The organism is Arenibacter certesii DSM 19833, from assembly GCF_000429545.1.
GTDB lineage: Bacteria > Bacteroidota > Bacteroidia > Flavobacteriales > Flavobacteriaceae > Arenibacter > Arenibacter certesii.
The window spans coordinates 57672-115342 of the sequence record NZ_AUCB01000013.1; the positions used below are offsets into that span (position 1 = coordinate 57672).

Here is a 57671-nt window from a genome sequence, read left to right on the forward strand (position 1 = left end):
ATGAAAGTGGAAGGGAGGTTATTTTAAACGGAATAAATATTGTTAGTAAAAATAAGAATGAGGGGTATATCTTTCAGAGTGGGCCAGAACTGTACGAGAATTTATCTAAATGGGGAGTAAACTGTATTCGGTTTATTATTATTTGGGATCGATTAGAGCCAGAACCAGGGGTCTATAATGAAGAATATTTAAAAGAAATAGATCAGCGCATTGCACTTGCAGAAAAGAATAATCTTTTTGTTGTACTAGATATGCATCAGGATCTATTTAGTGTAAAATATGCCGATGGCGCTCCTGAATGGGCTACTTTAGACGAGGGGAAACCACATACTACAGGTGCTATTTGGAGTGACGCTTATATGATGAGCGAGGCCGTACAAACAGCTTTCGATAATTTTTGGCTCAACAAACCTGCAAGTGATGGGATTGGACTTCAAGATCATTATGCCGCCTTGTGGAAACATATTGCCACTAGGTATGCAGATAACGCTACGGTGATTGGATACGATATTATGAACGAGCCCTTTCCAGGATCTAGTGCTATAGAATCTACTAGAACTTTGCTTAAGGCCTTTGGTGAGTTATATTATTCACATACAGGAGAGATTTTAGAGGAAGAGCAATTAGCAGCTATGTGGGCAGATGAAAAGCAAAGAATGGAGGCGCTAAAATTAATCTCTAACGAGGAAAACTACGATTTTGTTTTTAGTCAGCTTTATAAACTCAACAGGGAATTTGAAACCAATCACTTGCAAAAGATGTATCAGAAGGTTGCCCAGGCGATTCGGGAAGTAGATAGGAACAATATTTTATTTCTGGAACATAGCTATTATAGTAATACGGGAGTGGCAAGTAGTATAGAGAGAACAACCTTACCCGATGGTAGACCAGATCCATTGGTAGCCTATGCCCCTCATGGATATGATCTTGTAACAGATACAGAGGCTGTAGCTACAGCATCAAATGAACGAGTCTCTTATATCTATAATCAGATTGCTAAAAAAGGTGAGCAATTAAAAATGCCGGTCTGGTTGGGGGAGTGGGGTGCTTTTTACGGAAATTCTATAAGTGTTATTCCTACAGCAAAAAATGCAGTGCAATTAATTGAAAAACACCTCTTTGGTAATGCTTATTGGAGCTATGATCCAGGGACGGAGAATTTGGAATATTTTAAGCAAATTCTTGTCCGCGCATACCCAGCGTATGTAAATGGGGAATTGATTAGTTATGGAAATGATTTTGATTCCCAGCAGTTTAATATGGTCTGGAAAGAAGCTAAAAAAAGTAATGCAGGGACTATGGTCTTTATTCCCTCCCTATCCAAATTAAACAGGGAAGCACTAGAGGAATGGGGCGATGTGGAGATAGAAAAAATTAATTATTCAGACGCAGCTTGGTTAGTTATACTACCAGAAGATGGCAAGGGAGAAAGAAAATTAACCCTTTATTTTGATAAGTAAACCTGTCTCGATATAATATGATGTTTAACTATCTAATTTTCTCCCCAATAGATTGGTAGCTATTGTAGTAAACGCTACAATGCTAATAGAGCTCAATGGCATTAGAATAGCTGCAATAACGGGTTGTAACTGACCAGTAACAGCAAAATATAGTCCTATCACATTATACATCAAGGAAAGTAAGAAACTCAGTTTAATTATTTTAATGGCTTTCCTTGAGGCAAGGATATATTGATACAGGTATTTAAAATTCTTAGCATCCAAAATACCATCGCAGGCTGGGGAAAATACATTTACATTCTCCGATATTGCTATTCCTACTTCGGCTTGTGCCAATGCTCCCGCATCGTTCAGGCCATCGCCAACCATTAAAACCTTTTTATTCTGTTCCTGTAATTCGCTTATAAAAGCTAACTTATTTTCCGGTTTCTGGTTAAAGTACATTGCTGTCCCTTGTGGCAATAATTTGTTAAGGGTGGCTTTTTCCCCATCGTTGTCTCCAGAAAGTAGGGCCAGCTCCAGATCGGAGGACATATCCTGGAATATTTCTTTTACCCCGTCCCTATAATGGTTCTGAAAGATGTATCGCCCTTTGTACTCATCGTTGGAGCTGATATGTACAGCAGTTTTTTCCGTAGGATTGGGCTGTGAATTGCCTACAAATGTTGCAGATCCTACCCTTATTTTGTTCTCGGCCGTACCCCCTGTTATACCGTGACCTAGTTGCTCCTCATACTCCGCCAAGGTAATTATATCGTGGTCTGCCAAAAGTTCATATAGCTTTCTGCTCAAAGGATGGTTAGAGGAGCGTAGTGTGTTTTTTAAGAGGGACTCTTCTTCTAAGGTGAGCTCCATTCCTTCGTATTCTACCTTACTGTCAGCGGCGGTGGTAATGGTTCCCGTTTTATCAAAAATTCCAGTGTCTATCTGTGCCAGTTTTTCTATGGTGTTACTATCCTTTAAGTAAAACTTATGGCGTCCGAATAATCGCAGCATATTCCCTAAAGTAAATGGGGCTGCTAAAGCAATGGCACAGGGACACGCTATAATAAGTACCGCAGTAAATACATTTATTACTTTACTAGGGTCTAAAAACATCCAAATTATAGAAGAAACAAAAGCAATAGTCAAAACAGCAATAGTAAATCGCTTGCCAATGCCGTCTGTCATAGTTTTAAAGCTGTTGGACCTGTCGTCTTGGAAAACAGCATTGCTCCACAATTGGGTGAGGTAACTTTGTGAAACAGATTTTACCGTTTCAAGTTCTATGGCACTGCCCAATTGTTTTCCTCCGGCAAAAATTTTATCCCCAGAATTTTTAAGTACCGGCTCGGACTCTCCAGTAACAAAACTATAATCTATTTTTGCATTTTCACTAATCAATATAGCATCAACAGGGATGATCTCCCCGCTGCGTATAAGGAGTCGGTCCCCTTTTTCTATATCATAGACCTGTACGTTTTCTTCTTTATTGTCCTTAGAGATCCTAGTAATAGCAATAGGGAAATAGGACTTATAATCGCGCTCAAAAGAGAGGTAGGAATAAGTTTTTTGTTGAAAGAACTTACCTAAGAGTAAGAAAAACACCAAGCCGGTAAGGCTGTCGAAAAATCCAGAACCCCAATCAAAAATAATTTCAACGGTGCTCCTAATAAAAAGTACAAGAATCCCTAAGGCTATAGGAACATCAAGATTTAAATACCTAGACCGCAGTCCTTTATATGCGGAAATAAAAAAGTCTTGTCCGGAGTAAAAAACTACGGGCAGCGAAAATGCGAACATTACCCATCTAAAGACCACCTTAAACTGTTCCAACCAGTACTCCCCTACATCAAAATATTCGGGAAAGGAAAGGAACATGACATTACCAAAAGCAAAGCCTGCTATTCCTAATTTGTAGATTAAACTTCTATCTTTTCCCTTTTTATCATTATCAAAATCCTTTAGGGAAATATAGGGCTCATACCCAATCCTAGCCAATAGAATTACAAGGTCTTTTAACGAGGTTTTATCCGAATTATAATTGATCCTCACTGTTTTTTCTGGGAAGTCTACCTGAGAGCTTGAAATTCCTGGGGATAACTTATTAAGGTTTTCTAAAATCCAAATACAAGAGCTGCAATGGATATGCGGAATCTGTAAGTTTACAATTTGAAGGCCATTGTCGCTAAACTCGATGAATTTTTCCTGTATTTTTTCGGATTCCAGAAAGTCGAACTTCCCCTCAATTTCGTTGGGAGTAGACCCTGCGGCCGATTGTAAGTCGTAATAATAGGATAGATCATTGCTAGAGAATATCTCATAGACGGTTTTACAGCCATTACAGCAAAAACTTCTTTCATCATAGTTTATTGTAGTATTTCCACAAACATCACCACAATGGTAACAAGTTAGCACATCCATATCATATTTACTTTATACGCATCTGCAAAGATGGTTGCCATGATCTTTTCAAAACATGACAATTGTCAGTTCATCCTATTTTATAAACTTTAATTTTGCAATGTCAGGTTAAAACTTAGTGCATATGAGCAGATGTGAAAATTGTATTATTCGCCAGTTTAATTCCCTGCGTGCTATGAGCAAGGAGGAATTAAAAAGAGTCTCGGATACTAAAACGACCAAAATACTTAAAAAAGGAGAAATAATCTTTGAAGAAGGAGAAAAGCTAAACGGAGTATTTTGCGTTCGTGGCGGGGTTTCCAAGCTTTCTAAATTGAGCTCCAATGGGAAAGATCAAATTGTGAAATTGGCAACCAAAGGGGCTGTATTGGGGCAGCGATCTGTAATTTCCGAGGAAGTAGCCAACCTTAGCGCTACTGCTGTAAATGATATGGAGGTCTGTTTTATTCCTAAAGATGCTATTGTAGATACATTAAATAGTAATCCTAATTTTGCCGTTGAGGTATTACGACATATGGCACACGATTTAAAAGAGGCAGATGACGTTATCGTAAATATGTCCCAGAAAACGGTAAAACAAAGGGTTGCCGAAGCTTTTATTTACCTAGAAGATAATTTTGGAGTTGATGATAAAGGCTATTTAGCCCTTACCCTTTCTAGAGAAGATATTGCTAATGTGGTAGGAACAGCAACCGAATCAGCGATCAGGATTATCTCTGAATTTAAAAAGTTAGGCCTTATTAAAGCTTCTGGCAAAAAAATAGCCATTGTAGATGCTAAAGGACTAGCGGATCTTGCCGTAGGGATATAAGCGGTTGAAATTACTTCCATAATTTTAATTTCTTCTACCAAGTTTCCTTCCAACGGATTAGACTTGTTAGAGCTCCTTATTTTCTTTAGTTCCTATAGTTGTGGTAGTGAATTTTTTACGACCCACTATTCTAGCAATCAGCCATCATCCCTATTCAATATGATAAAAGTCATAGATTCAGCTAGGTGGTTCCATTAATTTTACCTCGATAAAGAGTACTGGATTAAGGAATATTTAAAATCTAAAAGGAATTGAAAAAGATATTGTTGCCAACAGATTTTTCTGCAGATGCCTGGAATGCGGCCAAGTATGCTATTTCCCTTTTTAAGGAGGAAGAATGTACGTTTTATGTTTTAAATACATATACACCAACTATTGCCCATAGTAGGTTTATGGCAACCTCAGTGGTGGGGAAAGCTTGCGAGGATGTGGTTAAGTGTAATTCTGAAAAGGGCCTAAAGCAATTTGTGGAACGCATCAATAACGAATGCTATAATGCTAACCATAAATTTGAAATTATTTCTTCTTTTAGCTTATTGGTAGATGAGATGAAAAATATCATTGAGACCAAAAACATAGATCTAGTTATTACAGGTACAAAAGGGGCTAGCGGATTAGAGGAAGTTTTTATGGGAAGCAATACAGTGAGGATGATAAGATCTATAAAGAACTGTCCGGTATTGGCAATTCCCTGCAATTTTACCTTTATAACCCCTTCCGAGATTGCTTTTGCCACAGATTTTAATCGATTTTATACTAATTCCGAACTTCGCCCCTTGTTAGAAATGGCTAAATCTTTTAAGGCGGCCATTAGGATAGTACACGTGCAATATGAAATTAAAGCCCTAACGGAAGTCCAGCAGTTTAATCTAAATATGTTGCGGAAATATTTAAGTGAGGTGGAGCATTATGTACATACGGTGTCGGAATTAAATTCCGTTTCCAAAACTTTAGAGATTTTTTCCAATGAATTAGGAATTCACTTACTGGCTATGCTTAACTACCAACATAGTTATATGGAAAAAATGACCCGCGAACCAGTAGTGAAGAGGATGGTATTTCATACCCAAATACCGCTATTGGTTATTCCAGAATTGGGCATGGGAACACCACCACATAGTAAGCGTGGTAAACAAGAGCCTGTTTCTAATCCCCCTCAATAGAATGGTCCTCATAAAAATCTTCGAAAGTTTTGTTGGTAGTGTAATCGTCGGTTAGTACCCTATATACCATATAGATAACCATTAACTGTCCCACTACCGTAAGATAAAAGACCCAATTAAAAGGAAAATTCATTGCGGCCATAATAGCAAGTATGACCAAGACCATTGTTGTGGCTATTACCCAGAACATTGCCGATTTTCTCATTTTATTATTAATTTACGAAAAACAGGAGTTCCTTCCTGTTAAGGGAGTAATAAAAAACAGAATGTGAATGCTATTGAGTTTTAAATGTTAAAGGCTTATTTTTGGTATTAATCACGTCAATTTTTGAAAACTATTATTGGTAACTAAAAACAGCTATACCGAAAATTCTAAGATTCTTGTAGCAACCGACTGTATTGTCTTTGGTTTTGACGAAGGGATATTAAAACTATTGGTCTTTAAAAGAAGGATAGCTCCTTTTAAAGGGGAATGGTCTTTAATTGGGAGTTTTGTGAAGGAGGAAGAAAGTGTGACCGAGGCGGCAAGAAGGGTTATGTATCAGTTTACTGGCTTGGAAAATATTTTTCTAGAAGAATTGAAAGTGTATAGCGATGTAGATCGCGATCCCGGAGCTAGGTGTATCTCTATAGCTCAGTATGCTCTAATCAGGATAAATGATTATGATAAGGGACAGGTAGAAGATCACGGAGCCAAATGGTTTGCCTTGGACCAATTGCCAGATCTAGTATTAGATCACAAATGCATGATTTCCGATGCATTGGAGCGCCTCAGAGAAACAGCGATTAGGAAACCTATCGGTTTTGAACTGTTGCCAGAGAAATTTACCATACCACAACTTCAGATTTTATATGAGTCCATTTACCAAAGAAAATTGGATGACAGAAATTTTAGAAAGAAGTTATTATCCTTTGATCTCCTTATTAAATTGAACGAAAAAGATAGGACAACTTCTAAAAAAGGAGCTTTTTTATATCGGTTCGATAATAAGAAATATAAAAAATTGGAAAAATCGGGTTTTAGTTTTGTGCTTTAGCGATTGTAAAACAGGGATTTATTAAGCGAAAGAAATAAGATGCTGCAAAGTGTATTTATAATGAAAGCTTTGCTATCTTTGCGATGTTGTGTTGTGTCCCAGTGAGAATTGGGACTTAGGTTGAAATTGTTGAATAACACTAGATGTAGTTCTGGTACAACAATAACCGATGAAAGGCTTTCCATTATGGGGGGCTTTTTTTATTTAGAACAAGCTGTATTCCCGTATAATTAAGCTTCGAATATTTCCTAACAGCTGCAATTTATCGTATTTTTAATTATGGAATTCCTAGGAAAGGGGTTCAAAATAATAAAACTACAGCAATGCCATTATACCATAAGCTAGGTAAGATTCCCAAGAAAAGACATACCATCTTTAAAAAGCCCGATGGAAGTCTTCACTATGAACAGCTTTTTGGAACTATTGGTTTTGATGGCATGTCCTCTTTAATGTATCACTTACACCGACCTACTATGGTAAAGGAGGTTGGCAAAACTTTGGATATCTCTCCAAGGGCTGCTGTAGACCATAATATAAAATCGCGATTGCTAAAAGGATTTGAGGTTAGACCTACAGATGATTTTTTGGATAGTAGAAAGGTGGTTTTATTTAATTCTGATGTGCATATAGCATTGGCTGCACCCAAAAAGTCCATGACCGATTACTTTTACAAAAATGCGGACGCAGATGAATTATTGTTTGTTCATAAGGGTAGTGGGGTTTTAAAAACGATGTTGGGAGAAATTAATTTTGAATATGGCGATTACCTTTTAATCCCACGTGGGATGATCTATCAAATTCATTTTCATACCGAGGATAATAGGTTGTTCATAACAGAATCTTATCACCCCATTTATACCCCTAAGAGATATCGGAACTGGTTTGGTCAACACCTGGAAAATTCTCCCTTTTGTGAGCGCGATTTTAAGCTCCCTTCAAATCTACAAACCTATGATGAATTGGGGGATTTTCTACTAAAAGTGAAGAAACAAGGGCAGTTGCATCATTTGGTATATGCCTCTCATCCTTTTGATGTGGTAGGCTGGGATGGATATAACTATCCGTATGGATTCTCTATCCATAATTTTGAACCTATTACGGGTCGGATTCATCAACCGCCACCAGTACATCAGACCTTTGAGACCTCTGCCTTTGTGGTCTGTTCATTTGTGCCGCGTATGTACGATTACCATCCAGAATCCATACCTGCTCCTTATAATCATTCCAACATCGATTCCGATGAGGTATTGTATTATGTGGATGGGGATTTTATGAGTAGGAAAAATATAGATCAAGGCTTTATATCCTTGCATCCTGCTGGAATACCTCATGGACCGCATCCCGGTACCTATGAAGCTAGTATAGGGAAATCTAAGACCGAAGAATTAGCGGTAATGGTAGATACATTTAGACCGCTGCAACTCACTCAGGCAGCTTTAGATATAGATGATGGCACGTATTTCCAATCTTGGATGGAGTAGGGTAGGTGTCACCTATTATTTAATGATGTATTACAAAATGAATTAAAGAAGCGGCTAGTTTCGCTGTTTGATGATCTCTATCGTAGGAAGGGTTCAATTCTGCAATATCTAAACTGATCATTTTTTCGGAGTCTTTAATAATCTCCAAACATTCTAAAACTATTTCTGGGGAAAACCCCATTGGTGAAGCTGCACTAGTCCCAGGAGCGTAGGCAGAGGAGAATCCGTCAAGATCAATGGTAGTATATACATAATCTACTTCTTTTATAAAGCGCTCTAATTTAATTTTTAAGTTGGCAAGATGGTGTAGGTTGAAACGTTTGTTTTGAATAACAGTGACGTTTAAGTTTTTCGAGGTATTAAAAAGGGATTTTGTATTGGCATCTTCACGAATTCCGAGACACATATATTTAAATTTCTGATTCTCCAATTTTTGGTCCTGTGCAATCTGATAAAAGGGAGTTCCAGAATTATTTCCAAGGGTATTGGAGCGTAAATCAAAATGAGCATCAAAATTGATGATACCGATTGTTTTGTTTTTTCCGGTGGAAGTCAGGTAGTTTTTAATTCCATTAAAATGCCCGTAGGCAATATCATGTCCACCTCCAATTAGAATAGGAAAGGTGTTTAATTCCAGTAATCGGGAAACACTTGATGCCAGTGATTTCTGTGCCTCTTCCATGTTGGAGTTTAAACACTGAATAGTACCCGCTTCTAAAAGTGTGGTATCCTCACTTAAATGGTTCGGCATTTTAGACAATTGCTGGCGTATGGCATCGGGTCCATCTACGGCCCCAGGCCTACCTTGGTTTCGCCTGACTCCTTCATCACAGGCATATCCTAAAATAGCATAGGCCTGCTCAGAAAATGGGGGAATACCGGTCTCTGTTATGTTAATATGGTGCACCTTTTCATGGAGGTATAGTTCCTTCTCGGAAATTCTTCCATTCCAGAGGTCGGGATTTGTGGGGATATAGTTCTTCATTTCTATAAAATTAATGTTTTGAGCATTATGAACAGCCCCCAGAGGATCTAATTATTTATCTGTCTTTTAGTTTTGGCTAAAGCCAATATATATTATTTTTCTATCCCCTAGCTGAAGCTAGGGGCTTTTCAGCTGAAGCTAGTGAGAATTCAATATAGATAATATTGTTTTATGCATCAGATTGCTGTGGAGTATTTTGGGTGATTATTTGATTCTTAGTTATGCTATGTTATGCTGGATATATTGAGCTTTATTCCCAGACCTATTTGAATAGCCTCCAGATTTATCTAGAGGATGAGGATGTGTACGGTCATTGGACTTTAGTCCAACTGGATGTAATCATAAATTTATCTACGCCTAGAGTTTGGCTAAAGCCAATACACCCTATTTCTTGCTATCAATTTAATATGTATAATATTGTTTAATGTAGGAAATCGCTGTGGTTATGGTTTTGCAATGATTCTAGGTGATGATATTTTATGTATGTAATATTGATTAATATTCCTAGCCTCATTTGAATAGCCTCCAGATTTATCTGGAGGATATAAATGAATCAGATCAATTGACTTTAGTCAAACCTATACTCCTTCATTAACTCATTATCTTCTTCCTGAAAAGTTTTGGTTTTATGATGCTCATCTTGATTTTTTATGTATTCTCTAACCTTGTAGAGCATTGAATAGGATACTGAACCTGCAAAATATTCATCTTGCCATTCAAATTTCGAATTACAGAGATTGTTTTTATTTATCCAATATGAAGATTCTCCTTTTATCAATTGCATAACTTTTCTAATTGTTTGGTCTGTTCCAAGCGATATTAAGATGTGGCAATGATTGGTATAGCCATTAATGAAATCGATCATGATATTCTTCTCTTTTGCATTCTTTTTTATATGATTCCATAGTTGATTTCTTAGAGCCGGGGTATTAAGATAGGGTTCCCTATTCTTGGTGCTAAATACAAAATGAATATAGGTTCTTACAAATGGCATGGTTGGTTTTTAATTCAATATAATCATTAATTATCTAAGCTTAAGGGTTTGGCTAAAGCCAAGATATATTATTATTTCTATCTCCCTAGCTGAAGCTAGGGGCTATTCAGCTGAAGCTAATGGCTATTCATAATAGATTATATTGTTTAATGCATGAGATTGCTGTTGAGGGATTTAGGTGTTTTTGGGATTATACCTCATTCTGTTTTACACTCCTAATTGTGAGGATTAATCTAGGATTAAATTGGTTTGAATAGCCTCCAGATTTATCTGGTGGATTTAGATTTGGATATAATTATCTGACTTTAGTCAAACCGATCGCAGATCAAAATCGATAACAATTAAAATAAATCCTCCAGAAGATCATCCGCTACCATATTCGGTAGGGTTACTTTTAGTTGCGGACTGCGTTCCATTTCTCTTTTTATGGCAAATAAGGCTTCTTCGTTTCTTGCCCAACTTCTCCTAGAGATACCATTATTTACATCATAGAACAACATGCTCTTTAATTTTCTGGATGCTGCTTCAGATCCATCTAGGACCATTCCGAATCCTCCATTTATCACCTCGCCCCAACCTACTCCGCCACCATTATGGATAGATACCCAAGTAGCGCCCCTAAAACTATCTCCAATTACATTATGAATAGCCATATCAGCGGTAAATTTGCTACCGTCGTAAATATTACTGGTCTCCCTGTATGGGGAATCCGTACCACTTACATCGTGATGGTCTCTTCCCAATACAACCGGAGCGGAGATTTCTTTATTGGCAATAGCCCTATTAAATGCTTCGGCGATTTTGGCCCTTCCTTCTGCATCTGCATATAAAATTCTAGCCTGTGATCCTACTACGAGCTTGTTGCTTTCGGCCTCTCTGATCCACTTAATATTGTCTTGCATCTGCTGCTGTATCTCGGGAGGGGCAGTGGCTTCAATTTCTTGCATCACCTCTAAAGCAATAGCATCCGTTTTTTGTAGGTCGGATTTCTCTCCCGAAGTACAAACCCATCTAAACGGGCCAAATCCATAATCGAAACACATAGGACCAAGAATATCTTGAACATAGGAGGGGTATTTAAAATCGATTTTATTATCCGCCATGATATCTGCACCTGCTCTAGAGGCCTCCAATAAAAAAGCATTACCGTAATCAAAGAAGTAGGTACCTTTGGCGGTATGTTTGTTAATGGCGGCTACTTGCCTTCTTAAAGAGGCCTGTACCTTTTCCTTAAAAGCTTCGGGCTCTTTGCTCATCATAGTATTTGCTTCCTCAAAAGTGAGTCCGGCTGGGTAATACCCTCCCGACCATGGGTTGTGGAGGGAAGTTTGGTCGGAACCTAGATGGATAGCTATATCCTCCTCATAAAATTTCTCCCAAACGTCCACAATATTTCCAAGATAGGCTAGGGAAACTACCTCTTTCTTAGTAATGGCTTGCTTTGCTCTTGTGGTTAGCTGGTCTATATCCTTTATAAGTTCATCTACCCATCCCTGTTGGTGTCTTTTTTCTGCAGCTGCTTTATTTACTTCAGCACAAATTGTAATGCATCCAGCAATATTCCCCGCTTTTGGTTGTGCTCCGCTCATGCCTCCGAGTCCGGCAGTAAGGAATATTTTTCCCGCTGGAGTCTCATCAGCTTTCAACACTTTTCTAAAAGCGTTCATTACGGTGATAGCGGTACCATGGACAATTCCTTGCGGACCAATATACATATAGGAACCTGCTGTCATCTGTCCGTATTGCGTAACGCCTAGGGCATTGTATTTTTCCCAATCGTCCGTTTTAGAATAGTTGGGGATCATCATTCCGTTGGTAACGACTACTCTTGGTGCCTCTTTAGACGAAGGGAATAACCCCATAGGATGGCCGGAATAGATGTGAAGCGTTTGCTTTTCCGTCATATTTGCCAAATACTGCATGGTGAGTAGGTATTGCGCCCAATTCTGAAATACGGCCCCATTTCCGCCGTAGGTAATAAGTTCTTCGGGATGTTGTGCTACAGCAGGATCTAGGTTGTTTTGTATCATCAACATAATGCTGGCAGCCTGAGGCGTTTGAGCAGGATACTCATTTATCGGTCTAGCATAGATTGGATATTCTGGTTTAAAGCGATGCATATAGATTCTACCTAGGGTATTCAGTTCCTCCGCAAATTCTTTTGCCAGCTCGGTATGCCATGCTGCAGGGAAATACCTCAAAGCATTTCTAATGGCCAGTTTTTTCTCTTCCCTGGAGAGGATATCCTTGCGGATAGGTGCTCTATTGGTATTTTTTGGATAGGTTCTTTTTGGGGGTAACTCGGCCGGAATCCCTTGTAGTATTAGTGCTTTAAAATTGCCTTTTTTCACAGCTGCCATATTTTATCGATTATTGTCCAACTACAAGTCTGCCTTTTTTCCAAACCATAGTAGGTTGTAGCATTCCCTGATGGTATAATATTTCCTTATAGTTATGGGTGGGGAATGCGATGAAATCTGCTAGGAATCCCGTCTCAATTTTCCCTCTATCTTCTAATCCTAATGCTGCAGCAGCTCTATAGGTAATTCCAGAAAGCACTTCAGTATTGCTGAGTTTTTCAAAAGTTCCCAGTACAGCGGCTTGAATTAGCAAGTTACCCATGGGGGCAGAACCGGGATTCCAATCACTTGCAATGGCAACGCTAGCCCCAGCATCCAACAATCGGCGGGCGGGAGTGTAGTTGCAGCCCAACCCCATAGAGGCACCTGGTAGGGCAGTGGCAATTACATTACTATTGGCTAAAAGCTGAATTTCGGTTGCTGTACTGGCTTCTAAGTGGTCGGCACTAATCGCCCCATATTCTACGGCTACGGCACTACCGCCCGTAGAGAATTGATCGGCATGTACCGTAATATCAAACCCCATCTCTTTCGCCTTTTTAAAATAAGGAGCGATAGAAATAGCAGAATAGGCACCTTCCTCTAAAAAAGCATCTATTCTAGTGGCTAGATTTTCTTCCTTTAAAATTGGGAAAAGGGTAGTGCTTATTTCTGATAAATATTCTTCAGGAGTGCCCTTATAATCGTTGGGCATCATGTGGGCTGCCAAACAGGTCGGAATAAGGTCGGCTGCAATGGCTTTATTTGCGGTTGCAATAGCGTTTAGTATTTTCAGCTCTTCCTCTACTGATAGCCCGTAGCCGCTTTTAACTTCTATGGTAGTTACCCCTTGGTGCAAATGTCTATTGGCTCGGTCTTTTATTCCTGTAACGAGCTTCTCAGCACTCGATTTCCTAGTTTGGGTAACCGTATCCCATATCCCTCCGCCGGACTGGGCAATTTCCAAATAGGTCTTGCCAGCATTTCTTAGGGCGTAGTCGTTGGCTCTACTTCCTCCAAAACAAATATGAGTGTGGGCATCTATAAAGCCAGGCAGACATACTAGATCTGAATCTATGGTTATGGTTTTTGCATTTAAATCCCGAGCCTCTTTTTTTAGGTCCGAAAAATGCCCTACTGCGTAGATTTCATTGCCTTTGGTAATAATACCCCCATTTTCAATTATTGGTAGTTGACTGTCTTGTAAGGCACCCTTTATTGGCATGCCAGTCATCGTTAAGAGTTGCTTAAAAGGACCTATGAGTGAATATTGATTCATGTCTAATTTTTTTGATTTGCTTACACTTCTGATTATTAATAATTCTCAAACTCCCCCTCAAACGGACTGTTCGGTGTAAGCTTATGTTGTTTCATTACCTTTTGAACGATGCGGATGAGGGTCTTATTCTGAATAATATCGATTCCCTTTTCAATGTCATCAGAAAAGACGCGGTCTTTATTGGCAAAGGCTACTTTTTCGCGGACTTTCTTATGTATTTCATCCAGGATAATGCCTGACTTCAAGGGCTTTCTAAACTCGAATGCTTGGGCAGCGGTCAGAAGCTCTATAGCCAATATTTTCTCTACATTTCCCAACACCTGCAGGGCCTTTCTTCCACTGATAGATCCCATACTAACATGGTCTTCCTGTCCCAAAGAGGTGGGTATACTATCTGCGCTAGCGGGAAAACAAAGCCCCTTATTCTCACTCGCCAAAGCCGCGGAGGTGTATTGTAGTATCATATAACCCGAATTAATACCTGTGTCTTCCATCAGTAATTTGGGAACACCAGGACTATTTCCTTCTAAAGCGAGGTAAATCCTTCTGTCTGAAATATTGCCTAGTTCAGAGGCTGCCAAGCAAGCATAATCTAACACCATGGCTAAGGGCTGACCGTGAAAGCTTCCTCCGCTGATGGTTAAGTCTTTGTCAATAATAATAGGGTTGTCGGTAACCGAATTAAGTTCTATTTCCAAAAGTTCTTTTAGATGCAGCCATGCATTTCTAGAGGCGCCGTGCACTTGTGGAATACATCGCAAGGAATAAGGATCTTGTACTCTTTCGCAATTAATGTGGTCTTCCATAATTTCAGAACCTTTTAGTAAAAACCGAATGTTCGCTGCAACGTGGTCATTCCCTTTAAAAGGACGTAATTGGTGTAGTTCTTTAAAAAAAGGCTTAACGCTTCCCTGTAGGCCTTCTATCATCATAGCGCCAATAATATCTGCTTGGGTAAGGCAAGCCTGCATTTTCTCTACCACCTTTACAGCATGGGCAGCTATAAACTGGGTGCCATTTATTAAGGCTAACCCCTCTTTGGGACCCAATTCTAAGGGCTGGAGTCCCGCTTTTTTAAATAGCTCCGCCGTAGTCATTACCTTTCCATTGTAATTTACTTTCCCCAGTCCTATTAAGGGCAGAAAGAGATGGGAAAGGGGAGCCAGATCTCCGGATGCTCCAACAGAACCCTGTGAAGGAACAATGGGTATTGCATTATTATCTATATGCCATAATATGCGGTCTAAAGTAGCTTCTGCTATTCCAGAATACCCTTTGGCTAGGGAGTGGACTTTTAGAACCATCATCAGTTTGGCAATTTCTGTTTCTATTGGTGGTCCAACCCCTACACTGTGACTTTTTAAAATATTGGTCTGTAATGTTTTGACTTCCGCTTTAGATATTTTGGTGGTGCACAAGGGACCAAATCCGGTATTGATTCCATATACCGGATCACCTTTCTCTACAATGTTGGCAACCACACTAAAACTAGATTGTATTTTTTCTCTTGTAGTGGAAGAAATCTCTCCTTTAATACTACCCCTGGCAATGGATAGTGCCGTTCCTGCGGTAAGATGATCCTCTCCAAATTGGAATGGTTTTGTTGAACTGGACATAGATGATTTTTTATGAATATAAAATTATTGATTAAGTTTGATAATTTCCAATACCAATAAGTTAGGTAATTAATAACTATGAGTTATCTAATAGAGCTTAGACATTTTAAATACTTTCTAGCAGTAGCGGAGGAACTGCATTATAGGAAGGCAGCAGAAAAACTGAATATTTCTCAGCCTGGGTTAAGCAGGCAAATAAAGCAGATGGAGGAGATTTTGGAGGTGGATTTGTTTGTTAGAAGCAAAAGGAAAGTGACCCTTACTGCTGCTGGGGAATACCTGAAAGGGGAGGTGGAGTTTATTTTAAATCACCTAGAGGTTACTAAAAAGCAATTGAAATATGTTAGTCAGGGCGATTTTGGAGAGGTGCGGATCGGATTTTTAGGTTCTGCCATGCAAGAATTGATCCCCAAGTTATTGATTAATCTCAAAGATAAGTTTCCTGGGATACGTACCAGTTTAGAGGAAGTTTCTAATAATGCTCAAATAAATGCCTTGCTAAAGGATAGATTAGATATGGGATTTGTGCGTTTGTCCAGAGTTCCAGATGGGTTTAATATTAAACCTGTGTATGAGGATACCTTTTCTGTGGTATTACCTGAACAGTATCCGTTGTCTTCTCAGAATTTTAAGGATGTTAGTCAGTTATCCAAGGAGAATTTTATACTATTCTCCCAAGATTATAGCCCGTTGTATTATGATACCATAATGAGTATATGTGAAGATGCAGGTTTTACTCCTAAAGTGTCTCACAAATCGGTGCATGCCCATACTATTTTTAAGTTGGTAGAGAATAATTTGGGGGTGGCTATAGTCCCCACTTCTTTACAGTATGGATTTCAGATGAAGGTGAAATTTATAGAGTTGAAAAATATTCCTCAGAAAGCCGTCTTATCCATGGTTTGGAAAGAGGATAATAGAAATCCTGCTTTGAGGCATTGTGTTAATTTATTGTTGGATGAGGCATCTAATGCCAATTGATAATGTAATTTTATACCTAATTCAAATTTATATAAATAAAACATATGATTTTTGATGTAATAAAGAAAAGACGATCGGTTTTCCCCGCGCAATATATAGATACTCCAATTGCTAAAGAAGACATTAAAAAAGTATTGGAAGCCGCCAATTGTGCTCCAACTCATAGAAAAACGGAACCATGGCGCTTTAAGGTATTACAAGGAGAGGCTAAGGAGAAATTAGGAATGTTTCTGTCTTTAAAATATATGGAAACAGATCCTAGTCCAAAACAGTTCAAAGCCGGAAAATTGATTCAAAACCCTAAAAAAGCAGGTGCTATTATTGCTATTTGCATGCAGCGCGATCCTAAAGAAAGTGTACCAGAATGGGAAGAGGTAGCAGCAACGGCTATGGCAGTACAGAATATGTGGCTCTGCTGTACCCAATTAGGAATAGGATGCTATTGGAGCTCACCTGGGTTGATAAAGCATATGGATGAATTTTTTCATTTGAATGAGGGCGAAAAATGCCTTGGATTTTTCTATATGGGCAATTATGAGGGGGAAATCCCGGAAGTAGAACGAGGTTCTTGGGAAGAAAAGGTAACTTGGATGTAGTTCGCTTTGTTTACAGAAACGGAAATAGGGCCGACTTATATTCCCAGGCTTTATAGATAAAAAGCCCTAGATAGATTATGGTGACCATGAATTTTATAAAGGTTCCCGTAAGAAACCCTAAAAAAGACCCAAAAGCAGCCTTCAGGGCTGTTTTTTGGTCTGCTTTATTGATCAATTCTCCTACCAAGGCGCCCACAAAAGGCCAGATAATAATTCCGAAAAAACCGAGAATCGGAAAAATAAGGGCCACTATTAAGCCGACAGTAGTGCCTATCATTCCCCATTTACTACCCCCAAATTTTTTGGTTCCCCATACGGGAATAATATAATCTAGGGCAAAAACTAGAATTGCTATGCCTAGGGTAATGCCCAAGAACACCCAATCATCTGGCACCGCTTTGGTAAGGTGAAGTAGAAGCAGGCCAATCCAACTTACCGGTGTTCCTGGTAAAACGGGAAGAAAACTGCCCAATATCCCTACCACCATTAAAAGAAATCCAAGAAATAATAATATGATGTCCATGTACCGCCTTTAAATTCTTTAGAGTTTATTAGGTGTTGGACGAAGATAAGGGAGAATTGTTACAGTAGCTTAAGAAATGACTGTGGTAGTCACTTCAACAGAGCCCATTTCGGGCGACGAGAAGTCGCAAAAGATTGGCTTTGGAGATAATATTTTTCATTATTATTTGTATCTTTCCAATTGCCTTATTCACAGATTAATCAACGGAAATTATTTATTATCTTATAGTAATATCAATCCAAGTTTTAAGTGTTTTTCAATCACTTCGTATATATAATCACCAATGAATATCGCACAACACTATACGTTGGGGTAACCAATAATATACAACGCAGACTTTCCCAGCACTATTTTGATAGTCAAAATTCCAAAAAATCCTTTGCAGGAAAATATAACTGTATTTACTTGGTGTATTATGAAGGATTTGAAAATCCAAAAACCGCCATTTCCAGAGAAAAGGAAATCAAAAAATGGCGAAGAGAAAAAGAGAATAGTCTTATTTCTTCTTTCAACCCTAAATGGGAAACCCTCAATAATCAGATATTTTAACTGGAGTAAAACAATTTGTTTCTCCTTATCAAATGACTGAGTTAGTCACTTCGACGGAGCCCATTTAGGGCGACGAGAAGTCACACAAGATTGGCTTATGGGGTGGCTAAGTTTAATTTTTCCAAGACAGTTTCATCTTTTACTTTATTAAGGTTATCGTTTAGCCACTTGTGTGATTTAGCTCATGGTATTTGTATTTCAGGGGTATTCGTGAACCTTCGGTTTCTCCTCCCTCCGGTCGTTCGAAATGACTGGATGCGTCACTTCGACATGAGGTGCATTTCCGCACCGATTGAGAAGTCGCACACACTTGGCTTTATTGTAACTAAGTTTAATTTGTCAGGATAGTTACATTTTGTATCTCATTGAACTTCTTTCTTAGTAATAAGTGTGATTTCTCTCTATCGTTCGAAATGACTGTGGTAGTCACTTCGACGGAGCCCCCTTTTCCGCAACTCCCAATGGGCTCGGGAGAGAAGTCGCACTTACTGCTTTTTATATTGGTGAGGCACTTAAAAAATTCACTTTTTCTTAATCAAATTCACCTCAATACAAAATTTAATAACTAAAACATTAGTTTAAACTAATAATTTAGTTATATTTGATTTAAAGTTAAACTAAAAGCTTAGTTGTATGAGACAGTTGACCAAGGCCGAAGAGGAGGTAATGCAAGTGTTATGGCAGTTGAAAAAATGTAATGTAGCGGCAATTATAGACGAACTACCGGAACCTAAACCTGCCTATAACACGGTATCTACTATTGTCCGGATCTTAGAGAGCAAAGGGTTTGTAGACCATGAGAAGGAGGGAAGGGGACATTTATATTTCCCACTGGTGAAGAAATCGGACTATGGGAACCAATCCATTAATAAGTTGGTGGATGGTTATTTTCAAGGTTCTTTTAAAAGTATGGTTTCTTTTTTCATGAAGAAAAATGATATGAGTCTTTCCGAGTTAGAATCCATTATGAAGGAAATTAAAAAAGAAAAGGAATGATACAGTATATCCTAGAATGCATGGCGTTTCAGCTTTTATTTTTAATAGTGTATGACCTGTTTTTAAAAAGGGAGACTTTCTACTAATGGAACAGGGCATACCTTCTAGGCTCCTTCGTGCTTTCTATATTACTTCCGTGGATTAAAATTGAGGCGTTAAAGACTACCGTATCGCAGGAATCCTTTGTTTGTCCAGAATATCTGTGGGGCATGGAACTATCGGCTGGAGTGGTAGGAACCCCTAAACCTACACCTTCAATCCAATTTTCTACCACCGAAATGGCGTTATATGGAGGAATGCTCTTAGCAGCAGTGTTGTTTTGCTTTAAACTGGATCAGCTGTATCGACTTAAAAGAAAGGGCGAGATCCGCTACTTTGAAAGTTTTACCCGAATAATGGTGCACAATAGTCAAATGGCCTTTTCATTTTTTAGGTCCATTTTCATAGGGGACAAAGTATTGGAAAAGGATCATGATAGTATCATTCAGCACGAGCTGGTGCATATAGAACAGCGACATTCATTGGATTTATTGTTCTTTGAGGTCATGCGGATAGTGGCTTGGTTTAATCCCATGGTCTATGTCTATCAAAACCGAATCTCCGAATTGCACGAGTTCATCGCCGATGCAAAAGTGGCCAAAACCCACAAGGAAGAACAATATCAAATGTTGTTATCGCAGGTTTTTCAGACCCAAAATATTTCATTCATCAATCATTTTTATAAAAGTTCATTAATCAAAAAACGAATCGTCATGTTACAAAAAACGAAATCAAAACAAATCTGGAGGTTAAAGTATTTGTTAATGCTCCCTTTGGTGGCAGGTATGTTGGCCTATACTTCATCCGAAGCTCAGGAAGCTCAGAAAAATGATTTGGAAAGCATAGCACTTCCCGAAATAGTTGTTAATGGATCGGAAAATGCCACCATTTCCCGGTCCGGTAATTGGGATAGGGCTGATGTTGAAATTATGGATAAAATTCCTGTTTTTGTTTCTTGTGATAAGGAAGCTGATAGGAATGCTTGTTTTGAGACCGAGTTTAAATCGTTTGTACTTGAAAATTTAGAATATCCTATAGAGGCGAAGAAGAAAGGAATTCAAGGTCGTGTTAATGCAATGTTTACTGCAGGGACCGATGGTAGTATTGGAGGATTAAGATTCAGAAGTACAGCTAAAATTTTTGAGGAGGAAGTGAAGAGAGTGGTATCCAATCTTCCAAAAATGATTTCAGGTGAGCATATGGGAAAGAAAGTAGAAATTACTTTCACCATTCCTATTACATTTAAATTGAATGAGCAGTCAGGTATTGATATCCCTTTTGCAACCGTAGAGAAGGTGCCCGTTTTTCCCGGCTGTGAGAATGCGGAGGATAAAAGAGCCTGCTTTAATGAAATGATGCAAAATCATATAAGGGAGAATTTTAGATATCCCGAAGAGGCTCAAAAGGATAGTATTCAAGGTCGAGTGAATATTTTGCTTGTCATTCAAGAGGATGGGAGTATAGGCGGTGTTAAAACGAGGGGTCCAGATACACTTTTGGAGGACGAGGCCGCTCGGATTATTTCTCTATTACCTAGCATGACTTCGGGTAAACAAAAAGGTAAAAATGTCAGGGTGCCTTATTCCATTCCCATTACGTTTAAGTTGCAATAGAAGAATAGTGGAAGATTAAATTCCGATAGTTCGCTGGCTATCGGAATTTTGTGCTTTTGATAATGGATATAATAGAAGGAAGATAACCTAAACCCCAAAACCTCTATTTTTCTGCTAAAAGAATATCCGAAATAAAGCAGGAAATTCACGTGAATGCCTACTAAATTGAGCAAATTATTGTAATTTCCGCCCTAGAATATGGCATTCATGAGGAAAATTGTGGTTTTGGCTTGTATTTGTCTTTTTGCCTCTTGTGATTGGTTTACTTCTAAAGAAGATAAAACCCAAGAATTGGTGCATGAGGAAATGCAAAATATTAACTTTAATGAGGTAGACCGTTATCCGATGTTTTCTGATTGTGACGAAATGGTTTCTAAACCAGCGCAAAGAATATGCTTTGAGACTACCTTACTTATGCATTTTTCAAGGACTTTGGAGGACTTCGATTTTGTAATCGATACCGAAGTGAAAGATACTATATACGTGGATTTTATGATGGACAGAAATGGGTCGATTTCTGTATTGGGGATTCAGAAAAATTCCAATATAGATGATCAAATGCCCGAGTTTAATGGCATTATAACACAGAGCCTAAAAAGTATGCCCAAAATAGAACCCGCCCTTAAAAGAGGTATTCCCGTAAATGCCAAATTCCGCATTCCTATTGTACTCAATAGTAACTAACAAATAGCTTTTTTTGAAACACGAAAAAATTATATTGGGGATCGATCCTGGTACCACTATCATGGGTTTCGGTCTAATAAAAGTGGTGAATAAAGAAATGGAGTTCCTCCAAATGAACGAACTTCTTTTGCAAAAATATAGCGATCCCTATACCAAACTGAAACTTATTTTTGAACGCACCATAGAGCTGATAGATACCTATCATCCAGATGAAATTGCCATTGAGGCTCCGTTTTTTGGGAAAAACGTACAATCCATGTTAAAACTTGGTAGAGCCCAAGGGGTGGCCATGGCCGCAGGATTATCACGAGAAATTCCCATAACGGAATACCTGCCCAAAAAAATAAAAATGGCCATCACCGGAAACGGAAATGCCAGTAAAGAACAGGTAGCCAAAATGCTACAGAGTGTCCTTAAACTAAAAACACTCCCCAAAAATCTAGATAGCACCGACGGACTCGCCGCAGCAGTATGTCATTTCTATAACGAAGGCCGTATAGAAGTCGGCAAAAATTATAGCGGATGGGAAGCCTTCGTAAAGCAAAACGAGAAACGGGTGAAGAAGTGATCAGTGTTCAGTGTTCAGTGTTCAGTGTTCAGTGGTCAGTAAATAGTAATCAGTAAAGGAAACGAAAGTAATATGAAATTTCAAGATCTTTTGGCTTATCGCAAATCTTTTGATTTGGCAATGCGTATTTTTGAAGTGTCAAAATCGTTTCCAAAAGAGGAGGTGTATTCCTTAACGGATCAAGTTAGGAGATGTTCAAGAAGTGTGTCTGCAAATATTGCCGAGGCCTACGGAAAGCGACCGTATCAAAAACATTTTATCAGTAAATTAAGTGATAGTGATGCGGAAAATTTGGAATTACAGTCATGGCTAGCGTTTGCTCTTTCTTGTAAGTACTTAGAAAAGCATATTTTTGATGAGCTTATGGAGGAAAGTCACCAAGTGGGCAAATTAATTAATTATATGATGGCAAATCCTCAAAAATTTGGTTCCAAACAAAACTGACTACCGATTACTAATTACTGATCACTGAAAATGAGCGGCATCTACATACATATCCCATTCTGCAAACAGGCTTGTCACTATTGCGATTTTCACTTCTCTACCAGTATGGGGAAGAAAGAGGCAATGATACAAGCTTTGATACTGGAATTGGAAATGAGGAAAACCGATTTTTCTAATGAAGAGGTACATACCATCTATTTTGGAGGGGGCACCCCATCGGTTTTAGAACCCTCGAAAATAGAACAGATTCTGGCTGCAGTCCAACATCATTACAAAGTGGTAGAAGCGCCAGAAATCACCTTAGAAGCAAATCCCGATGACCTATCTGAACATAAAATAAAAGAATTGGCCAGTACTTCCATCAATAGGTTAAGTATTGGTATTCAATCTTTTTTTGAGGAAGATCTAAAGTTGATGAACAGGGCCCACAATGCAATAGAAGCGAAAGAATGCATCGCCCTAGCAAGTGCCTATTTTGATAATATTTCTATCGACCTCATTTATGGGGTTCCGGGGATGACCAATGAACGCTGGACGGCCAATATCGAAAAAGCACTATCATTTAAAATCCCGCATATTTCAAGCTATGCCCTTACCGTGGAGCCCAAAACCGCTTTAAAAGCGTTTATAGATAAGGGAATAATAGCACCGGTAGATGATGAGTTGGCCGAAGCCCACTACTATATTTTAGTAGATAAACTTACAGCTGCCGGATATATAAACTATGAATTTTCCAATTTTGGAAAAGAGGGCTATTTTTCACAGAATAATACTGCCTACTGGCAGGGGAAAAAGTACTTGGGCATTGGTCCATCTGCGCACTCCTATGATGGAAAACAAAGGGGGTGGAATATTAACAACAATGCCAAATACATAAAATCCATCACCCAAAACATCTTACCTATGGAAACGGAAGTGTTGTCTAAAACAGATCGTTATAACGAATATATAATGACAGGACTGCGGACAATTTGGGGAGTATCTTTGGATAGGATTAAAGCGGATTTTGGACAAGAGTTTCATGCGTACTTATTAAAACAAGTAGAACAGAAAATTAAAGAGGAACTGTTGGTTATAAAAGATAACCACCTCTTAGTAGCGCCAAAAGGTAAGTTTTTAAGCGACGGAATAGCGGCCGACCTATTTATTGTTAACTTGTCCTAAACATGTTTCAGGACCTAAGCTCGAATTATGGGAGAGGGTTATAGGTATATTTTCAACAATTCAACTTTACCTAAAAATGCAATAAGTTGGAGTGCATTATAAATTATTAATTGAGATTAAAATACGGAAAGAATAGTACCATTCATGAAAGCAGTTATAAAACACAATAAAATAAAATATACTATAGACCTCGCAAACCCCTTGGATATTTCTATCCCTGTTATAGGAGGCGATAATAATGTGACCTCTTGGTACCTGCCTCCTCCTAAAATAGAGCCACACAAGGAGGGTGAATTTGTGGGGAAAGTTACCGAGGGAGGTTCTACAAATTTTAATGATATATACTTTAACCCCCATTCCCATGGTACACATACCGAATGTGTGGGACATATAACAGAAGAATTCCGATCGGTAAATAAATGCCTGTCTAAATATTTCTTTATGACGGAGGTGATTACTGTAGCTCCAGAAAAAATGGGAGACGATTTTGTGATTTCCAAAAAGCAGTTACAATATGCTTTGGGGAATAAAAATAGGGAAGCAGTAGTCATTAGGACCATTCCCAATTTAAGCGAAAAGAAATCCAGGCAATATTCCCATACCAATCCGCCCTATTTGATGGGAGATGCGGCTGAGTTATTAAGAGACAAAGGGATAGAACACCTGTTGATAGACCTGCCTTCTGTGGATAAAGAGAAAGATGATGGCAACTTATTGGCCCACAAAGCATTTTGGGATGTTGAAGGAAAGATACGACAGAATGCCACTATTACGGAATTGATTTTTGTAGCCAATACTATTCCAGATGGGAAATACTTCTTAAACCTGCAACTCGCACCTTTTGAAAACGACGCAAGTCCCAGTAGACCAGTTTTGTACAAAATTGAAGATTAATTAATAAAAGATGGGTAAGCTAATAAAGATAGAAGAAATGTTGATGTTCCTTCTTGGGATTTATCTTTTTAGTCTACTAAATTATAACTGGTGGTGGTTTGCTGGTTTAATATTAACTCCAGACATTGGTATGGTAGGGTATCTAAAAGGAAATAGGACCGGGGCAATAGGATACAATCTCCTACATCATAAGGGTATTGGAATCGCAATTTATTTAATAGGGATTTATCTTTCCTTACCTTTGTGCCAACTAATTGGTGTAATTTTATTTTCCCATGCCTCTTTGGATAGGGCTTTTGGTTATGGTTTAAAATATGATAAGGGATTTAAATACACCCACTTAGGCGAAATAGGTAACGCACATGAATGAAATATTAGAACTTTTTTTAGGGCTTATCCTTGGAGCTATTGCTATGTACTGGGTATTTTCCTTGTTCAGAAAGAAAAGGAACAAAGAACTTACAGAACACCAGTCTACCATTTTATTGGATAAGATTAAGAGCGTCTGTAAACTGATCACTGTGGAGGGCGACTTTGCTGAAATATATCGCTATGAGAATACTAGGGAGCACTTTTTAAGCATGGTAAGTAGTAAGAAGAAAGCGTTGATTGTAATTAATGCTAAAGTGCACATTGGATTCGACCTAAAGAAACTGCGAATGCATGCAGATAACGAGAAGAAGAAAATAGTCCTGACGAATTTCCCTGAACCCGAAATATTATCCATATCTCCGGATCTTCAATTTTACGATATAAAAAACGGATTTTTTAATGTCTTTACTCCGTCCGATCTTACCTCTCTTAATGTAGAAGCCAAAAAGCACATAGAAGAGAAAATACCTGCAAGTGGATTAATGGATACAGCGAATAGGGAAGCTTTGGAAGCAGTACTTTTAATAGAGAATATTGTACAGACTATTGGATGGAAATTGGACTATAGCGCCTTGGAATTGAACGAATATAAGCATCAGAAATTAAATAAATAATAAAGCTATTATTCGCCTACCTTAGAAGGAGAATCTGTTGAACATGTAACACTGCTATAAAAACATTAACAAACTTTTGATGAAAAACATATTTTTAGGAATACTATTTTTAACGATTACCGTTGTTAGCGGACAAACAGAAGAAAAAATGAAACAATTTGACTCAAATTTTGTGCATACCGTGTATTTTTGGTTGAAGCACCCTGATAATGCTGAAGATAGAAAAGCATTTGAAACTTCTCTTAAAAAGTTTTTAGACCATTCTCAGTATGCCAAGACCAAGTTTATAGGTGTGCCCCCAAAGGCATCTAGGGACGTGGTAGATGGATCTTTTACCTATTCCTTAGTAGTGACATTTGAATCTGCAGAAGCACAAGAAAAGTATCAGAAAGAAGAACCACACTTACTGTTTGTAAAAGAGTCTAGCGACTTGTGGACCAAAGTCATCGTTTACGATTCAACTAGTATCTAGTAAGTCGTAGGACTGGAGATAGGTGAAGCTAATTTTGTGTCGTCCTTTTTAAAAATCCATAGCTAGTTTAGGAATGAATATAGAAGAATTTAGAACCTATTGTTTGGATAAAAAAGGGGTGACAGAAGAATTCCCTTTCGATTCAAAAACCTTGGTGTTTAAGGTAATGGGGAAGATGTTTGCCCTCACCTCTTTAGAACAAGTTCCTCTTAGAGCCAATTTAAAGTGCGACCCAGAAAAAGCTATTGAACTTAGGGAACTCCATGACGGTAAAATTATTCCGGGTTACCACATGAGTAAAATTCATTGGAATACCATTTATGTAGAAAAATTAGCGCCGGATTTAGTTCGGGTATTAATAGACCACTCCTATGACCTAGTAGTAGTAAAACTCACCAAAAAATTACAAGCTCAACTGCGGGACCAATAGGTTATCCCAAAAAATCAGTGTTTTAATCTTCCCATATGGATCAATTAATATCATTTTATAATAAAAAAATCGCAGCGCAAACGGAGTTGCTACGGGTGGTTAAAAATCAATTACTCACTTCTAGTATTCTGCGTTTGGCGGTTTTCTTATTGGGGAGTTTTGGCGCGTATTTCTTTTTTGGAAATACTAAACTGGTCATAGGGATCATAATTATAACCATTGCCCTTTTTCTATTTCTAGTGAGTAAACATACAGACATACAATACAAAAGGGATAAGATTTTAGCTTTGATCCATATAAACGAAACTGAGATTCAGGTCCTAAATCGTAAATACCACCACCTTCCAGATGGTAAAGAATATAAGGATGATAGTCACTACTTTGCTCAGGATATAGACCTGTTTGGTAAGGGTTCTTTTTATCAATATAGTAACAGAACGGCTTTGCCCGATGGTAGCGATCACCTGGTAGAACTATTTTTATCCAATAATATTGATGGAATATTACCTAGACAAGAAGCGGTAAAAGAGCTTTCCCAAATGCCCGATTGGCGACAAGACTTTTCTGCGACTGCCACTTTGGTAAAGGCAGATGCAAGTACAAAAACTATTGTTTCTTGGCTAAAGGGGTACAAAGCCTACGTCCCTAAAATTATGAAGTGGTTGCCAAATTTGTTTACCCTGATTTCAATAATATCCCTTGCCGGGTATTTTCTAGGCCTGCTTCCTGGGTATCCTATTATAATCATCTTTCTGGTGGGATTATTGCTAACTGGATTTTTTATAGGGAAAACCGGTAAATTGGCTTTGGATGCCAATAGAGTGCAAAGTACTTTTCAGCAATATCAATGGCTTATCTTAAAGATTGAAAAGGTTGAGTTTAAATCCGACCTGTTAAGGAGAAAAAGAAATACGGTGCTCTCACAAGAGCAACCCGCTTCTAAGCTACTAAAAGATTTCACTGCCAAATTAAGTGCTTTAGATCAGCGTAATAACATGATATTTGGTCTATTTGGGAACGGGTTTTTACTTTGGGATCTACGACAAGGTTATAAATTGGAAGATTGGATTGCAAATCACGGTGCTAAAGCAGAACATTGGTTTGCTACCATCGCATTTTTTGATGCCTATAATAGCATGGGGAATTTTGCTTATAACCATCCGGCATATACCTTTCCCAAATTAGTGGAAAATAATACGGTATTAAAATCGACTAAGGCATCGCATCCCTTGTTGGACCCCAAAAAAGCGGTTGCCAATGATATTGATATCCAAAGGGAACAGTTCTTTATTATCACAGGAGCCAATATGGCAGGGAAAAGTACCTTCTTGCGTACCGTTTCTTTGCAATTGGTTATGGCTAATATGGGACTTCCTGTTTGTGCAGAAGAAGTGGAGTACACTCCAATAAAGCTAATTACAAGCATGCGCACCACAGATTCTCTTACCGATGATGAGTCCTATTTTTTCTCGGAATTAAAGCGATTGAAATTCATTGTAGATGAGATTAAAACAGATAATTATTTCATAGTACTCGATGAAATCTTAAAAGGCACCAATAGCTTGGATAAGGCTAGAGGGTCTAGAAAATTTGTGGAGAAATTAGTGGGGTCTAAATCTACTGGGATTATTGCTACCCACGATTTAAGCCTATGCGAAGCATCAGCAGATCTCCCACAAATTAAGAACCATTATTTTGATGCGGAAATTATTGATAACGAACTACATTTTGACTATACGTTTAAAGATGGAATTTGTCAGAATATGAATGCTTCCTTTTTATTGAAGAAGATGGAAATTGTAGAATAACGGTACTATTGCGAGATGGGCTGTTAGCAATACGAAATGCGAAGGAGCTAGTTTATTTTTAGGTTTAGAGGATTATAAAATTTAAATGGATTCACTTACACAAATAGTACTCGGTGCTGCGGTTGGGGAAGCAGTTTTAGGAAAGAAAGTAGGCAATAAGGCCATGCTATATGGCGCTATTGCAGGGACTATTCCCGATTTAGATATTATAGCGAATTATTTTACCGATACGGTATCCGCTATTGAATGGCATAGGGGATTTACGCATTCTATCTTCTTTTCCATTCTGTTTGCACCAGTATTTGGATGGTTAATCTATAAATTGGAACGAAAACAACCTGCTAGTTGGAAAGATTGGTCGTGGCTTATGTTCTGGGGACTGTTTACACATCCTATTCTCGATTCTTTTACCACCTGGGGCACACAATTATTCTGGCCGTTTGGATATAAGCTGGCCTTTCAAAGTATATTTGTAATAGACCCCCTATATACTTTGCCGTTTTTAGTATTTCTCATTTTGACTATGATGCAAAAACGAGATTCCCCTAAACGTGCTCAATATAATAAGCTGGGGCTAACGGTGAGTACTGCTTACTTGGGGGTTACCCTTTTGTTAAAGGGGTTTGCTTACAATAAAATCACCCAGAACCTAAAAGATCAAGGAATAGATTATAAGGAGATAACGGTAAGACCATCCCCATTTAACACCATACTTTGGTCTGCTAATATTGATGTAGGGGACGCCTACTTAATAGGAAATTATTCTTTTTTTGACCAACAGCCCATTCATTTTAGTCGATACCCTAAAAACCATCAATTACTAGGGGATTTATCGGCACAGGATAAAGTGCAGCGATTAAAAGGAATTACAGAGGGTTGGTATACTATCGTAGAGGATAATGGGGAACTTTATTTTAATGACCTCCGCTTTGGTTTGATGAGTTTGGAGCCAGATGAGGATAGATTCGCTTTTAGTTATAAAATACAGCCTATAGAAGGGGATGTAGTGGTAGAAGAGACTCCTAAACTAAAAAGAGATGCCAAGCTCCTGCTATCGGCCTTATGGGCGCGAATGTGGGGAGTTTGACCATACTAGTAATTAATATATTTTATAATGCCTAACCAACCAATTAAAACTAGAATAAGGATCTTTTGGTTCGGGCTAAGTGGGGTGCTATTATTTGTATTAGCAACAATCATGGGTGGCATTTTTATGGAAGATTATAGTCACACTCGGCAACTAATCAGTGAATCCTATGCTCATGGTACCACATATGGTCCGTTACTAAGATGGGCCGGATTCATTCCTAGTGGAATTTCTATTGCTATTTTTTCCTTTCTTGCCCCGTTAGTATTGCCAAAATCAAAACTAGTGAGTTTGGGGTTTTGGGTGGTAGGTGTTTTTTATGGGATAGGAACTATTATCGTTTCACTTTTTCCTTGTGATATAGGCTGTAACCCTCAGTTTATAGATCCGTCTGCCTCACAAATAATACATACAATTGTTGGAGCGTTCACTTATATAGTGGTGCCTAGCGGTCTTATATTAATAGGATTGGGTTCCAAATCCATTATGCGGATTGTCTCACTAGCCTGTGGAATCCTGGCCTATGGCTTTGTAGGGCTTTTAATAAATGATGCAGCAGGACCTTATATTGGATTGTTTCAAAGAGTAGTAGAGGCCTGTACGCTTGGCTGGTTGATATATATGTCCTATTATATTAAACGTAATGCAGCTCTTTCCTGATGGCATAGTATGCCTTTTACAGCAGTTTTCGGAAATTCTTTCTTATTAGTTTACTTCGCTAAACCAAACACGAGTACTCATCTAAAGTATTATCTCTTAACCTGACTTATGTCATATGTTAAGTTCCTATTCTTAATGATCTTTATGGTATTAAAAAATGGAATATAAAGTATAATAATATGAAAAAGAGAGAGCTAGTATCAAAAATAATGTCGACCGATTTAATTACAATTAATCACACCAATAGCTTATTGGATGCAGAGAAATTGTTTAAAAAACATAAGATTCGTCATATTCCAGTAGTAAGTGATAAGAAAATAGTCGGTATTCTAAGTTTAACCGATCTATTGCGAATTAGTTTTGTGGATTCGTATGGGGAAGAAGATTCTGATGTGGACACGGCTATTTATAATATGTTGAGCATAGAGCAGGTAATGGTGAACAATCCTGTGCATGTGTCTTCTACCAAAACGATTAGAGAAGTGGCAGAAATCTTATCTAAAGAGGAGTTTCACGCTTTACCAGTGGTTGATGATGGAGAATTAGTGGGTATTGTGACCACTACAGATTTACTAAACTACTTGTTGGAGCAATACTAAACAATAGCTCAAAAATTATAAAATCCATAAATGAGATTCTTCATTTATGGATTTCTTTGTATTGGTCTTACAAGGTATAGTTTCGAAGTGTTTTATCACACCACATTAGGCTATATTATAGAAAAACAACCTTGTTTAGTTTTCATGTTTTATTGGTTTAGTAGATAATTTTACCTGAGGCTTTTCCCCGTTATTTTCTTCAACTTTAATACTTAGCTGCTTATTTTCTTTTAAGAAATTAAGGGCCTTTTCATAGGAAATAGCCTTGTTGTCTAGAGAAAATTCAGCGCCAGGACTCAATACTCATTACCATGTAATTGTGATTTCGACTACGCTTAATCACCGACTGATGGTGTTTGTAATAGGAAGATATTGTATGTAGGTTCTATAGCAAAAAAAAATCCGCTCGAAAAGGAGCGGATTTTTAAAATTTATTTTTTGGATAGTTCCGTAAAATATTTGTAGAAATACGGGATGGTTTCTATTCCTTTAAGGTAGTTCCAAATGCCAAAGTGTTCGTTGGGCGAGTGTATGGCATCGCTGTCCAGGCCAAAGCCCATTAGGATGGTCTTGCTCTTGAGTTCTTTTTCAAACAGGGCTACAATAGGGATACTACCACCACTTCTTTGTGGAATTGGTGTTTTGCCAAAGGTTGTTTTATAGGCTTTTGAGGCTGCTTTGTACCCGTCATTATCAATTGGGGTGACATAACCTTGTCCACCGTGATGCGGCTTTACCTCTACAGTAACCCCTGCAGGGGCTAGCCTTTCGAAATGGGCTTTAAAAAGTCTGGTGATTTCTTCCCACTCTTGATGTGGTACCAAACGCATAGATATTTTTGCGTAAGCTGTACTAGCGATCACAGTTTTGGCACCCGCACCAATATAGCCTCCCCAAATACCATTAACGTCTAGAGTTGGACGTATGGAGTTGCGCTCATTGGTAGTATATCCTTTTTCCCCATATACATCTTTAATGTCTAGTGCCTTCTTATAATTCTCTAAATTAAAGGGTGCTTTTGCCATTTGGTTGCGCTCTTCTTGGGATAGCTCCTCTACCTTATCGTAAAATCCTGGGATGGTAATACGATTGTTCTCATCGTGCAAGGAAGCAATCATTTTAGTGAGTACATTAATAGGGTTGGCTACTGCACCACCATAAAGTCCGGAGTGCAGATCTCGGTTAGGACCGGTAACAGCTACTTCTACATAGCTAAGACCACGAAGTCCGGTAGTAATAGAAGGCACGTCCTTGGCAATCATTCCAGTATCGGAAATTAGAATGATGTCATTGGCAAGTTTCTCCTTGTTATTGGCTACAAATTCGCCCAAGTTCTCACTTCCGACTTCCTCTTCTCCTTCAATCATGAACTTTACGTTGCACGGCAATTTGTCGTTTTTCACCATAAATTCCATGGCTTTAACGTGCATGTACATCTGCCCTTTGTCATCACAAGCTCCTCTGGCAAAGATGGCGCCTTCGGGATGGATATCGGTTTTTTTAATGACGGGTTCAAATGGAGGGGAGTCCCACAGGTCAATAGGATCTGCAGGTTGCACATCGTAATGGCCATAAACCAATACGGTAGGAAGTTTTGGATCTATTATTTTTTCTCCATAAACAATAGGGTATCCTTTAGTTTCACAAATCTCTACCGTGTCGCAACCCGCTTCTAAAAGAGCAGTTTTTACCGCATCGGCGGTATTTAATACATCTTGTGAAAAAGCAGGGTCTGCACTTACGGAAGGCATTTTTAGGAGTTCTATTAGTTCATTAATAAAACGGTCCTTGTTTTTGTTGAGGTACTCTGTTATTTGTTGCATTTTAATTTTTGTATAAACGATAAAAATACAAAAAAGAAATTTTTATTGCATAAGTATTTCAGAATTCAAAAATTGCTTTATATTTGCATCCCGATAATAATCGGAACTAATGCAGGCGTGGTGGAATTGGTAGACACGCTAGACTTAGGATTAAACCAAATAAAAAGTGTTAAAATATTAAAATGCGGGCGTGGTGGAATTGGTAGACACGTCAGACTTAGGATCTGATGCCGCGAGGTGTGGGAGTTCGAGTCTCCCCGCCCGCACAAAAGCCGAAGAGAAATCTTCGGCTTTTTTCATTTGAAAATAGTGGCTAAAAATAGGACAGGTACAACATAGGTACAACATTTTGCTTTTTTTTGGTGCTAATATAAAATGATATGCTTTTTAATTGTTTGACATTAAGTGCTATGAAAAACTCTTTATTTCAATAAAGTCTAGCGTTTTTTTATCATTCTATTCAAAAAACATTCTCTTTCAGTTACTTTACTCTTGTCCCAAAAAAAGCATAAATATGGGACAAATTCTTGTATTTAAACATCTACACTCTTCAACGAATAAAAGTTAGAATTGATCCTACTTTAGGATGAAGTTTATTGTCATACAATATTACCGCAAGTTAAACTCGTAAAATACTTCCATCAAAAGACTACGGCATAAAGCCAACGCTTCTTCCACTACTCATTTATTCCGTTTCCTTTTGAGCCAAGATTTTATCTTCCGTTTGGTTTCTGCTCAAATATTGTTTAATCAAAAATTTGAGTATTATGACAACAAAAGCGAGTACCACAAAAAAGCGCAGTCGAACAAAAGTAGCTGCCAAAAAAGAAGTGAACGGAAAAAAAGTCCAGGCACTTAAAATTGAGAATCTGCCTATTGCAAAAGTCAAACCCGACCCGATGCAACCCAGAAAAACGTTTGATGAAAAGTTGCTAGAACAGCTTTCAGAAAGTATTGAGAAGCACGGCGTACTACAACCTATTACGGTAAGGAAATCCAAAAAAGATTATATCATCGTAATGGGCGAGCGTAGGTATCGTGCCAGTAAGTTAGCTGGCAAGAAAACGATACCCTGTATTGTAAGAACGTATAAGGACGATGATGTTCTGGAAATTCAAATCATTGAAAATCTACAAAGACAGGATGTTGAACCTACCGAAGAGGCCGAAGCAATTGCCTTTCTGAGTGAAAAGTATGCACCTGCTGAAATTGCAAAGCGATTGGGCAGAACAGACAACTTTATAAGACAACGCCTAAAGTTAGCAGGATTGATAGAGGGCTTTAAGCACTTTGTACGAAATGGCGAAATGACCATATCCTTGGGCGTAGGTGTAGCGCTCTTTGAACCAGAAGAACAGCAGATGATGTTGGAAACTATGGGCGAGGATTTTAATGCACATCAGATAAACAGGATGATTAAAGACCAGACCTACGATTTGGAAAAAGCATCCTTTGATGTAGCCGATAAAAAATTGGTCCCAAAAGCAGGGTCTTGTGTAGAATGTCCTTTCAATGCTGCAAATCAAGGTAATCTGTTCGGCGAAGGAAAAATGGTCTGTACAAAATCAGCCTGTTTTGAAACTAAGAAAAGTAAATCGTTCTTAAACCTGATTAAGAAATCAAAAAAAGAGAACATCCTGCTAATTCCTGAGATACGACAGTATTGGGCAGATGACGAAAACAATCAGCTCATAATATCACAATTGGAAAAGAATGGATTGAAAGTCTATTTACTGGACGATGTTGAAATCTTAGAAAATCCGATTGAGCCAACAATCGAGGGTATCAAGATAGAATATCAGCATTACGATTATTCTGAAGATGAATTAAAGACAGAATTGGATGAAGCAATGCATAATTATAAAGAAGCATTGGAAAAATTCAATTCAGCAAAAGAAGATGGATTTGTAGATGGTGTTATTTTCCATCCTGAAACGTACAGGAACAAAGAGGTCTTTGTAACGATTATTGAAAAATCAAAGAACGATTCTACGGAATATTCGGCACCATTGGCCAACAGGAAAATGGCAGATTGTACGCCTGAAGAACAAATCGTTAAAATCAACGAAAGAGAAATCCGTAAGAAGCAAATAGAGAACAACAAGCAGTTTGAAGAAGTTGTGCAGATGATTCGTGAAACGAAATATATCGATACGAAGAAGACACTTTCAACGGATGAAATGTCGGCATTCTCGATATCGCTCTTTGAAAATAATGTGGACTATATGAGCCAACAAAAGTATTTCTCAAAGTTCTTGGGCGACACTTCAAAGATGACCAAAGTTGAAATGGTCGATAATTTCAAGAAGAAGTTCAAAAAGGAAATCTTTCACAAGTTGATACGCTATATGCTAACAAAGCAAGTGCATTTTGGCGAAAGCAATCACGTCAATAATCTGACAAACATTTCATTTTACAACGCAATGCAAGGATATTACAAATCCAAGATTGCCGGCATAGAAAAAGAATATGCCGAAAAGAGAGACAAGCGTGAAGCACGTTTGAAAGAGCGTATCACAGTTCTTGAAAAGCAAATTAAGGAACTCAACGATTAGCTTTTGTTGTTTGAAGAAGGGTCGGCATTCGTGCTGGCCCTTTTTCTTTTTTATGATAGTGTTTTAAAAGATGGGTTGATAAGGAAGGGGTTATCAATCAATAGTTAGCGCAAAGGTAAACTCGTAAAATACACCCATCAAAAGACTACGGCATAAAGCCAACGCAACATCCTACGCTTATTTATTCCGTTTCCTTTTGAGCTGAGATTTTAGCTTCCGTTTGAGTACTGCTCAAATATTGTTTAATCAAAATATATCATTATGAAACGAGTATCTGAAAAACCTAAAATTTCGCTACAAGAAGCTGAAAAGCATTATCAATCGAGTAGTGAAAATTATGACATTGATAGTGGGGAAAGCCATTTCGCTTACTACAGGGATAAGCATCCCAACTATTACCGAGTATTATCACAAAATGTTTAATCTAAATTCAAAAGCTATGTATTTACAAAATTTGCAACAGGATGAAATCTTTGTTCCATCAGAAATGAAATCCTTAAAAAGTCTGACACAGATGGAATCCCGAAGAGGACTTGAAAATGCCATTATCTCAAATGGCAAAATCGTCAACGTGGTATCGAACAGCTATGGCCACATTCCGAACCAACTGTTCTTCAAGAAAGCTGAAGAAATGCTGACCGATGCACAGCTGAACTTTCACAAACGCACCATCAACAAAAATGACAGGTCGTTCATTACCGACTTTATCATCGACGACAAAAGCCAGTTTACCGTCAAGAACGATAAGGACTTGATATTACCGATGCTTCGGTTCAAAAACTCGTATGACGGAAGTGAAAAAACTTCTGGACACTTCGGGTTTTATAGAGAAGTATGTTCAAACGGACTACACGTTTCTCAGGCAGAAATCGAGTTTTCCATCAAACATAGTAAGAACAATACGCACCTTATTATGCCAAGGTTGAACAATCTATTCGATAAATTTCTGGACAATGAATTCTACACCATTACAAAGAAATTAGACAAGATGAAAGAATTTAAAATCATCGATACACAGGAATTTGTGAAAGCGATTCTTGACAGGACGAAACTGTTCCGGTATGAATGTAGCGACAAGAACAGCGACCCGTCGAAAAAATCTCGTGAGGTCATCGAAATCTTAAACTATGAAGCTTTGTTGCTCAATGAAGAACCAAATCTTTGGTTAGGTTACAATGCGTTTAATTCAGTACTTCATAATGTCTTAAAGAAAAGCTTTGGCCAACAAGAACGATTGGATAAAAAGCTGTTTAATGAAGTCTATGCTATGGCATAAAGCCAAAAGGTTCATCCAGTACCTTAAACTGGATTTTTTTGTGCTTGCTATTTATAGGTTTAAAAGCAATACCGTTCAGCACATTCCCCTACATTTCGCGAAAAGCTTCATTCCGGGAAAAGCGCTTTCCTATAATAATCTTGGACACAACTTCAAAGCTTCCGTTTTCCATTCCACTTGCCCGTTCATTCCCGAGAAAAGTCGGGAAGCGGTCAAACTGCATTCCAACCTACACCTTCAAAGTCAAGTCCGCTTTAAATCCTGCATAATGAGAATAAATAATTTTCTTAATCCGTTCAGCACATTCCCCTGCATTTCGCGAAAAGCTACATTTCGTGAAAAGAGCTTCATTACAAAGGTCTTGGACACAATCCCCAATTTTAGCTTTCCATTCCGCTAACCCTTCCCGCTATGCTGGGAAGGAACACTTCATTCCTTTGCCAAAATTGAGAATTAAGTCCGTTTTTCATCGGAAAGTCATCCCTTCGGTTTTCTTAACAGGATTTTCGGCGCGGTCTTCTTGAGCCCTCAATCGAAAATCCTTAAAAACCGAACCGCTGCCTTACACATTTTAAGGGGTTTATAATGGATAAAGCCTTTGTTGTTTTTCGGGGCGTCGAAAAACAGGCACGACATAACCAATTCTAATATAAACACAGCTGCTTATCTCGCTTAACTGTCGGTACGCTCAAACGCAACTGCGTTTAAAAGAATTGCTAATGCCCTTATGGAACTTGTCAAGACTATACAAGTTTTAGTGAAAAATAAGGTTTCTACTTCCTTGAAAATCTAAGGATTTTACTACGTCGCAAACACACCTGATTTTGCCCGAAAAGTCTTGACAAAACCCACTCTATCCATTGTGCAGTGCACAGAAGAAAAGAACAAACACCCCTTAAAATTTAATTCAGTTTAAAACAAATAGGGGAAATATAAACCAGTCTGATACAAAGCAGACACAAATCTTTTTATTATGAGTACTATTAAAAATCACGTTCAGTTAATTGGAAACGTTGGACAAGAGCCAACCATTACGAACCTTGAAAGCGGAAAGAAAGTAGCCCGTTTTTCATTAGCAACAAATGAGTATTACAAGGACAAAGAAGGCAACAAGCAAACGGACACGAATTGGCATACCGTAGTAGCTTGGGGCAAAACTGCCGAAATTGTAGAGAAGTATGTTGTTAAAGGCAAAGAAGTTGGAATATCGGGAAAACTTAAAACCCGAAGTTATACAAATGATGATAACGAACAACGCTATGTTACGGAAGTTGTAGCCGATGAAATTCTATTACTTGGAAGCAAAGACGACAAGTAAATCTTAAAATGAAAGAGGGCGTAACCGTCGAAAGATGCGCCCTCTTTTTCATTATTAACTAATAAAATGTAATAACAATGAAAGCACAAGTTAACGAAATTAAAGAGCAATTACAATATTTTAATGGAACTGAAATGTTCTACTCTTTACCATTATTGAAAACCCGTTTTACAGATGGACTAAAATATTTATCAGAAGTTGCTGAATGTTTTTGGCTTATTACGGACACGTCCGTAATTGCAAAAAGTCTGATGAGCCGAAGTGAATTTATTACCATTGACTTCAAAAGATTGCCCGAAGAAAAACAAGATTATTCTGGTTATGAAGCTGAAATAATTTACAGCGATGGCAATGATAATATTTTAGAAAAACACGGCTATCGGGTTACCGATTTCCCACTTGATGAACTTCGGTTATTTTTTGTAAATGGCACGCTGATGTTGCCAAGCGAATACTAAAAATCGGAAGTTATGATATATCTAAATTTTACCGATTTGAACGAGGAAACACAAGAGCGATTAATTGCCAGTTCCAAAGAAGATGTAAAGGAAAAATATGGCAAGGATATTATGAATTATGCAACCAAGCATAATACCAGTTTGGACAAGATGCTTGACGAAGAAGCACTACGGAATTTGTATTCGTATAAATACATTTTCAACATATAGTTTTTGAAATTAAAAGAAAGCACCTCTAAAATTTTAGAGGTGCTTTCTTATGCAATTAATTTTGAAGTCAATAAAAAAACGTATCTTTATATCGCTGGAAATACAGCACACAAATTAAAGTAAGGTTATCCATTTTTTACTTTCGCCGATAACCGTACACATCGGAAAATAACATATCGGAAAATCATTTTCCCTGAAAATGGCAATCGGCTTTTTAGCTGGATTGTATGGATTTTTGTCACGCTTGGGCGTGACGAAAAGGAATAGCAAGAGGGTAACACGCTGCGCGATGTTTCGGATTCCTTTTTGTTTTCAAATAGCTGATTATCAGTGATTTGAATATATTTTAATTTCCTGACAATCAGCAATTTGCGACAAACGGGCTGTAAACGCCCATTTTTAGGGAAGATTTTGCGACAAATCGGCGAAATATGGACTCATTTATTGGAATTAGATTTAAAAAGGAAACTGCAAAACGTTTCCAAACATTCTCACGCACTTACTTCAAATCGCATACGGAGGCAATGTCCACGATGCTTGATTTTTTCTTCTACAATGAAATTTCGCCAAAGGAAAAGCTGGGTCCGACCGGAAGAACTATCGAAGCCAAATTACTTAAAAGAATCAATGCTGTAATTGCCATAATGAGGGATGTAGAAAAGACACAAACCAAACCTACGGTAGCGATGATTCAATCTCTTTTTCAGACAGAAGAACCAAATGAAAAGCCTCTGATTGTGGAAAAGAAATATGCCAAAGAGAAAAAGGAAGTACGCTTTCGCGAAAAGCAAAACCCAAGTAATCAACTTTAAATTTTTGAGCTATGTACATCACAATAACACCTCAAAAATTAGGCGGCACTTATAGTCAGGGTTCAGCGGATTTTGTAGGCTATTTAGAGAAAGAAAATCAAGGTTTGGAACAACAAGATGTAGAACACTTCTTTAACCAATATGGCGATGAAATTTCCGCAGAAGAAGTGGTCAAAGAAATTGATGGAAATACCGCAAAATTGAAAAAGAAAGAACCCAAATTTTATTCGATTACGGTCAGTCCTTCAAAGTATGAATTGCGAAAACTTCAGAACAATAGCCAAGATTTAAAAACCTACACTCGTGAGCTAATGAAGGATTATGTTGCCAGCTTCAATCGAGAAATTAATGGGCGACCTATATCTATTGATGACATAAAATACTATGCGAAAATTGAACATCAAAGAGCGTTCAAGGGAACCGATTTTCAGATTAAAGAAAACCAACCGTATGCTACAAAAATACTACAGCTCAAAACGGAAATACAAAATGTACAGGACGGACGAGCGGAAGGGAATATTAAAAAGATGAACAGGGAAATTGCCAAACTGGAACGCCAAGCACCACATCAACAAAATGGAAAACGAATAGTTCAAGGAATGGCAAAAGATGGAAACCAAAGTCATATCCATATTATCGTAAGCCGAAAAGATGCTTCCAATTCCGTTAGTCTTTCGCCAGGTAGTAAACACAAAGCTTCAGAGGTTGAAATGCACGGTAAAAAGGTAAAGCGAGGTTTTGATAGGGACACCTTTTTCGCGAAAGCAGAAAAAACCTTCGATACAAAATTTGGCTACAAACGCAATTTTGCTGAAACCTACAAAGCAAGAAAAGATTTTGTAAAAAATCCCAACCTCTATTTTGCTGCTTTGATGAAACTGCCAGCTAACGAAAAGGCATTGGCTTTTAAAATGATTACAAAAACAGGCTTGCCAGTAATACCAAGTATTCCAGTAAGCCAAGCACAAATTGCACTTCGGGTTTTCAAACGGTTAAGACGTGGTGCAGAAATAGCAATTAAATCAAGTTCCATCGGAATCTAAGTATTATGCAGATAGATAATATCATAACGACACTTTCAATTATTGGTTTTACCAGTACTGTTTTCTATGCGATGTTTCGGGTAAGCAAGTATGCGTTTCTTCTGAATATCGCAATACTGTCATTTCTCGGATTCTATGTTGCTGCTGGAAATGAATTAACATTGATTTTGTTGTATCTAGTTTGTCCGCTACTATTAATTAATACAGGACTATACGTTTTTCTTCATAAAACAGAAAGCTCGCAAAACGGAGATAGTAAATACCAAGTCAACTTTGCGACCACCAAAGGAAATTTCAAATTAGATAACATCAAACGTGGCGCATCCGTCATCGGATCCGCTGGAAGCGGAAAAACCGAAAGTGTGGTTTATGGATTTCTGAAACACTTCCAAAAAGAAGGTTTTTGTGGAATCATCCACGACTATAAAGATTTTGAATTGACCGAAATGGCATATCCACTTTTCAAGGATAGCGATATTCCGTTTAAGGTCATTTCCTTCGATAAAATCATCCATAGGGTAAATCCTATTGCGCCACGTTATTTAGAGAACGAGGAAAGCGTTAATGAGGTTTCAAGGGTCTTAATCGAAAATCTATTAGAGCAAAGAGAAAGTGGAACAACAGGCACAACAAAATTCTTCAACGATGCTGCGGAAGGTTTGATTGGTGGGTTAATTTGGAAATTAAAAACGGAATATCCAAAATACTGTACGTTACCCCATTTGATAGCTGTTTATCAATTTCTTGATACAAAAAGCCTAATCCAGTTTCTGGAAACCAACACCACCTCACGAGCAATGGCAGATGCTTTTATTAGTGGCAAAGATTCTGAAAGACAGACTGCTGGTGTAAAAAGCACCTTGGCCAATGCGCTCAAACGAATTAGTACACAACGTATTTTTATGGCATTGTCCGCAGATGAAGTGCCACTCGATATAAATAGCGAAGAAAATCCAGCTGTAATTTCTATAGTGAACAATCCCAAATTTGAGACTTCGTATTCGCCTGTTATAGCGACTATAATCCATACAATTACAAAGCAAATGAGTGTTAGAAATAGTGAACCTTCTTTTCTGTTGATGGAAGAAGCACCTACGATACGTTTATTAAATATGCACCGTATTCCTGCAACACTTCGAAGCTATAATATCTCTACAATTTATGTGATGCAAGATAAAATACAAAATGATATGATGTATGGCGATAAAGCGAGTAAGGCAATTTTAAGCAATCTATCCTATCAGTTTTTTGGAAAGGTTAATGATCCTGATACTGCAAAATATTATGAACGCTTTTTTGAGATTGTTAAAGACCCGACAAAAAGCATAAGCCGTGGTCACAATCTGGATTTTGATACAAGAATTACGACAGGAGAAAAGGAAATTCCTAAAATCAGGGCAGATGTTTTCTTTCGATTGAAGCAAGGAGAGTTTATCACATATGCGGATGGAAAGGATAAAAGGGTACAATTTAAGTTACAGAATATTAAAAGAGAGCTTCCAAACGGTTCAAAAGAATATTCAAATGAAGAATTGGAAGCTAATTTTGAAAGGATTTATATTGAAGCGAAATCAATATTTGGATAATAACAAAATATGGATTTTGCCTTTAAAAACTATAAATTTTTTATTTTAGAGCATCTGTAAATTAAGTTATTTCCTTTAAATAATAATCTCTCAGGATTTCTTTGAATTTTTCAGAGTTCAATGGACTTGCAACTGGAATTACTACATTAGACTAGACATTAAGTTGAGAGAATTTGTTTGCTAGTTATTATTTTAGCAATTATGAGAAGTAAAGCAAAACATTACACATTAGAATTTAAGCAAAAAGCTGTAGAACTAAGTTATGCCAAAGACAATGTAAGGCAAGTATGTGAAGACTTAGACATTATTCCATCCGTGCTTTATCGATGGCGAAAAGAGTTAAAAGACTACGGTAAAAACAGTTTTCCGGGTCGAGGTAAGCCCAAAATGACTGATGAAGAAAAGGAGATAGACCGTTTACGAAAAGCTTTAAAAGAAGCTGAATTAGAGCGTGATATTTTAAAAAAGGCGATTGGCATCTTCTCCGTGAGCGACAAGAAAAATATAGGTTTATAAAACAACACCTTATGAAGTTTCCTGTTGAGGCGATGTGCAAAGTATTAAAAGTAAGTAAAAGCGGTTATTATTTCTGGTTACGATCGGGGCCAAGTAAGTTGTGGATAGAAAACCAAAAGATAAGCTCTCTTATTAAAACCATATTTGATGTTAGTTTTCAAAGCTATGGTGCTCCAAGGATAAAATCAGAGTTGGAAGCATTAGGGTATAAGGTATCTAAACCTAGAGTAGCCCGTATTATGCGAGCTAATTATTTATTTGCTAAAAGAAAGCGGAGGTTTAAAACAACCACGGAGAGTAGTCACAATTATCCAATAGCTCCTAATTTACTCAACCAATGCTTTGATGTTAAGCAGAAAAACCAAGTTTGGGTAAGTGATATCACTTATATTCAGACCAAACAAGGCTGGTTATACCTCACTGTAATTATTGATTTATTTAATAGAAAAGTGGTTGGATGGTCTTTAAGTGAAGACCTCACTGCAGACAACACTATTGTAAGAGCTTGGAATATGGCTATAAAGAACACAACTTTGCTGGAACCTCTGATTTTTCATTCTGATAGAGGTATACAATATGCTAGTCAAAAATTCACCTCTATCATTAAAAACTATGATGGCCTAGTTAAGCAATCTATGAGTCGTAAAGGAAACTGTTGGGATAACGCGGTGGCTGAATCCTTTTTTAAATCCTTAAAAGTAGAATGGGTATATAGGCACAATTATAAACGAAAATCTGAAGCTGAATTATCTATCTTTCAGTGGATAGAAACATGGTACAATAATAAACGAAGACATTCCTTTTTAGGGAACAAAACTATCAAAGAATTTGAATTAGATATGTATAATCATGAACTAGCAGCTTAGTCATTCAACTAATTGTCCAGTTTTTTGTTGCAAGTCCAGTTCCTTAAGCATATTCAGTTTAATAAAAATTAAAGTTTAACTTCATTGTAAAGATAAAAAAATTGTTGAATTAGTTTGAGAATAAATCCGCAAATGTTTCAGCTTTAGACATTCTGAATTGACTCACTTGGCTTAGTGCCTATTGCGAGTTGATTAGTGAGAATTTTTAGGAAGAAGATGTATATGATAATAAAAAAGCCCAGAAGGGCTTTTAAAAAAAATAGAAGACTAATTAATTCTATATAGAAAGTACCTATTCGGTATCTTTTAAATGCTGATAATTCAGAATTCGAATGTTATTTGAGCTCCCTTAAAAAGGCCCTTTTTCTCTAGGCCCTTTATTAGTGACTTTCCATTGTCCATTCACTTTAACCAATTTAAAAATACCAGATTTTCCATCATAGGTAGAGCTATATTTTACCCAAGCAATCTCGCCATCAATAGCTTCATCTAAAATTTCTACCTCGATTTCTTTATCAGAATCTGGTATCATATTTTGAACAGTAACCAAACTGCTATATCCTTCCGGTGTTGTATGCTTCTTAAGAACTGATTCATCTTTAGAGAAAAAGCTTTTAGCAACAATTTTTGCGGTTTCTGAAGGGGACGTATTCTTATTTTCTGAACAAGAAATGAAGAGAAGTAGGAGTGAGCAAATGACTAAATTTTTCATAATATTTTTAATTTGGGTTATTGATATATCTATGTGATATTTTTAGTTCAATATTTCTTTCGCCATCTTTTTCATTCAATTCCAAAATTGCCCTACGGTCATTAGATAATGAGAATTTGGGCAACACATAAACGAATCGTATCATCTTACCCTCAGCAATTTTTGATGGTAGATGGTGTTTGTAAATTGGTTCTTGATACAAACTCTGTAAAGATTTCTTTTTCCCTTTTTGTCGAGTCTCGATTGAAAGGTTCAAGAAATTCAAATCGTAATCCAACGTAGAATTATTCTCAATCTGGATAACGAAGTAGAGTTCTTCTTTATCAAAAACAATATTCTCAACACTCAAAACAATGCCTTCGTTTCGCTTCTTAATTCGACCTATACGCTGGTTTCTGTTAAGAAGATAAGAGCAGAATTTGTGATAATAATACGTTCTGTTGTCTACACTATCTTTAACAGTTGCAGTCTGAATAGAATCACTTACTAATGGCTTTTCATTCCCAATACTATTTGATAAAGGAATGAAGTAATTGAGCTTAGACAGTTGCTTTTTATACCTCACAATATACGAAAAAATTGATCCATTTCTGTTGACTACCAGTAGATTACTTTCTTTCCCAGGCTTTGCCTGAAGTAATCCAAAGTATTGTTCTTTCTCACGATTGTAGGTAAAAACAAAATTATCCGAACCAGTTATACCCTGACGTATAGGTTCTGGGAAAAATAGCGCAACATTTTTAGTGTCGTTTGCGTAAATAGTGTCGAGGACTGTGTTTGTTTGCGTTGTAGCTTGTGCCCAGCACAATCGAGGTGCGATAGCGGACATAATTATAAGAGCTGAAATAATGATATGCTTTTTCATAAGAGTGCGTTTTTAAATGCCCATTATGGGCTCATAATTTTGGTTTTAGAATTAATCTGTAATTATTTAGTACGGTTACTTTTATGTTTCGATTGTTACGCCTAAACACCTTTGTAATTCCGCCTACTTGTGGAACGGTAGGAATATTGATGTCGCTAACAATATCGTCTATAACTTCGGTGGTAGCTTCTGCTCGAAAATTGTTTTGTACATAGATGCCCTCACTACCATCCGATAAATCGAAGGCTTTGAGTTTGGTGGGATGATGCTTTATATTTTCAATTTCAATTAAAGCCCGATTGGGCTGAAAGCTTATAAATCCAAAAACTGGTGTGTTCTTTGGCATCAATTTGTTATTGATTGTTGCAGCTTTGGTAAGACGCATTCGTAATCTGGTATTTGCTTTCACAATTTGATCGCCATCGACAACCACATAAATGGTTTCATCTGTATTGCCAATAATCGAAACTTCGTTTGGTTTCGGCGAAGCAGCAAAGAACAATTGATGTTCCAGGCCCAATTCTTTAGCTTCTATTTTTTGTTCCCTTTTGATATCGGCTGAATCTATTTGCTGTGCAGTATTTTGAGTAATTTTCTTTTGCCCAAAGCTCTGATATCGCTTTTCGGAATATTGAATTTTGCCTGATTCGTAAATACTATCTACAATACGTTTCTTTTCCTGTTCTGGTAGATCAGGATTGTAAAGACCTGTTGAATCTAAAAACTTTTCATCGTAGATGCTAGGTGCATTATTTTCACGCACTTCTTTTAAATCATTGATAGCATCTAGTTTAGAATTATACTCTTTTTGGTTTTCATCTAAATCTGGCACTAAAGTCTGTTCAAGATTTTCATTTTCACTTTCATCAGCGCCCATAACCATCATAGAATAGGAAATAAGGAATATAAAAATGACGGCCAACACCGCTGCAAATACTATTTTATTCTTTTCTATTTTCATCTGTTTATATTTATTTGTTGTTATTTGTCAGATGTAATTCGCCATTTAACATTGAAAATAGTTTTCAAAATTGATGTGGCTCATTTCATAATCGTGGTTTTGTTAATTGCCGATTATCGGCTCAATTTTCATCGTTTAATTTTTTTAAGGTGTTCTCGAAATAGTTTGTAATCAATAGTCCGTGAGGATTGTTAGGGAAGTTTCGGTCAACGATAATTAGGTTTCCAGTGGAAACCAGTTCGTAGGTATCGATTATAGAACCTCGATTGATTTCAAAAACCGTTACCGTTCGGAATATAAAATTCCCATTTTGTTCCTCGATTTGAGAATCGATACTTAATACTTTTTGAACCAATGAATATTGCAATAGCCTGTTATATACACCATCGGCTTTTTTTTGGCGATATAAATTGTCTACAGAACTGTTACCCAACCAAAGTGCTTTTTTTAAATTACGCTCATAATTACTCGCATCAATGTTATAGAAGTACTTGTGAAATAGATCTAAATGTGATAAAGCTTCTACTTGAAAATTTTCTTTTTGGGTAACGAGTTTCAAAGGAATAATACTACCATCGGTATTAATTGCAAAAGCACTATTTAGCGCTCTTTTATTGGTAGTAAATGTCATCCAAATAGAAAATGTGCTAGATAGCAATCCACAGACAACGACTACCAAAACGATAAACCGATTTAATTTTAGGACTTTATAAATATTCTTATATGGTGTTTTCATTCAATAAGGAGTTAACTGGTAAACAATCTAAGTGTGAAGGATGTGGCACGTTTGTACAACTTGAATTTTAGGAAGACGATAAAACCTACCGTGCCGAGTTGAACAACAGGTGCGAAAAATCCACTTCCAACATCAGTACCGAATAAATTCGTCCAAAAGTTAGTGTTCATTTCCGTGTAGAGCGCATTGATAAATACGTTTACTAGAAAGAAAGCAGGCACCAACATATAGACCGCAGCGTACAATTTAAAAAACGTGTAGGCAAGCGAACGAAACTTTTCAAAAACTGCTAGACTTATAACCAATGGAAAAAAGGCTTGCATTATACCTAATAAAAAATAGCGTTCTGCAAGAAATAGCGGATAGATAAACAAATCCAAAATCCAAAGAAAAAGACTTATGATAAATGCAAATATCTTGAAACCGTAGAGTGGTGTTACTAAAGCTTCATATAAGAGCGTCATAGCTGCTTGCGCAACCTCGATGATACTAACGTCTTCTTCTATGGGAATGTCTTGCATTTGCAAAGGAAGCAAAGCAGGTGCTGTGCCTCGATATTGTCCTTCAATGGCCACTAAAATACCATCAAAAAACCCTAACACCTGCGTTGAGAAAATTACTAATATGACGATGGCAAAATTCTTCATCAAATCCCCTGGACTTAATCCCCAGGTGTAACCATCTTTATCCGCTACACCTTCATTATATTTTTTAAGAATATTGATTAAAAAGAACAGAACAGCAAGCGTTTTCATTCCGGCAATGGTGTATTGCGAAAAGTTGCTGCTCTGTATGGTCTGGAAAACCGCATCTATGTATTCCAGTCCAATCCCTAAAAGTATGGTTGCGGTCATTTTTAGTATTCTGTTTCTCGATTATTGACTTTGTCTTGCATTTTTCTGAAGGAAATAATATTCTTATAGCGTTTGGTTTTTGTAATGATGTTAGACACCATTTGCTTGGATTCCATTTCTTTCTGCTTTAGGATTTCAGCGCGTTCGGCATCGCTCATTTTTAGGTAATCGCTGGATAGAATTTCATCAATAAAATCTACCGTTTCTAATGAGTTTTGAACTATGGCATCGAAGGATTCTACAACTCTACTAACTTCATCGGGTTTAATGTATGGAGAGTTTAGTATGTCTTGTAAATCATTTTGCATTACATTTATAAGGTGCTGATTGTTGTCTGCAATTTCTTGGACAGCATTAAGTTGTTGAACCACGCTCGATACTTGCTCGATGGCTTCTTTAGCATCTTTTAAGAATTTTACAGACTTAATCATTTGAGCCGTCTGTTTACCTGATTCCAAAAGTTGTTTTACCAAACTGATAAAATTGGTGTTGTCATAAGTGGGCATTCCTTGGGCTTTAATATTTAAGCTAAACAGCAATGCGATTGCTAGTACTAAGATTTTTGTTTTACTTATTGGTGAAAATTTGTTTTGGTATTCGTGAATCTTCGATTTCATAATATTATGTTTTAGATGTGAATTGAATTATTGCTTTTTCCATATCGTTATGCTCATTGTAGAGCTTCATTATTTCTTCATTTTCCTGTCCATCGGTCAAGTAAGCTGCGTACACTTCTTTCGGAACTTCAAGACGAAAAATGTTACTTTCCTTTCCTATTTTGATAAACATTTCGGTGTACTTCTGTGGTCCAGAAAGGTTGTTTTTGATAGACTTTAATTGATTAAGGTCGTGGCTGGATAGATTGAGACGTTTAACTAATTCGTCATAGCCTTTTTCATTGTTTAGGCTGTAGATGATTTGTGTGTTTTCCAGTATGCTTGCTGATGTGGAATTATTGGGTAGCTGATTAATAGATTGCAGAATAATACCAATAGCACCATTTTGTTTACGAATAGCTTGGTAGTAGAATTCTACACTTTCCAGTACGTTGTCAAACTTTAACTGCTTGGCAAACTCATCAAATAGGATGATACCTTTTTCAGCACGGTTTTTCCAAATAGTTCTTTGGATAGCCGATTTTATGAGTTTTAACATTACAGATAAGATTTCCTTATTGTCTTTGACTTCATCCAGTTCAAAAACAATTAATCGTTTGTCCTCTATTTTATAGGTTTGGTCTTCGCTGACTTCAAATAGGAAACTGTATAGACCATCGCCGACATATTCTGACATTACGTGCAAAAAGCTTGTGACGTTGAAGTAGTCGGGATGGATTTTTAAGTCGTCAAGAAGTTTTTCTTGATGCCTTTCTATAAAGCTGTAAAATCCATCCAATGAGTGATTTTCTAGTGTACTATCGTAATAATGTTTCAGTATTTTTTTGATAGAAACCGATTGTGCCTTGGTCACTTTTAAATCTGAAGCGAACAGCTCAAACAAGAAGACAGACAAATCTTCCAACCGTTCAGGCGTCAAATCTTTTACATCGCTGATGTAAAAAGGGTTGATGCCTAAGTTCTTTCCGCTTTCATATCTAAGTACGGTATATTTCTCAGGGTATAGTTTTGCGAATTTGGTATATGAACCACCCAAATCGATGATTACCAAACGGACACCACTTTCAAAATATTGGCGTAAAATATTATTTGCCAAAAAGGATTTTCCTTCGCCTGTTGGCGCAAAAATCGCAAAGTTTCGTGCTTTTATACGTTTCTTCCGTTCGTCCCAAACATCTTTTAGAACAGGTACATTATGTTCTCTATCGTTAAAGATGATTCCTGTGGCATCCGAATTGTAATTGGTGTTATTAATGAACAGACATAAAGCGTGTTTCAAATCCGTTACATATAAGTCGTTATTTGAAAAATTAGAAGAAAAACAGCAGTAACTATTAAGGATGTAGTTCTTCCGCTCTTCGCCTCTTGGATAGTATGGAATGATGTCCAGTTCTTTAAACTCAGTTTTAATTTTTGAACCGATTCGACTTAAATTTTCAGGGGTCTTATCCCAATACACAATGTTTAGATGACCACGGATTATTCGTGCATTATCATCGGCATTAATCTGCTCGAGAATGTGTTGAATTTTGCCTAGTACCACTTTGTTCTGAGAGCCGAAATTGGAACTTTTGTTCAGTTCTTCAACTTTCTTATCAAGCAGCTTGCGCCACTTCTGTTTGTCATCCAAATACAAAATTTGATTGACTATGTGATTCTCATTAAGCGTAAGCCCTAAGCCATCAATAAACCCTTGATGAAACACAAAATCGTCAGAAGTGAATTTCTCATTGGTCTTGCTACTCTGTACACTTTCGCCAAAGCACAGTTCGCTATTGATGGCAAGGGCATCAAAATGGTTTTCGCCAATATTGACGCTTTTTTTATCTAATAAGATGTCGGTGTCAAAACCATCATTAAAGCCATTAAAATAACCGTTGGTTAAGTGCTGTATCTCTTTCGATTTAAGCGAAACAAACTTCATCTTTCGGCTATTATTTATAAAGGAAATAGAATCGCTAACTGAACCGATGAAGCTCTTAACATTGTCATCTAATTGTTGGATAATCCCTTTTGAAACTTTACGGAATGGGTTAACATACTTTGAATTGTTTAAAGCCTTGTTCTTAGTGAGCGTGAAGAACAAAAAGCAACGATGTTCCATATAGTCACGCCCTTTGAAGTGGTCGTGGGTGGCTTTTTCTAAAAAGGTTGTATTTGGAAGCTTTTCTGAAGTGTATGTTTTCTTTAGGTAGACATCTTGCTTTTGTACAACTGTACCTATGGGCAATGATTTTAATGCTTGAAACCAAGCACCGTGTATGTCCTCAAAATCTTTTTCTGATAGAGAATAAATTTCAGGTAGCGTTCCTTCATAGCACAAGACCACATTGCCATTATTGGCAAATATGATATTGTCTTGAATATCTGTAATTGGGTAATATGCTGAAAGATTAATCTTGTTCATAATCGAAGCCAGAATTTCTTTTGTTACTTATTATTTTAGGGAAGGCTTTAGCTGTTTGAAAAAGTTGTGGATTATTAGCCATCCTTGTAAGAGCGATGTATAAGGCTGCATTAAAAACCATAACACCTATTATCATTAAGAAGCTGAATGAAAAAATGATGATTAATAACGAAGCAAGTATCGCAACCATCATCAATGCAAACAGGGAAATAGGCAGTCCAAAAATGACTGCCCGTTTCCGTATGTTTTTATAGACCTCGAAGCGTTTCATTTAGACTACGATTCCTATTAGGTATGTGAAGATGCCGACTACTGCACCAGCAATCAAAACAAATACTAGTACTCTAGTAATTCCTTTTTTAAGATCTGCATTTTCTCCAAAGAAATGTCCTGCATTAAACAGGAAGCCAACTAGGAAGATGACACCTAATAAAATTGGAAAAATAGTTCTGATAGTGTCGCCAACATCATTAACTGAATCTTCAATACCACCAATTTGAGCAAAAAGCGAAGTGGATAAGAGTGAAAGAAATGATGCTAAATAGAGTGATTTTTTCATAATAAAATTGTTTAGATTTTTATGTTGTTTTCGTTAGTAGAAATTTACATATATTTGAACATAAAATACTGTAAATCAGTAATTTGTGAATAAAATATTATTTGATTCTATTTGAATTCGGTTGTTATTATTTAGCATCAAATCCTATGGATTTTTAAAGGGAAGTTGTTGATAACCTGAAAATTAAAAATGAAGAAAGTGCTCAAAAACGTCAGTTTTGTCTTTTTGCTTCTAAAAATGTGCATCGTTTTTGGACAAGAAATGAGTGCTCAAAAAAGAATAATTATAGACGTTGGACACGGTGGAAAAGATGCTGGTGCAATTGGTATAAATAAAATTCAAGAAAAGGACATCGTATTGGATATTGCGAATGCCATTTTGAAGCTAAATAAAGAATTAGGAAAACCTTTAGATATTTATTTGACCAGGTATAAGGACACACTTATTTCATTATCTGATAGAATAAGGCTCGCCAAAATCTTAAAAGCAGATTTATTTGTGTCGTTGCATTGTAATCATTCGGATAATCCAAATGCAAGAGGAATTGAAGTTTATGCTTCAAAGAAACAAGCGAAGTATTCTAAAGAATCTGTTTTTGTCGGCTATCAAATTGAAAAAATGCTTTGCACAGCGATAGGATATGAAAGTAGAGGTGTGAAGTTTGCCAACTTTCAAGTGCTTCGAGAAACAGTTGGTTTTTGTCCTTCCGTGCTTTTGGAATTGGGTTTCTTATCTAATAAAGATGAAGGTACTTATATTTCAAATGCTACCAATATTCAATTCGCTGCCAACGCTATTTTACTATCAATACAAAACTAATATTATTATGAAAGACATATTTTTAGAGTTAACCGAAAGTTTAAAAGCGATTATAGTGCAATTTATTTCAGAAGTGATTTTGTTATATAAATCATTTCGAGGTTGAATTACATTCTTTCATCAAGCATTATTGATTTATACCAGTAAAAGAAAGCCTCTGGATTATTCTTTTTAAGCTTGTTGAGCTTATTGTATTTAGGGTTTTCAATCAACCAGTCTTTTACCTCTAATGGGTTATCAAACCTTTCAATCTTATTATTGATTTGGGATTTGATTAGTTCAGACAAGTATGCCACTTTTGAAGATGCTATGATGGCTTCTTCAATATTGAATTTCTCAATGGTAAAGTTTGTAAAATTACTGATACCTGTTTGAAGATGTTTAAAATCTTCAGATTTAGTGTCGCGAGTTGAAAGCACAAAACAAGCTTCTTGCGTATCGTTTAGTACTTGCTCTGCGGTTATATCTAATTTTCTAAAGGAAAGCTCTTCTTTAACCACTTTTGCATAGCTGGTTCGTACCACCGTCAAATCAGAAATATTTTCCATTAAAAAAGCGACATCGAATAACTGTTTGATAATCTCTACAGGTCTTCCTTTGCTATATAGAATTCCTGTTGTTTTTGGGGCAAAGGCGGTTAGTTTATCGCCTAAAATAGCGTCAAAAGTTGGCATCATTACTTGTGTAATTTCGCCCTCTGTCTGAATCCAATCGTGAGCTATTGGGATTTCTGTGAGTTCAGGATATGGATTTGGGGTATAAAGAACATCCAATAAAATCGGCTCAATGCTTCCATCCACGTGGCTTTTATAATATGTTTTAAAATGTCCCACAGGGGCATCAGGTGTATGTTTTCTATTGTTGTCATCTTCCCAATGTGTGAAAACAGTTTTACTACACATAGTATCTAATATGGGGTCTATATCGCTTTGAATTTGTTCGGTTATGATATCAATGTCAATGGAAAATCGCTTTGGCTTTTTTGTTGCTAACAACAAAGCGGTTCCACCTTTGAAAATAAATTCTAGACCGTTTATCTTTAATTGTTCCAATAGTATCAAGGCATAAATAACCTTCTCTATAAGTTTTGGATCATACTTCCTGCCAAGTTTTTGCTTGACCTCAAAAATCCATTCTGGATGATATGTACTTTCTTTAATCATATATATTAAGTTTTGGCAAAATATTAATTCTTTGCCAAAGTTAAATTCATTCTATGTTCTACTTCTTTTTCCTTATTTCGTCTTTGGGCATAACGTTTCATTTTGCCTTGATTGATTTCAAACTTGCTAAAAGCCGATTCGTATATAAAATCTAATTCCCCTTGTTGTGCACCATACAAGTTGGTATCGATAATCATATCCACTAAAAGTTTCTCTAGTGATGGTATTATGATATTTTCAGTTTCGATTACAGGTGCTTCCGAAACCAAATGTTTTATAATAATTACATCATCACTGTTGTGAATGTAAAGCTCAAAGGTTTCTGTATCGGGTTCTAAAAAAACTTGTTTTCCTTTGTCCTTTAATTTGTAAAATACGGATTGGGCTACATCTTTTTCCAATTCAACAATGGTGTAATATTTAAATGGCTGGTGTCGCATTAAACCGTTCAGCCAAATAGTGTTCCAAATACAAAAGTCTATGAAGGGATAGTCCTTTTTGATTTTATTGAACAGTCGCTTTAATTTACTATTGATAACTGGACAAAATTCATTATTCCCCTGCAACGCATAAATACCTCTAGTTGGATTTTTTAATACCCCTTCTTTTTTTAGTTTCGACAAATAGACGTTAATTGAGCTTTCTTTCAGATTTGGAAAATCTTTGCGAATGCCATCAACTAAATCTTTTTTAGAAATAGTTTGATTCCCTTGAAAATAGGATGGTATTTTTTTTTCTATTGTATAATCCAAAGTAATTACATTTATTAAGCTTTGGCAAAATACAATAAATTTGCCAAAGATTAATTATTTTCTTTTGTCCCCAGCACCTTTATCAAAAGCAATCAAATTAAATAGCTCACGCATTCGGCTACGAACACGGTTTCCATAGCGTTCTTCCAGTTCTTCAGCATTGAGATTTGTGGTAGCGTGTGTCTTGATTTTATGTTTGGTCTGAAGATAAAGTTCATATCGGGAAAGCAATACTTCGCCCATTACGTTCAAGTCTTTGCCATAGAATCTTCCGGCAGGTTCAATACCTAAATCATCAAAACAATAAAACCTGGTATTGCCATAGTCTTCAATGGTTTTAAAACCTAGGTGGTTAAAGCTGAAAGTAATGTTTCTACACGGAATCATCTCATAAGGTCTTTGCATTGGTACGATATGGCGTAGTAATTTCATCAAGGTCGTTTTTCCGCATCCTACAGGTCCAGAAAGTAAAATGCCTTTGTCGATATCAATGCCGTTCTTTTCACAATTTTCTTTGTCCTTGATGAAATAATGGCAGAGTTTACGAATGATAACCGTGTCCTCTTCATAGATTCTAAATTGTTGACCAAAGAGTTTCGATCCCTTTGCATTTAGGTAGATTAGAATTTTGTCAAAATCGTAAAGAACGCTTTTGCCATCAAACTTTCCGAGCGAGTATTCCACGCCACCTTCGGTAATTTTAGAGGGGTTGTCCATAATCTTTGTTTTTAGTGGTTCGCAAGTTGTCCTTGATTTGGGATGCTTGTTTTTTGTTTGGTTTGTTTTCTTCATCGAAAAGCTCGGTTCTATCCATCCAGTTGAGGGCTAAGGCACGCCAATCTCTAATTTCTTTTCCATCGCTAGTTTGCCAATTTCGAGTTTCATAATGCTCGAAGAATTTTTTTCCTTCATCAGCATTAAAACTTTTTTCAACAAAAAAATCAATAACTGCCTGCCTGCCCTTTGGTTGTTTTATATTGTTTACTTGTTTGGTATTGTTTATAGTAGATACCAATACTTGTCCACTCACGGGACGGTGAGAGTCCACAACTTGTCCAGATATGGGATAGTGCTGTCCTGCTATCGGTACACCATTGGGACGGTACTGTTCCGCAACCTGTTCTAATATGGGACTGTACCGTCCCGTATCAGGTTCATCACTTGTACCGATAATGTACATCTTGATTTTACTACCCTTGTAAGGATTATTTGAAGGGTAGTATGACAAGTAGCCCCAAGAATCTAGGTTGGTAACACACCTGTGATAAGTGGATTTTGAACCTATTTTTGATGCGAGCATCAAATCTCTACGATTAACATAGAATTCATTTGCAAAGCGGCTACTGTTCCATTCTTGGAACAAGGCCATATATAAACTGATATGGGTAGGGTTTAGGCGGTCATCAAAATAGAACTTTTCAAAAGCCGCGTTTAGTAGCTTTATGTAGTTCATCATTTAAGAATTTGTCTTGTGTTGTACATGGTTTGAGGTCATTACATCTTGAATTTCTTCGGCATCGTAATAGATTATGCCTCCAACTTTTGTGTATGGTAGCGTACCATTGATTCGAAGATTCTGTAATGTTCCTGGACTGACTTGAAGCAAGTCCATAACTTCTGAAGATTTGAGATATTTTTTAAGTTTTCCAGTAGCTTGTTTGGAAAGAAGGTTTTTAATGTCATCGAGCAATTCTATTTTAAATTCCCGAAGATCGTCTGTGGTAATAATATTTGCTGGCATAATAGAACGGTTTTAAAAGAAAGGGGCTATCATTATCGCTTTTCAACTAATTTGATAGCCCCTGACCTGATTTAACTCACGAGCTTTAGTATTTTAATAAAAAAGTGTTCGTGAATCTGTCGATTTGACTTTCGTTCTACAAATTTGGGATGATTTATTGGATATTAACCCCAAGTCATACCCAAGTTGGGTGTTTTTATATGCTCATTTTCAATGGTTTAAATTAGTTTTGTTTAGCGGTTGTCCTGAAAATAGTATATGCCAAATGATAATAACGAAAATTAATTTTATTTTTTCCCAAGTAGTACCCAACTTGGGAAGAAATTTAACATTTAAGCGAAATGAATTTTATCCATCCGTTTCCTCCATTCTCCTTAAAAGTGTTGCTTTCAGTCTATCGATAAACTTGGTTTGGTCAATTTTCCGTTCTCTAATTTCGAGAAAAGTTCTATAAACATTTCCGAGTTTGAGTTCAAAGATGTCTTCACAAGCCGAAACCATCTCTTTAATCCCAGCCGTACCACTTTTTATCGCTCCTGAAGCCTGTAAGGCATAAATCAATTCAATTAGGTCTGTTTTTGAGGCTGTCCATCCAAGTCGCTCGCCATTTGATAAAGTACTCAGTTTATTCTGTACACCGTTTGACAGATCCCTCAAATAACTTAACTCTTCTACGTAATGACTGATTAATAAATCGTAGGCCATAATTTTGGCAATTGCATTATCGTGGCTTGTGGAAAATTCTGCATCGGTATAAAAATGAGATGTGTTTGACACCAGACTGATTTTATCATTTCCTCGTAAAAAATAGAATTCATCCAAAAGTTCAGAATCTTCCCTGTAATATTTTATAAAATCTATATTTCGCCGATTGCTTTCTTGTAGTTTATTTATTTCTGAATCGATAAATTCCTGTTGAGATTTTATGGTGCCAGCAGGTCTGTTTATTAAAAAATTGTAGAGTTTGGCATAAAATTTCAATCTGCTATAAACATAAGGCTTATGTTTTTTAAAGAATATGATTTCATTTTGTTTGTCTTGAAATTCACTTTCTCTTACACAAACTCGCAATTGCTGTAAGTATTGTCTTGAAATGGAAATACCTTGTTCAACATTATTGAAATCGTTAAGATTAGATTCCTCAACTGCTTTTATTTCCTCTTTGTAATTATCTAAAATTTTATGAATCAGCTTATGCAAAATATTTGGGGCTTTAGATTTGGGTTAATTATCAATAAATATGGTTATGTGCTTATTTTTTTATGGTGGATTTTTGAAAAAGAATAAAAAACCAATAACAGCCAAGACAATGCTGCCAGCAATTATAAAAGGGTAGTAAAAACCACCTGCGAGTAACCAAGTCCCTAAAACAGGCCCTAGAATTTGACCAACGCTATTAGTAGAGCTCTGAATAGAAATGTTCCTGCCAGTATTTTGCTTTGATATTAATGAGACCGCAGAAAGTAAATTTGGGGTTACCATAGCACCTCCAGCAGCGAAAACAACGATTAACACATATACCAAGTATTCATTCTTAAAAAAGGGAAAGACAATTAAGGATAATCCAGATATAAACAACCCTAATGCAATTTGTTTCTTTGTGGATAAAAACTTCTCTCCGTAAGTAGCGAACAAAGGTTGTAAAACAGCCATTATTGAACCACATAGCATAAAACCAATACCTATTTGGTTACTGTTAAATCCTAATTCATCTTTCCCATATATTGAAAAGACAGTTTCAAACAGCGTTACTACAAATTGGATGACAAACGACAGACCCAGTAATACGACAAAATATTTGGTAAATGTGAATCGCAAGCTCGCTTTTTGTGTTGTGAACGTATGTACGCGAGTGGTGTTTTTTAACCATTTTGCTACTACAAATAAGACTATAAGTCCTAGAAGAGCGGCAAACAAAAAGGGTACTGAAAATCGGTCTAAATGCAGCAGACCTATCGTATATTTTAAATGAAGGTCAGTTTGAGACAGAAAGCCACCAATGACAGGGCCAAAAATAACACCAGAGCTAATGGCAACACCCGACCAACCCATTATTTTTGTTCTTCGTTTTTCAGAAGTAATGTCGCTCAAATATGCGTTGCTAACTGGAATAACTGATGACGTGAAAATACCACCAAAGATGCGAGCAACATATAGCATCGTCAATGATGTAGCAAGACCGGTAAGTAATTGCATAATTACAAAGCCGATTAGCCCAACAATGATAATGGGTTTACGGCCGTATTTATCGGATAGCCTGCCCCAGAGTACAACGAAAAGAAGCTGGAAGAGCGGATAAATACTGGTCAAAAAACCAATATGAAAGTTAATCGAATCAGTATCTAGGTTATCTCCTAAAGC

The 57671-nt window shown here is 37.1% G+C and carries 59 protein-coding genes and 1 tRNA gene (2 of these 60 cut by a window edge); 35 read left to right on the forward strand and 25 right to left on the reverse strand.

Features of this window, described 5'->3' with window-relative positions; all coding sequences use genetic code 11:
* Nucleotides 1–1460 carry the 3' portion of a glycoside hydrolase family 5 protein gene (locus tag G466_RS21640; protein ID WP_169720745.1) on the forward strand. 40 nt of this gene lie to the left of the window's left edge, so only the last 1460 of its 1500 coding nucleotides appear in the window; its start codon lies off the left edge, out of view; its stop codon occupies nucleotides 1458–1460.
* A gap of 24 nt (nucleotides 1461–1484) precedes the next feature.
* On the opposite strand, the gene G466_RS0108195 is transcribed toward G466_RS21640, so the two are convergent.
* Nucleotides 1485–3863 carry a heavy metal translocating P-type ATPase gene (locus G466_RS0108195; RefSeq protein ID WP_026813236.1) on the reverse strand — a complete coding sequence of 793 codons (2379 nt, stop codon included), beginning with the start codon at nucleotides 3861–3863 and terminating at the stop codon, nucleotides 1485–1487.
* A 124-nt stretch (nucleotides 3864–3987) separates the two neighbouring features.
* Here G466_RS0108195 and G466_RS0108200 point away from each other — a divergent pair, with 124 nt between their 5' ends.
* Nucleotides 3988–4674 (forward strand): Crp/Fnr family transcriptional regulator, encoded by a 687-nt coding sequence (locus tag G466_RS0108200; RefSeq protein WP_026813237.1) that lies wholly within the window; start codon nucleotides 3988–3990, stop codon nucleotides 4672–4674.
* Between the two features lie 251 nt (nucleotides 4675–4925).
* Nucleotides 4926–5837 carry a universal stress protein gene (locus G466_RS0108205; RefSeq protein WP_026813238.1) on the forward strand — a complete coding sequence of 304 codons (912 nt, stop codon included), beginning with the start codon at nucleotides 4926–4928 and terminating at the stop codon, nucleotides 5835–5837.
* Here the strand turns inward: G466_RS0108205 and G466_RS0108210 are convergent.
* Entirely contained in the window at nucleotides 5821–6042 is a 222-nt protein-coding gene (locus G466_RS0108210) for a hypothetical protein (protein WP_026813239.1), read from the reverse strand. The genes G466_RS0108205 and G466_RS0108210 overlap by 17 nt on opposite strands.
* 136 nt (nucleotides 6043–6178) lie before the next feature.
* Between G466_RS0108210 and G466_RS0108215 the strand changes: the two genes are divergently transcribed.
* Nucleotides 6179–6874 (forward strand): NUDIX hydrolase, encoded by a 696-nt coding sequence (locus tag G466_RS0108215; RefSeq protein ID WP_026813240.1) that lies wholly within the window; start codon nucleotides 6179–6181, stop codon nucleotides 6872–6874.
* Between the two features lie 323 nt (nucleotides 6875–7197).
* Nucleotides 7198–8355, forward strand: a complete 1158-nt coding sequence (locus tag G466_RS0108220) for a homogentisate 1,2-dioxygenase (RefSeq protein WP_026813241.1) — start codon at nucleotides 7198–7200, stop codon at nucleotides 8353–8355.
* Nucleotides 8356–8374: 19 nt separating this feature from the next.
* Here the strand turns inward: G466_RS0108220 and hutG are convergent, their stop codons facing one another.
* The 5 genes from hutG to hutH all read right to left on the reverse strand — a co-directional run bounded on the left by hutG (nucleotide 8375) and on the right by hutH (nucleotide 15568).
* Nucleotides 8375–9340, reverse strand: a complete 966-nt coding sequence (gene hutG, locus G466_RS0108225) for a formimidoylglutamase (protein ID WP_026813242.1) — start codon at nucleotides 9338–9340, stop codon at nucleotides 8375–8377.
* A 568-nt stretch (nucleotides 9341–9908) separates the two neighbouring features.
* On the reverse strand, nucleotides 9909–10334 hold the full coding sequence (gene tnpA / locus G466_RS0108235; protein ID WP_026813244.1) for an IS200/IS605 family transposase: 426 nt from the start codon (nucleotides 10332–10334) through the stop codon (nucleotides 9909–9911).
* Between the two features lie 341 nt (nucleotides 10335–10675).
* Nucleotides 10676–12694: a urocanate hydratase gene (locus tag G466_RS0108240; protein WP_026813245.1), complete on the reverse strand. Its 2019-nt coding sequence runs from the start codon at nucleotides 12692–12694 to the stop codon at nucleotides 10676–10678.
* Between the two features lie 10 nt (nucleotides 12695–12704).
* Nucleotides 12705–13952, reverse strand: a complete 1248-nt coding sequence (hutI, locus tag G466_RS0108245) for an imidazolonepropionase (RefSeq protein ID WP_026813246.1) — start codon at nucleotides 13950–13952, stop codon at nucleotides 12705–12707.
* A gap of 35 nt (nucleotides 13953–13987) precedes the next feature.
* Nucleotides 13988–15568: a histidine ammonia-lyase gene (gene hutH / locus G466_RS0108250; RefSeq protein WP_026813247.1), complete on the reverse strand. Its 1581-nt coding sequence runs from the start codon at nucleotides 15566–15568 to the stop codon at nucleotides 13988–13990.
* A gap of 78 nt (nucleotides 15569–15646) precedes the next feature.
* Here hutH and G466_RS0108255 point away from each other — a divergent pair, with 78 nt between their 5' ends.
* Entirely contained in the window at nucleotides 15647–16549 is a 903-nt protein-coding gene (locus G466_RS0108255; RefSeq protein WP_026813248.1) for a LysR family transcriptional regulator, read from the forward strand.
* A gap of 44 nt (nucleotides 16550–16593) precedes the next feature.
* Nucleotides 16594–17145, forward strand: coding sequence for a nitroreductase family protein (locus G466_RS0108260; RefSeq protein ID WP_026810965.1), 552 nt, complete (start codon nucleotides 16594–16596; stop codon nucleotides 17143–17145).
* 10 nt (nucleotides 17146–17155) lie between these two features.
* Here G466_RS0108260 and G466_RS0108265 read toward each other — a convergent pair whose 3' ends face one another.
* Complete coding sequence (locus tag G466_RS0108265) at nucleotides 17156–17668, reverse strand: DUF456 domain-containing protein (protein ID WP_026813249.1); 513 nt, start codon at nucleotides 17666–17668, stop codon at nucleotides 17156–17158.
* Nucleotides 17669–17917: 249 nt separating this feature from the next.
* Here G466_RS0108265 and G466_RS0108270 point away from each other — a divergent pair, with 249 nt between their 5' ends.
* The 16 genes from G466_RS0108270 to G466_RS0108345 all read left to right on the forward strand — a co-directional run bounded on the left by G466_RS0108270 (nucleotide 17918) and on the right by G466_RS0108345 (nucleotide 30661).
* The gene (locus G466_RS0108270; protein ID WP_026813250.1) at nucleotides 17918–18217 is read left to right on the forward strand and encodes a GIY-YIG nuclease family protein; all 300 of its coding nucleotides are present in this window, start codon (nucleotides 17918–17920) and stop codon (nucleotides 18215–18217) included.
* A gap of 633 nt (nucleotides 18218–18850) precedes the next feature.
* Complete coding sequence (locus G466_RS0108275) at nucleotides 18851–19213, forward strand: BlaI/MecI/CopY family transcriptional regulator (RefSeq protein ID WP_026810968.1); 363 nt, start codon at nucleotides 18851–18853, stop codon at nucleotides 19211–19213.
* 116 nt (nucleotides 19214–19329) lie between these two features.
* Nucleotides 19330–20865, forward strand: coding sequence for a M56 family metallopeptidase (locus G466_RS21645; protein WP_157373836.1), 1536 nt, complete (start codon nucleotides 19330–19332; stop codon nucleotides 20863–20865).
* Nucleotides 20866–21072: 207 nt separating this feature from the next.
* On the forward strand, nucleotides 21073–21549 hold the full coding sequence (locus tag G466_RS0108285) for a hypothetical protein (protein WP_026813251.1): 477 nt from the start codon (nucleotides 21073–21075) through the stop codon (nucleotides 21547–21549).
* Nucleotides 21550–21562: 13 nt separating this feature from the next.
* Entirely contained in the window at nucleotides 21563–22117 is a 555-nt protein-coding gene (ruvC, locus tag G466_RS0108290) for a crossover junction endodeoxyribonuclease RuvC (RefSeq protein WP_026811229.1), read from the forward strand.
* Between the two features lie 72 nt (nucleotides 22118–22189).
* On the forward strand, nucleotides 22190–22561 hold the full coding sequence (locus G466_RS0108295; protein WP_026813252.1) for a four helix bundle protein: 372 nt from the start codon (nucleotides 22190–22192) through the stop codon (nucleotides 22559–22561).
* A gap of 30 nt (nucleotides 22562–22591) precedes the next feature.
* A complete protein-coding gene (gene hemW, locus G466_RS0108300; RefSeq protein ID WP_026813253.1) occupies nucleotides 22592–23725 on the forward strand; it encodes a radical SAM family heme chaperone HemW in 1134 nt (377 codons plus the stop codon).
* A 144-nt stretch (nucleotides 23726–23869) separates the two neighbouring features.
* Nucleotides 23870–24619: a cyclase family protein gene (locus G466_RS0108305; protein WP_026813254.1), complete on the forward strand. Its 750-nt coding sequence runs from the start codon at nucleotides 23870–23872 to the stop codon at nucleotides 24617–24619.
* Between the two features lie 10 nt (nucleotides 24620–24629).
* Entirely contained in the window at nucleotides 24630–24989 is a 360-nt protein-coding gene (locus tag G466_RS0108310) for a DUF4260 domain-containing protein (protein WP_026813255.1), read from the forward strand.
* Nucleotides 24982–25605 carry a DUF4230 domain-containing protein gene (locus tag G466_RS0108315; RefSeq protein ID WP_026813256.1) on the forward strand — a complete coding sequence of 208 codons (624 nt, stop codon included), beginning with the start codon at nucleotides 24982–24984 and terminating at the stop codon, nucleotides 25603–25605. The genes G466_RS0108310 and G466_RS0108315 overlap by 8 nt, the downstream gene beginning before the upstream one ends.
* 79 nt (nucleotides 25606–25684) lie before the next feature.
* On the forward strand, nucleotides 25685–26077 hold the full coding sequence (locus tag G466_RS0108320; protein WP_026813257.1) for a Dabb family protein: 393 nt from the start codon (nucleotides 25685–25687) through the stop codon (nucleotides 26075–26077).
* Nucleotides 26078–26150: 73 nt separating this feature from the next.
* Nucleotides 26151–26507 carry an MmcQ/YjbR family DNA-binding protein gene (locus G466_RS0108325; RefSeq protein ID WP_026813258.1) on the forward strand — a complete coding sequence of 119 codons (357 nt, stop codon included), beginning with the start codon at nucleotides 26151–26153 and terminating at the stop codon, nucleotides 26505–26507.
* Between the two features lie 35 nt (nucleotides 26508–26542).
* Nucleotides 26543–28315 (forward strand): MutS-related protein, encoded by a 1773-nt coding sequence (locus G466_RS0108330; RefSeq protein WP_026813259.1) that lies wholly within the window; start codon nucleotides 26543–26545, stop codon nucleotides 28313–28315.
* A gap of 85 nt (nucleotides 28316–28400) precedes the next feature.
* Nucleotides 28401–29402: a metal-dependent hydrolase gene (locus G466_RS0108335; RefSeq protein ID WP_026813260.1), complete on the forward strand. Its 1002-nt coding sequence runs from the start codon at nucleotides 28401–28403 to the stop codon at nucleotides 29400–29402.
* A 27-nt stretch (nucleotides 29403–29429) separates the two neighbouring features.
* Complete coding sequence (locus G466_RS0108340) at nucleotides 29430–30062, forward strand: DUF998 domain-containing protein (RefSeq protein ID WP_026813261.1); 633 nt, start codon at nucleotides 29430–29432, stop codon at nucleotides 30060–30062.
* 179 nt (nucleotides 30063–30241) lie between these two features.
* On the forward strand, nucleotides 30242–30661 hold the full coding sequence (locus tag G466_RS0108345) for a CBS domain-containing protein (protein WP_026811219.1): 420 nt from the start codon (nucleotides 30242–30244) through the stop codon (nucleotides 30659–30661).
* 431 nt (nucleotides 30662–31092) lie between these two features.
* Here the strand turns inward: G466_RS0108345 and G466_RS0108355 are convergent, their stop codons facing one another.
* Entirely contained in the window at nucleotides 31093–32484 is a 1392-nt protein-coding gene (locus G466_RS0108355; protein ID WP_026813262.1) for a dipeptidase, read from the reverse strand.
* 184 nt (nucleotides 32485–32668) lie between these two features.
* On the opposite strand from G466_RS0108355, the gene G466_RS0108360 reads away from it, so the two are divergent.
* The 11 genes from G466_RS0108360 (at nucleotide 32669) to G466_RS0108415 (ending at nucleotide 43124) form a co-directional block, all read left to right on the forward strand.
* Nucleotides 32669–32750 (forward strand) — tRNA-Leu (locus tag G466_RS0108360).
* A 501-nt stretch (nucleotides 32751–33251) separates the two neighbouring features.
* Nucleotides 33252–35039: a ParB/RepB/Spo0J family partition protein gene (locus tag G466_RS0108365; protein WP_026813263.1), complete on the forward strand. Its 1788-nt coding sequence runs from the start codon at nucleotides 33252–33254 to the stop codon at nucleotides 35037–35039.
* Nucleotides 35040–35300: 261 nt separating this feature from the next.
* Complete coding sequence (locus G466_RS23820; RefSeq protein WP_153267898.1) at nucleotides 35301–35462, forward strand: hypothetical protein; 162 nt, start codon at nucleotides 35301–35303, stop codon at nucleotides 35460–35462.
* A gap of 16 nt (nucleotides 35463–35478) precedes the next feature.
* Nucleotides 35479–36315 (forward strand): DUF932 domain-containing protein, encoded by an 837-nt coding sequence (locus G466_RS0108370; RefSeq protein WP_026813264.1) that lies wholly within the window; start codon nucleotides 35479–35481, stop codon nucleotides 36313–36315.
* Nucleotides 36316–37288: 973 nt separating this feature from the next.
* On the forward strand, nucleotides 37289–37633 hold the full coding sequence (locus tag G466_RS0108380) for a single-stranded DNA-binding protein (protein WP_026813265.1): 345 nt from the start codon (nucleotides 37289–37291) through the stop codon (nucleotides 37631–37633).
* A gap of 77 nt (nucleotides 37634–37710) precedes the next feature.
* The gene (locus tag G466_RS0108385; RefSeq protein WP_026813266.1) at nucleotides 37711–38091 is read left to right on the forward strand and encodes a DUF6876 family protein; all 381 of its coding nucleotides are present in this window, start codon (nucleotides 37711–37713) and stop codon (nucleotides 38089–38091) included.
* A gap of 12 nt (nucleotides 38092–38103) precedes the next feature.
* Nucleotides 38104–38301, forward strand: a complete 198-nt coding sequence (locus G466_RS0108390; RefSeq protein ID WP_026813267.1) for a hypothetical protein — start codon at nucleotides 38104–38106, stop codon at nucleotides 38299–38301.
* A 431-nt stretch (nucleotides 38302–38732) separates the two neighbouring features.
* Nucleotides 38733–39113, forward strand: a complete 381-nt coding sequence (locus tag G466_RS0108395) for a BfmA/BtgA family mobilization protein (RefSeq protein ID WP_026813268.1) — start codon at nucleotides 38733–38735, stop codon at nucleotides 39111–39113.
* An 11-nt stretch (nucleotides 39114–39124) separates the two neighbouring features.
* Nucleotides 39125–40156, forward strand: a complete 1032-nt coding sequence (gene mobB, locus G466_RS0108400) for a MobB family relaxase (protein WP_026813269.1) — start codon at nucleotides 39125–39127, stop codon at nucleotides 40154–40156.
* A 5-nt stretch (nucleotides 40157–40161) separates the two neighbouring features.
* Nucleotides 40162–41742 (forward strand): type IV secretory system conjugative DNA transfer family protein, encoded by a 1581-nt coding sequence (locus G466_RS0108405; protein WP_026813270.1) that lies wholly within the window; start codon nucleotides 40162–40164, stop codon nucleotides 41740–41742.
* Nucleotides 41743–41919: 177 nt separating this feature from the next.
* Nucleotides 41920–43124, forward strand: a protein-coding gene (locus tag G466_RS0108415; protein WP_157373837.1) for an IS3 family transposase whose coding sequence is annotated in 2 segments (ribosomal slippage) — nucleotides 41920–42202 and nucleotides 42202–43124 — 1206 coding nt in all. Because the reading frame shifts where the segments join, the coding sequence is not laid out codon by codon here.
* 349 nt (nucleotides 43125–43473) lie between these two features.
* On the opposite strand, the gene G466_RS0108420 is transcribed toward G466_RS0108415, so the two are convergent.
* The 9 genes from G466_RS0108420 to G466_RS0108460 all read right to left on the reverse strand — a co-directional run bounded on the left by G466_RS0108420 (nucleotide 43474) and on the right by G466_RS0108460 (nucleotide 50835).
* Nucleotides 43474–43836 (reverse strand): hypothetical protein, encoded by a 363-nt coding sequence (locus tag G466_RS0108420; protein WP_026813273.1) that lies wholly within the window; start codon nucleotides 43834–43836, stop codon nucleotides 43474–43476.
* 7 nt (nucleotides 43837–43843) lie between these two features.
* Nucleotides 43844–44701 carry a DUF4138 domain-containing protein gene (locus G466_RS0108425; protein WP_026813274.1) on the reverse strand — a complete coding sequence of 286 codons (858 nt, stop codon included), beginning with the start codon at nucleotides 44699–44701 and terminating at the stop codon, nucleotides 43844–43846.
* Nucleotides 44702–44732: 31 nt separating this feature from the next.
* Complete coding sequence (gene traM / locus G466_RS0108430; protein WP_026813275.1) at nucleotides 44733–45662, reverse strand: conjugative transposon protein TraM; 930 nt, start codon at nucleotides 45660–45662, stop codon at nucleotides 44733–44735.
* A 121-nt stretch (nucleotides 45663–45783) separates the two neighbouring features.
* Nucleotides 45784–46398 (reverse strand): conjugal transfer protein TraK, encoded by a 615-nt coding sequence (locus tag G466_RS0108435; RefSeq protein WP_026813276.1) that lies wholly within the window; start codon nucleotides 46396–46398, stop codon nucleotides 45784–45786.
* Between the two features lie 11 nt (nucleotides 46399–46409).
* Complete coding sequence (locus G466_RS0108440) at nucleotides 46410–47252, reverse strand: hypothetical protein (protein WP_026813277.1); 843 nt, start codon at nucleotides 47250–47252, stop codon at nucleotides 46410–46412.
* 2 nt (nucleotides 47253–47254) lie between these two features.
* A complete protein-coding gene (locus G466_RS0108445; protein ID WP_051315574.1) occupies nucleotides 47255–47869 on the reverse strand; it encodes a hypothetical protein in 615 nt (204 codons plus the stop codon).
* Nucleotides 47870–47873: 4 nt separating this feature from the next.
* Nucleotides 47874–50276 (reverse strand): TraG family conjugative transposon ATPase, encoded by a 2403-nt coding sequence (locus tag G466_RS0108450; RefSeq protein ID WP_026813279.1) that lies wholly within the window; start codon nucleotides 50274–50276, stop codon nucleotides 47874–47876.
* Complete coding sequence (locus G466_RS24105; RefSeq protein WP_026813280.1) at nucleotides 50263–50547, reverse strand: hypothetical protein; 285 nt, start codon at nucleotides 50545–50547, stop codon at nucleotides 50263–50265. Before G466_RS24105 ends, G466_RS0108450 begins: the two co-directional genes overlap by 14 nt.
* Nucleotides 50548–50835: a hypothetical protein gene (locus G466_RS0108460; protein ID WP_026813281.1), complete on the reverse strand. Its 288-nt coding sequence runs from the start codon at nucleotides 50833–50835 to the stop codon at nucleotides 50548–50550.
* A gap of 189 nt (nucleotides 50836–51024) precedes the next feature.
* On the opposite strand from G466_RS0108460, the gene G466_RS0108465 reads away from it, so the two are divergent.
* Complete coding sequence (locus G466_RS0108465; protein WP_026813282.1) at nucleotides 51025–51654, forward strand: N-acetylmuramoyl-L-alanine amidase family protein; 630 nt, start codon at nucleotides 51025–51027, stop codon at nucleotides 51652–51654.
* A gap of 107 nt (nucleotides 51655–51761) precedes the next feature.
* On the opposite strand, the gene G466_RS0108470 is transcribed toward G466_RS0108465, so the two are convergent.
* The 7 genes from G466_RS0108470 to G466_RS0108505 all read right to left on the reverse strand — a co-directional run.
* Nucleotides 51762–52817, reverse strand: coding sequence for a nucleotidyl transferase AbiEii/AbiGii toxin family protein (locus G466_RS0108470; RefSeq protein WP_026813283.1), 1056 nt, complete (start codon nucleotides 52815–52817; stop codon nucleotides 51762–51764).
* 23 nt (nucleotides 52818–52840) lie between these two features.
* Entirely contained in the window at nucleotides 52841–53569 is a 729-nt protein-coding gene (locus G466_RS0108475) for a DUF6577 family protein (RefSeq protein ID WP_026813284.1), read from the reverse strand.
* Nucleotides 53570–53623: 54 nt separating this feature from the next.
* Nucleotides 53624–54286: a P-loop NTPase family protein gene (locus G466_RS0108480; RefSeq protein WP_026813285.1), complete on the reverse strand. Its 663-nt coding sequence runs from the start codon at nucleotides 54284–54286 to the stop codon at nucleotides 53624–53626.
* Complete coding sequence (locus G466_RS0108485; protein WP_026813286.1) at nucleotides 54270–55022, reverse strand: hypothetical protein; 753 nt, start codon at nucleotides 55020–55022, stop codon at nucleotides 54270–54272. The genes G466_RS0108480 and G466_RS0108485 overlap by 17 nt, the downstream gene beginning before the upstream one ends.
* Before the next feature lie 3 nt (nucleotides 55023–55025).
* Nucleotides 55026–55310 carry a helix-turn-helix domain-containing protein gene (locus tag G466_RS0108490; protein ID WP_026813287.1) on the reverse strand — a complete coding sequence of 95 codons (285 nt, stop codon included), beginning with the start codon at nucleotides 55308–55310 and terminating at the stop codon, nucleotides 55026–55028.
* Between the two features lie 348 nt (nucleotides 55311–55658).
* On the reverse strand, nucleotides 55659–56510 hold the full coding sequence (locus G466_RS0108495) for an RteC domain-containing protein (protein WP_026813288.1): 852 nt from the start codon (nucleotides 56508–56510) through the stop codon (nucleotides 55659–55661).
* A gap of 60 nt (nucleotides 56511–56570) precedes the next feature.
* A protein-coding gene (locus G466_RS0108505) for an MFS transporter (RefSeq protein ID WP_026813289.1) crosses the window boundary here: on the reverse strand, nucleotides 56571–57671 show its 3' portion. The gene runs 114 nt beyond the window's last position; 1101 of the gene's 1215 nt are visible here — the last part of the coding sequence; its start codon lies beyond the right edge, outside the window; it ends in the stop codon at nucleotides 56571–56573.

Bases quoted from the DNA above. Each gene is read 5' to 3' on its own strand.
- G466_RS0108195 (WP_026813236.1), bottom strand. From the start codon at position 3,863: ATGGATGTGCTAACTTGTTACCATTGTGGTGATGTTTGTGGAAATACT.
- G466_RS0108200 (WP_026813237.1), top strand. From the start codon at position 3,988: ATGAGCAGATGTGAAAATTGTATTATTCGCCAGTTTAATTCCCTGCGT.
- G466_RS0108210 (WP_026813239.1), bottom strand. From the start codon at position 6,042: ATGAGAAAATCGGCAATGTTCTGGGTAATAGCCACAACAATGGTCTTG.
- G466_RS0108220 (WP_026813241.1), top strand. From the start codon at position 7,198: ATGCCATTATACCATAAGCTAGGTAAGATTCCCAAGAAAAGACATACC.
- hutG (WP_026813242.1), bottom strand. From the start codon at position 9,340: ATGAAGAACTATATCCCCACAAATCCCGACCTCTGGAATGGAAGAATT.
- tnpA (WP_026813244.1), bottom strand. From the start codon at position 10,334: ATGCCATTTGTAAGAACCTATATTCATTTTGTATTTAGCACCAAGAAT.
- G466_RS0108240 (WP_026813245.1), bottom strand. From the start codon at position 12,694: ATGGCAGCTGTGAAAAAAGGCAATTTTAAAGCACTAATACTACAAGGG.
- hutI (WP_026813246.1), bottom strand. From the start codon at position 13,952: ATGAATCAATATTCACTCATAGGTCCTTTTAAGCAACTCTTAACGATG.
- hutH (WP_026813247.1), bottom strand. From the start codon at position 15,568: ATGTCCAGTTCAACAAAACCATTCCAATTTGGAGAGGATCATCTTACC.
- G466_RS0108255 (WP_026813248.1), top strand. From the start codon at position 15,647: ATGAGTTATCTAATAGAGCTTAGACATTTTAAATACTTTCTAGCAGTA.
- G466_RS0108260 (WP_026810965.1), top strand. From the start codon at position 16,594: ATGATTTTTGATGTAATAAAGAAAAGACGATCGGTTTTCCCCGCGCAA.
- G466_RS0108265 (WP_026813249.1), bottom strand. From the start codon at position 17,668: ATGGACATCATATTATTATTTCTTGGATTTCTTTTAATGGTGGTAGGG.
- G466_RS0108275 (WP_026810968.1), top strand. From the start codon at position 18,851: ATGAGACAGTTGACCAAGGCCGAAGAGGAGGTAATGCAAGTGTTATGG.
- G466_RS0108285 (WP_026813251.1), top strand. From the start codon at position 21,073: ATGAGGAAAATTGTGGTTTTGGCTTGTATTTGTCTTTTTGCCTCTTGT.
- G466_RS0108295 (WP_026813252.1), top strand. From the start codon at position 22,190: ATGAAATTTCAAGATCTTTTGGCTTATCGCAAATCTTTTGATTTGGCA.
- hemW (WP_026813253.1), top strand. From the start codon at position 22,592: ATGAGCGGCATCTACATACATATCCCATTCTGCAAACAGGCTTGTCAC.
- G466_RS0108305 (WP_026813254.1), top strand. From the start codon at position 23,870: ATGAAAGCAGTTATAAAACACAATAAAATAAAATATACTATAGACCTC.
- G466_RS0108310 (WP_026813255.1), top strand. From the start codon at position 24,630: ATGGGTAAGCTAATAAAGATAGAAGAAATGTTGATGTTCCTTCTTGGG.
- G466_RS0108315 (WP_026813256.1), top strand. From the start codon at position 24,982: ATGAATGAAATATTAGAACTTTTTTTAGGGCTTATCCTTGGAGCTATT.
- G466_RS0108320 (WP_026813257.1), top strand. From the start codon at position 25,685: ATGAAAAACATATTTTTAGGAATACTATTTTTAACGATTACCGTTGTT.
- G466_RS0108325 (WP_026813258.1), top strand. From the start codon at position 26,151: ATGAATATAGAAGAATTTAGAACCTATTGTTTGGATAAAAAAGGGGTG.
- G466_RS0108330 (WP_026813259.1), top strand. From the start codon at position 26,543: ATGGATCAATTAATATCATTTTATAATAAAAAAATCGCAGCGCAAACG.
- G466_RS0108335 (WP_026813260.1), top strand. From the start codon at position 28,401: ATGGATTCACTTACACAAATAGTACTCGGTGCTGCGGTTGGGGAAGCA.
- G466_RS0108340 (WP_026813261.1), top strand. From the start codon at position 29,430: ATGCCTAACCAACCAATTAAAACTAGAATAAGGATCTTTTGGTTCGGG.
- G466_RS0108345 (WP_026811219.1), top strand. From the start codon at position 30,242: ATGAAAAAGAGAGAGCTAGTATCAAAAATAATGTCGACCGATTTAATT.
- G466_RS0108355 (WP_026813262.1), bottom strand. From the start codon at position 32,484: ATGCAACAAATAACAGAGTACCTCAACAAAAACAAGGACCGTTTTATT.
- G466_RS0108365 (WP_026813263.1), top strand. From the start codon at position 33,252: ATGACAACAAAAGCGAGTACCACAAAAAAGCGCAGTCGAACAAAAGTA.
- G466_RS23820 (WP_153267898.1), top strand. From the start codon at position 35,301: ATGAAACGAGTATCTGAAAAACCTAAAATTTCGCTACAAGAAGCTGAA.
- G466_RS0108370 (WP_026813264.1), top strand. From the start codon at position 35,479: ATGTATTTACAAAATTTGCAACAGGATGAAATCTTTGTTCCATCAGAA.
- G466_RS0108380 (WP_026813265.1), top strand. From the start codon at position 37,289: ATGAGTACTATTAAAAATCACGTTCAGTTAATTGGAAACGTTGGACAA.
- G466_RS0108385 (WP_026813266.1), top strand. From the start codon at position 37,711: ATGAAAGCACAAGTTAACGAAATTAAAGAGCAATTACAATATTTTAAT.
- G466_RS0108390 (WP_026813267.1), top strand. From the start codon at position 38,104: ATGATATATCTAAATTTTACCGATTTGAACGAGGAAACACAAGAGCGA.
- G466_RS0108395 (WP_026813268.1), top strand. From the start codon at position 38,733: ATGGACTCATTTATTGGAATTAGATTTAAAAAGGAAACTGCAAAACGT.
- mobB (WP_026813269.1), top strand. From the start codon at position 39,125: ATGTACATCACAATAACACCTCAAAAATTAGGCGGCACTTATAGTCAG.
- G466_RS0108405 (WP_026813270.1), top strand. From the start codon at position 40,162: ATGCAGATAGATAATATCATAACGACACTTTCAATTATTGGTTTTACC.
- G466_RS0108420 (WP_026813273.1), bottom strand. From the start codon at position 43,836: ATGAAAAATTTAGTCATTTGCTCACTCCTACTTCTCTTCATTTCTTGT.
- G466_RS0108425 (WP_026813274.1), bottom strand. From the start codon at position 44,701: ATGAAAAAGCATATCATTATTTCAGCTCTTATAATTATGTCCGCTATC.
- traM (WP_026813275.1), bottom strand. From the start codon at position 45,662: ATGAAAATAGAAAAGAATAAAATAGTATTTGCAGCGGTGTTGGCCGTC.
- G466_RS0108435 (WP_026813276.1), bottom strand. From the start codon at position 46,398: ATGAAAACACCATATAAGAATATTTATAAAGTCCTAAAATTAAATCGG.
- G466_RS0108440 (WP_026813277.1), bottom strand. From the start codon at position 47,252: ATGACCGCAACCATACTTTTAGGGATTGGACTGGAATACATAGATGCG.
- G466_RS0108445 (WP_051315574.1), bottom strand. From the start codon at position 47,869: ATGAAATCGAAGATTCACGAATACCAAAACAAATTTTCACCAATAAGT.
- G466_RS0108450 (WP_026813279.1), bottom strand. From the start codon at position 50,276: ATGAACAAGATTAATCTTTCAGCATATTACCCAATTACAGATATTCAA.
- G466_RS24105 (WP_026813280.1), bottom strand. From the start codon at position 50,547: ATGAAACGCTTCGAGGTCTATAAAAACATACGGAAACGGGCAGTCATT.
- G466_RS0108460 (WP_026813281.1), bottom strand. From the start codon at position 50,835: ATGAAAAAATCACTCTATTTAGCATCATTTCTTTCACTCTTATCCACT.
- G466_RS0108465 (WP_026813282.1), top strand. From the start codon at position 51,025: ATGAAGAAAGTGCTCAAAAACGTCAGTTTTGTCTTTTTGCTTCTAAAA.
- G466_RS0108470 (WP_026813283.1), bottom strand. From the start codon at position 52,817: ATGATTAAAGAAAGTACATATCATCCAGAATGGATTTTTGAGGTCAAG.
- G466_RS0108480 (WP_026813285.1), bottom strand. From the start codon at position 54,286: ATGGACAACCCCTCTAAAATTACCGAAGGTGGCGTGGAATACTCGCTC.
- G466_RS0108485 (WP_026813286.1), bottom strand. From the start codon at position 55,022: ATGAACTACATAAAGCTACTAAACGCGGCTTTTGAAAAGTTCTATTTT.
- G466_RS0108490 (WP_026813287.1), bottom strand. From the start codon at position 55,310: ATGCCAGCAAATATTATTACCACAGACGATCTTCGGGAATTTAAAATA.